Source organism: Halomonas qinghailakensis (genome assembly GCF_025820815.1).
In the GTDB taxonomy this organism is placed as follows: Bacteria; Pseudomonadota; Gammaproteobacteria; order Pseudomonadales; family Halomonadaceae; genus Vreelandella; species Vreelandella qaidamensis.
This window is the reverse complement of the sequence record NZ_CP096973.1, coordinates 3,107,101-3,164,771: the sequence shown is the minus strand read 5'-3', so window position 1 is coordinate 3,164,771 and position 57,671 is coordinate 3,107,101. Positions and strand designations below refer to the sequence as shown.

The 57,671-nt window shown below is 51.6% G+C and carries 52 protein-coding genes (2 of these 52 only partly in view); 20 read left to right on the top strand and 32 right to left on the bottom strand.

What is annotated here, in order from left to right; genetic code table 11:
- From parC to pgi, 4 genes are all read right to left on the bottom strand, one after another.
- Positions 1 to 791, bottom strand: partial view of a DNA topoisomerase IV subunit A gene (gene parC, locus M0220_RS14370; protein ID WP_264018055.1) — the start only. 1,465 nt of this gene lie to the left of the window's left edge; 791 of the gene's 2,256 nt are visible here — the first part of the coding sequence; the start codon lies at positions 789 to 791; its stop codon lies beyond the left edge, outside the window.
- A gap of 74 nt (positions 792 to 865) precedes the next feature.
- Positions 866 to 2,833 carry a methyl-accepting chemotaxis protein gene (locus M0220_RS14365; RefSeq protein ID WP_264018054.1) on the bottom strand — a complete coding sequence of 656 codons (1,968 nt, stop codon included), beginning with the start codon at positions 2,831 to 2,833 and terminating at the stop codon, positions 866 to 868.
- Positions 2,834 to 3,008: 175 nt separating this feature from the next.
- The gene (gene parE, locus M0220_RS14360) at positions 3,009 to 4,904 is read right to left on the bottom strand and encodes a DNA topoisomerase IV subunit B (RefSeq protein WP_030072143.1); all 1,896 of its coding nucleotides are present in this window, start codon (positions 4,902 to 4,904) and stop codon (positions 3,009 to 3,011) included.
- A gap of 154 nt (positions 4,905 to 5,058) precedes the next feature.
- A complete protein-coding gene (gene pgi / locus M0220_RS14355) occupies positions 5,059 to 6,753 on the bottom strand; it encodes a glucose-6-phosphate isomerase (RefSeq protein ID WP_264018053.1) in 1,695 nt (564 codons plus the stop codon).
- Between the two features lie 114 nt (positions 6,754 to 6,867).
- On the opposite strand from pgi, the gene cmoA reads away from it, so the two are divergent.
- The gene (gene cmoA / locus M0220_RS14350; protein WP_264018052.1) at positions 6,868 to 7,611 is read left to right on the top strand and encodes a carboxy-S-adenosyl-L-methionine synthase CmoA; all 744 of its coding nucleotides are present in this window, start codon (positions 6,868 to 6,870) and stop codon (positions 7,609 to 7,611) included.
- A 1-nt stretch (position 7,612) separates the two neighbouring features.
- A complete protein-coding gene (gene cmoB, locus M0220_RS14345) occupies positions 7,613 to 8,644 on the top strand; it encodes a tRNA 5-methoxyuridine(34)/uridine 5-oxyacetic acid(34) synthase CmoB (protein WP_264018051.1) in 1,032 nt (343 codons plus the stop codon).
- 28 nt (positions 8,645 to 8,672) lie between these two features.
- Here cmoB and M0220_RS14340 read toward each other — a convergent pair whose 3' ends face one another.
- The 3 genes from M0220_RS14340 to M0220_RS14330 all read right to left on the bottom strand — a co-directional run bounded on the left by M0220_RS14340 (position 8,673) and on the right by M0220_RS14330 (position 11,128).
- Positions 8,673 to 9,347, bottom strand: a complete 675-nt coding sequence (locus M0220_RS14340) for a zinc metallopeptidase (RefSeq protein WP_264018050.1) — start codon at positions 9,345 to 9,347, stop codon at positions 8,673 to 8,675.
- 99 nt (positions 9,348 to 9,446) lie between these two features.
- Positions 9,447 to 10,565 carry an App1 family protein gene (locus tag M0220_RS14335; RefSeq protein ID WP_264018049.1) on the bottom strand — a complete coding sequence of 373 codons (1,119 nt, stop codon included), beginning with the start codon at positions 10,563 to 10,565 and terminating at the stop codon, positions 9,447 to 9,449.
- Complete coding sequence (locus M0220_RS14330) at positions 10,565 to 11,128, bottom strand: type 1 glutamine amidotransferase domain-containing protein (protein WP_030072131.1); 564 nt, start codon at positions 11,126 to 11,128, stop codon at positions 10,565 to 10,567. Before M0220_RS14330 ends, M0220_RS14335 begins: the two co-directional genes overlap by 1 nt.
- Positions 11,129 to 11,528: 400 nt before the next feature.
- Between M0220_RS14330 and M0220_RS14325 the strand changes: the two genes are divergently transcribed.
- From M0220_RS14325 to M0220_RS14315, 3 genes are read left to right on the top strand one after another with little or no spacing between them, the layout of a single operon-like run.
- Positions 11,529 to 12,233: an ABC transporter permease gene (locus M0220_RS14325; protein ID WP_264018048.1), complete on the top strand. Its 705-nt coding sequence runs from the start codon at positions 11,529 to 11,531 to the stop codon at positions 12,231 to 12,233.
- Positions 12,230 to 12,961, top strand: a complete 732-nt coding sequence (locus tag M0220_RS14320) for an ATP-binding cassette domain-containing protein (RefSeq protein ID WP_264018047.1) — start codon at positions 12,230 to 12,232, stop codon at positions 12,959 to 12,961. Before M0220_RS14325 ends, M0220_RS14320 begins: the two co-directional genes overlap by 4 nt.
- A gap of 16 nt (positions 12,962 to 12,977) precedes the next feature.
- A complete protein-coding gene (locus M0220_RS14315) occupies positions 12,978 to 13,820 on the top strand; it encodes a substrate-binding domain-containing protein (RefSeq protein WP_264018046.1) in 843 nt (280 codons plus the stop codon).
- 98 nt (positions 13,821 to 13,918) lie between these two features.
- Here the strand turns inward: M0220_RS14315 and cysN are convergent, their stop codons facing one another.
- The 6 genes from cysN to M0220_RS14285 all read right to left on the bottom strand — a co-directional run bounded on the left by cysN (position 13,919) and on the right by M0220_RS14285 (position 19,164).
- On the bottom strand, positions 13,919 to 15,358 hold the full coding sequence (cysN, locus tag M0220_RS14310) for a sulfate adenylyltransferase subunit CysN (RefSeq protein WP_264018045.1): 1,440 nt from the start codon (positions 15,356 to 15,358) through the stop codon (positions 13,919 to 13,921).
- A 12-nt stretch (positions 15,359 to 15,370) separates the two neighbouring features.
- Positions 15,371 to 16,330, bottom strand: coding sequence for a sulfate adenylyltransferase subunit CysD (gene cysD, locus M0220_RS14305; RefSeq protein ID WP_264018044.1), 960 nt, complete (start codon positions 16,328 to 16,330; stop codon positions 15,371 to 15,373).
- Positions 16,331 to 16,508: 178 nt separating this feature from the next.
- Positions 16,509 to 17,243 (bottom strand): phosphodiesterase, encoded by a 735-nt coding sequence (locus M0220_RS14300; protein WP_264018043.1) that lies wholly within the window; start codon positions 17,241 to 17,243, stop codon positions 16,509 to 16,511.
- A complete protein-coding gene (locus M0220_RS14295; RefSeq protein ID WP_030072115.1) occupies positions 17,243 to 17,689 on the bottom strand; it encodes a DUF1249 domain-containing protein in 447 nt (148 codons plus the stop codon). Before M0220_RS14295 ends, M0220_RS14300 begins: the two co-directional genes overlap by 1 nt.
- 41 nt (positions 17,690 to 17,730) lie before the next feature.
- Positions 17,731 to 18,414, bottom strand: coding sequence for an NUDIX domain-containing protein (locus M0220_RS14290; RefSeq protein ID WP_030072113.1), 684 nt, complete (start codon positions 18,412 to 18,414; stop codon positions 17,731 to 17,733).
- 105 nt (positions 18,415 to 18,519) lie between these two features.
- Positions 18,520 to 19,164: a TRAP transporter TatT component family protein gene (locus tag M0220_RS14285; RefSeq protein WP_030072111.1), complete on the bottom strand. Its 645-nt coding sequence runs from the start codon at positions 19,162 to 19,164 to the stop codon at positions 18,520 to 18,522.
- A 177-nt stretch (positions 19,165 to 19,341) separates the two neighbouring features.
- Here M0220_RS14285 and greB point away from each other — a divergent pair, with 177 nt between their 5' ends.
- The gene (gene greB / locus M0220_RS14280; protein WP_264018042.1) at positions 19,342 to 19,875 is read left to right on the top strand and encodes a transcription elongation factor GreB; all 534 of its coding nucleotides are present in this window, start codon (positions 19,342 to 19,344) and stop codon (positions 19,873 to 19,875) included.
- 26 nt (positions 19,876 to 19,901) lie between these two features.
- On the opposite strand, the gene M0220_RS14275 is transcribed toward greB, so the two are convergent.
- The 3 genes from M0220_RS14275 to M0220_RS14265 form a co-directional block, all read right to left on the bottom strand.
- A complete protein-coding gene (locus tag M0220_RS14275) occupies positions 19,902 to 20,630 on the bottom strand; it encodes an SIMPL domain-containing protein (protein ID WP_030072109.1) in 729 nt (242 codons plus the stop codon).
- Positions 20,631 to 20,711: 81 nt separating this feature from the next.
- On the bottom strand, positions 20,712 to 21,701 hold the full coding sequence (locus M0220_RS14270) for a methyltransferase (protein WP_264018041.1): 990 nt from the start codon (positions 21,699 to 21,701) through the stop codon (positions 20,712 to 20,714).
- A complete protein-coding gene (locus M0220_RS14265; RefSeq protein ID WP_264018039.1) occupies positions 21,698 to 22,531 on the bottom strand; it encodes a methyltransferase domain-containing protein in 834 nt (277 codons plus the stop codon). Before M0220_RS14265 ends, M0220_RS14270 begins: the two co-directional genes overlap by 4 nt.
- A 205-nt stretch (positions 22,532 to 22,736) precedes the next feature.
- Here M0220_RS14265 and M0220_RS14260 point away from each other — a divergent pair, with 205 nt between their 5' ends.
- Positions 22,737 to 23,756 carry a potassium channel family protein gene (locus M0220_RS14260; RefSeq protein WP_264018038.1) on the top strand — a complete coding sequence of 340 codons (1,020 nt, stop codon included), beginning with the start codon at positions 22,737 to 22,739 and terminating at the stop codon, positions 23,754 to 23,756.
- Here the strand turns inward: M0220_RS14260 and M0220_RS14255 are convergent.
- A complete protein-coding gene (locus M0220_RS14255) occupies positions 23,714 to 25,234 on the bottom strand; it encodes an amidase (protein ID WP_264018037.1) in 1,521 nt (506 codons plus the stop codon). The two genes, M0220_RS14260 and M0220_RS14255, sit on opposite strands and share 43 nt — an antisense overlap.
- Before the next feature lie 126 nt (positions 25,235 to 25,360).
- Between M0220_RS14255 and M0220_RS14250 the strand changes: the two genes are divergently transcribed.
- The 5 genes from M0220_RS14250 (at position 25,361) to M0220_RS14230 (ending at position 30,419) form a co-directional block, all read left to right on the top strand.
- Entirely contained in the window at positions 25,361 to 26,272 is a 912-nt protein-coding gene (locus M0220_RS14250; RefSeq protein ID WP_264018036.1) for a BKACE family enzyme, read from the top strand.
- Positions 26,269 to 27,225: an L-carnitine dehydrogenase gene (locus tag M0220_RS14245; RefSeq protein ID WP_264018035.1), complete on the top strand. Its 957-nt coding sequence runs from the start codon at positions 26,269 to 26,271 to the stop codon at positions 27,223 to 27,225. Before M0220_RS14250 ends, M0220_RS14245 begins: the two co-directional genes overlap by 4 nt.
- Complete coding sequence (locus M0220_RS14240) at positions 27,225 to 27,680, top strand: thioesterase family protein (RefSeq protein ID WP_030072095.1); 456 nt, start codon at positions 27,225 to 27,227, stop codon at positions 27,678 to 27,680. Before M0220_RS14245 ends, M0220_RS14240 begins: the two co-directional genes overlap by 1 nt.
- 169 nt (positions 27,681 to 27,849) lie before the next feature.
- Positions 27,850 to 29,451: a BCCT family transporter gene (locus tag M0220_RS14235; protein ID WP_264018034.1), complete on the top strand. Its 1,602-nt coding sequence runs from the start codon at positions 27,850 to 27,852 to the stop codon at positions 29,449 to 29,451.
- A gap of 104 nt (positions 29,452 to 29,555) precedes the next feature.
- The gene (locus M0220_RS14230; RefSeq protein WP_264018033.1) at positions 29,556 to 30,419 is read left to right on the top strand and encodes an alpha/beta hydrolase; all 864 of its coding nucleotides are present in this window, start codon (positions 29,556 to 29,558) and stop codon (positions 30,417 to 30,419) included.
- Here M0220_RS14230 and M0220_RS14225 read toward each other — a convergent pair.
- From M0220_RS14225 to alr, 3 genes are all read right to left on the bottom strand, one after another.
- The gene (locus M0220_RS14225) at positions 30,410 to 31,357 is read right to left on the bottom strand and encodes an ABC transporter substrate-binding protein (protein ID WP_264018032.1); all 948 of its coding nucleotides are present in this window, start codon (positions 31,355 to 31,357) and stop codon (positions 30,410 to 30,412) included. The genes M0220_RS14230 and M0220_RS14225 overlap by 10 nt on opposite strands.
- Before the next feature lie 113 nt (positions 31,358 to 31,470).
- Positions 31,471 to 32,442, bottom strand: coding sequence for a GlxA family transcriptional regulator (locus tag M0220_RS14220; RefSeq protein ID WP_264018031.1), 972 nt, complete (start codon positions 32,440 to 32,442; stop codon positions 31,471 to 31,473).
- Between the two features lie 254 nt (positions 32,443 to 32,696).
- Positions 32,697 to 33,932, bottom strand: coding sequence for an alanine racemase (gene alr / locus M0220_RS14215; protein ID WP_264018030.1), 1,236 nt, complete (start codon positions 33,930 to 33,932; stop codon positions 32,697 to 32,699).
- Between the two features lie 419 nt (positions 33,933 to 34,351).
- On the opposite strand from alr, the gene M0220_RS14210 reads away from it, so the two are divergent.
- Positions 34,352 to 34,840 carry a pyridoxamine 5'-phosphate oxidase family protein gene (locus tag M0220_RS14210; protein WP_030072083.1) on the top strand — a complete coding sequence of 163 codons (489 nt, stop codon included), beginning with the start codon at positions 34,352 to 34,354 and terminating at the stop codon, positions 34,838 to 34,840.
- A gap of 43 nt (positions 34,841 to 34,883) precedes the next feature.
- On the top strand, positions 34,884 to 35,387 hold the full coding sequence (locus tag M0220_RS14205; RefSeq protein ID WP_232222365.1) for a CAP domain-containing protein: 504 nt from the start codon (positions 34,884 to 34,886) through the stop codon (positions 35,385 to 35,387).
- A gap of 6 nt (positions 35,388 to 35,393) precedes the next feature.
- Here M0220_RS14205 and M0220_RS14200 read toward each other — a convergent pair whose 3' ends face one another.
- A complete protein-coding gene (locus M0220_RS14200) occupies positions 35,394 to 35,867 on the bottom strand; it encodes a CreA family protein (RefSeq protein WP_264018029.1) in 474 nt (157 codons plus the stop codon).
- A 176-nt stretch (positions 35,868 to 36,043) separates the two neighbouring features.
- Here M0220_RS14200 and M0220_RS14195 point away from each other — a divergent pair, with 176 nt between their 5' ends.
- Positions 36,044 to 37,144: an ADP-ribosylglycohydrolase family protein gene (locus M0220_RS14195; RefSeq protein WP_264018028.1), complete on the top strand. Its 1,101-nt coding sequence runs from the start codon at positions 36,044 to 36,046 to the stop codon at positions 37,142 to 37,144.
- 14 nt (positions 37,145 to 37,158) lie between these two features.
- On the opposite strand, the gene ovoA is transcribed toward M0220_RS14195, so the two are convergent.
- Entirely contained in the window at positions 37,159 to 39,306 is a 2,148-nt protein-coding gene (ovoA, locus tag M0220_RS14190) for a 5-histidylcysteine sulfoxide synthase (RefSeq protein WP_264018027.1), read from the bottom strand.
- 674 nt (positions 39,307 to 39,980) lie between these two features.
- On the opposite strand from ovoA, the gene M0220_RS14185 reads away from it, so the two are divergent.
- Positions 39,981 to 41,510, top strand: coding sequence for a sensor domain-containing diguanylate cyclase (locus M0220_RS14185; RefSeq protein WP_264018026.1), 1,530 nt, complete (start codon positions 39,981 to 39,983; stop codon positions 41,508 to 41,510).
- Between the two features lie 94 nt (positions 41,511 to 41,604).
- On the opposite strand, the gene M0220_RS14180 is transcribed toward M0220_RS14185, so the two are convergent.
- Positions 41,605 to 42,378: an HNH endonuclease gene (locus M0220_RS14180; protein WP_264018025.1), complete on the bottom strand. Its 774-nt coding sequence runs from the start codon at positions 42,376 to 42,378 to the stop codon at positions 41,605 to 41,607.
- A gap of 930 nt (positions 42,379 to 43,308) precedes the next feature.
- Between M0220_RS14180 and M0220_RS14175 the strand changes: the two genes are divergently transcribed.
- Complete coding sequence (locus M0220_RS14175; RefSeq protein ID WP_264018024.1) at positions 43,309 to 44,286, top strand: TAXI family TRAP transporter solute-binding subunit; 978 nt, start codon at positions 43,309 to 43,311, stop codon at positions 44,284 to 44,286.
- 62 nt (positions 44,287 to 44,348) lie between these two features.
- A complete protein-coding gene (locus M0220_RS14170; RefSeq protein ID WP_264018023.1) occupies positions 44,349 to 46,118 on the top strand; it encodes a TRAP transporter permease in 1,770 nt (589 codons plus the stop codon).
- A 24-nt stretch (positions 46,119 to 46,142) separates the two neighbouring features.
- On the opposite strand, the gene M0220_RS14165 is transcribed toward M0220_RS14170, so the two are convergent.
- Positions 46,143 to 46,685, bottom strand: a complete 543-nt coding sequence (locus M0220_RS14165; protein ID WP_264018022.1) for a type 2 periplasmic-binding domain-containing protein — start codon at positions 46,683 to 46,685, stop codon at positions 46,143 to 46,145.
- A gap of 436 nt (positions 46,686 to 47,121) precedes the next feature.
- Between M0220_RS14165 and M0220_RS14160 the strand changes: the two genes are divergently transcribed.
- Positions 47,122 to 48,888, top strand: a complete 1,767-nt coding sequence (locus M0220_RS14160; RefSeq protein ID WP_264018021.1) for a sensor domain-containing protein — start codon at positions 47,122 to 47,124, stop codon at positions 48,886 to 48,888.
- A 107-nt stretch (positions 48,889 to 48,995) separates the two neighbouring features.
- On the opposite strand, the gene M0220_RS14155 is transcribed toward M0220_RS14160, so the two are convergent.
- The 6 genes from M0220_RS14155 to M0220_RS14130 form a co-directional block, all read right to left on the bottom strand.
- The gene (locus M0220_RS14155) at positions 48,996 to 49,307 is read right to left on the bottom strand and encodes a zinc ribbon domain-containing protein (protein WP_198023717.1); all 312 of its coding nucleotides are present in this window, start codon (positions 49,305 to 49,307) and stop codon (positions 48,996 to 48,998) included.
- Positions 49,308 to 49,508: 201 nt separating this feature from the next.
- On the bottom strand, positions 49,509 to 50,036 hold the full coding sequence (locus M0220_RS14150; protein ID WP_030072055.1) for a hypothetical protein: 528 nt from the start codon (positions 50,034 to 50,036) through the stop codon (positions 49,509 to 49,511).
- Between the two features lie 24 nt (positions 50,037 to 50,060).
- Positions 50,061 to 50,900, bottom strand: coding sequence for a hypothetical protein (locus tag M0220_RS14145; RefSeq protein WP_030072054.1), 840 nt, complete (start codon positions 50,898 to 50,900; stop codon positions 50,061 to 50,063).
- Positions 50,901 to 51,833 carry a hypothetical protein gene (locus M0220_RS14140; protein ID WP_030072052.1) on the bottom strand — a complete coding sequence of 311 codons (933 nt, stop codon included), beginning with the start codon at positions 51,831 to 51,833 and terminating at the stop codon, positions 50,901 to 50,903.
- On the bottom strand, positions 51,830 to 54,688 hold the full coding sequence (locus M0220_RS14135) for a hypothetical protein (protein WP_264018020.1): 2,859 nt from the start codon (positions 54,686 to 54,688) through the stop codon (positions 51,830 to 51,832). Before M0220_RS14135 ends, M0220_RS14140 begins: the two co-directional genes overlap by 4 nt.
- A complete protein-coding gene (locus M0220_RS14130; RefSeq protein ID WP_264018019.1) occupies positions 54,688 to 55,107 on the bottom strand; it encodes a hypothetical protein in 420 nt (139 codons plus the stop codon). Before M0220_RS14130 ends, M0220_RS14135 begins: the two co-directional genes overlap by 1 nt.
- Positions 55,108 to 55,682: 575 nt before the next feature.
- Between M0220_RS14130 and M0220_RS14125 the strand changes: the two genes are divergently transcribed.
- A complete protein-coding gene (locus tag M0220_RS14125) occupies positions 55,683 to 56,048 on the top strand; it encodes a GFA family protein (protein WP_198023716.1) in 366 nt (121 codons plus the stop codon).
- Positions 56,049 to 56,120: 72 nt separating this feature from the next.
- Here M0220_RS14125 and M0220_RS14120 read toward each other — a convergent pair whose 3' ends face one another.
- Together M0220_RS14120 and M0220_RS14115 are read right to left on the bottom strand one after the other, a co-directional pair.
- Positions 56,121 to 57,245: a GGDEF domain-containing protein gene (locus M0220_RS14120; RefSeq protein ID WP_264018018.1), complete on the bottom strand. Its 1,125-nt coding sequence runs from the start codon at positions 57,243 to 57,245 to the stop codon at positions 56,121 to 56,123.
- Positions 57,242 to 57,671, bottom strand: the 3' portion of a protein-coding gene (locus tag M0220_RS14115; protein WP_030072044.1) for a molybdopterin-dependent oxidoreductase. It continues 107 nt past the right edge of the window; only the last 430 of its 537 coding nucleotides appear in the window; its start codon lies off the right edge, out of view; the stop codon is at positions 57,242 to 57,244. Before M0220_RS14115 ends, M0220_RS14120 begins: the two co-directional genes overlap by 4 nt.

The window sequence follows — 57,671 nt, the reverse complement described above, 5'->3', positions numbered from 1 at the left end:
GCGGTAATCACGATATTGGCGTCTTCACGTACATAGCGGGCGCGTAGTTTGACCGAGCCACGTCCAGACTCATAAAGCTTACGCAGGTCTGCTTTGGGCGTGATGATTTCCGCATCGGTGGGGAAGTCTGGCGCGGGTACGAACTCCATCAGGTCGACGGTAGTCGCTTCGGGGTTGCGCAGCAGATGGCAGGTGGCTTCGACCACCTCCGTCACGTTGTGCGGCGGAATATCGGTTGCCATGCCGACCGCAATGCCAGTGCCGCCGTTGAGCAGCACGTGAGGCAGACGCGCAGGCAGCACCACTGGCTCTTGCATTGTGCCGTCGAAGTTCGGCGTCCAATCCACGTTGCCCTGGCCCAGCTCGCTAAGCAGCACTTCCGCAAACTTAGAAAGCTTGGCCTCGGTGTAGCGCATGGCAGCAAAGGATTTGGGGTCATCAGGGCTACCCCAGTTACCTTGCCCGTCTACTAGTGGATAGCGATAGCTAAACGACTGGGCCATGAGCACCATCGCTTCATAGCAAGCACCATCGCCATGGGGGTGAAACTTACCCAGCACATCACCCACGGTACGCGCTGATTTTTTATACTTAGCATTGGCGTGCAGCGCCAATTCACGCATAGCATAAATAATCCGCCGCTGCACAGGTTTCATGCCATCGCCAATATTGGGCAAAGCGCGGTCTAAAATGACGTACATCGAGTAGTCGAGGTACGCTTTTTCGGTGTAATCGCGCAGGGACAGCCGTTCGACGTCACCCTCTGCTACCTGAATATCCATGTCGATCATATCCTACCTTAACAACAAAACCGCCCCAGTCGGGGCGGCTGATAAGCGGACACACGGCCACTTAGCATGGCACGCTATGTTAATTGATACCTTTCATGCGACGCATCCGACAGTGCAGGAGCCTGCGATACCGCCTGCGCACCGCCGTGAAACTCATCTAGCAAGCCTTTTAAACGCTGGGCCTGTAACGACAGTTCATTAGCAGCCCCTGCGGCCTGGCTGACTAAGCCTGCATTCTGCTGGGTCACCGTATCCATCTGCGTTACCGCTCGGTTAATCTCGTCAATGCCGTTGGTTTGTTCGCTGGAAGCTTGGCTGATCTCGCTAATGCGTGCTGTTACTTCCTCAATGGCGACGACAATCTCTTTCATAGCGGATTCAGCCTCTTGAGCATAACCGCTGCCCGTCGCGATCTGCTCAGACGTGGTTTTGATCAGCCCATTAATATTCCTGGCCGATGCAGCACTGCGCGAGGCAAGCTCACGTACTTCACTGGCAACAACCGCAAAGCCTCTCCCGTGCTCACCCGCACGCGCTGCTTCTACCGAGGCATTCAGCGCTAATATGTTGGTTTGAAAAGCAATATTTTCGATTACTTGAACAATTGAAGCGACTTCAACCGAGCTTTCGTTGATTGCTTCCATAGATTGCGCCAGCCTCGATACCTGCTGGCCGCCGCGTTTTACTTTATCCGCTGATTCTTTTGCCCGCAGGTCGGCCTCTTGAGCATTGTCAGCGTTACGCTTCACCGTAGCCGCCATCTCTTCCATCGTTGATGACGTTTCCTGAAGAGAAGCCGCCTGTTGTTCTGTTCGGCTAGAAAGCTCCGTATTGCCTGCCGCTATTTCAGTGGATTCGCTGGCAATGGCATCGGCCACACTCCGCACGTCACCAAATAGCCGCTGTAGCTTCTCCGAGTATCGATTAACAGCACGGCGCAGTTCACCAATCTCATCCTCACGATAGATCGTTAGCTCTCGACTCGAGTTATCCTGACCCAGCTGATCGATTTGACGCGTGGTACTGCGTATTTGCGCTAGCAAAATACGACCACCCCACCAGCCAAGCCCCAGCAACAGAGCCAGCAAAGGGACGATAAATAGCAGCAGGTCACGTGTTAACGTGCGCGCCAAAGCCGTGACTTGCTCGCTAGGCGTTACTAACCCAAGCGTCCACCCTGTACGTGGCATGTCAAACAAGCGCACTTCAGCAGGCTCTGCTAACACGCCTGCGCTTTCGATACTTGCTTGTTCCCGGCCAGCAGTTATCGCCGTAACAACAGGCTGAAGCCAGGGCATATCACGGACAACGTCAGCTAAACCTTTCATTTCATCAGAGGCTTGCTCTACTCCAGGTAGGTCAATGACATTGCGCTCATTATCCAACACAAAGGCGTAACCGCCTGTACCACCACCATTTTCCGCAAGAAACTCGGCCACGCCGCCTAGCTGCATATCAATGGTGGCTACACCTGAAAAAGCGCCATCGATATAATACGGAACACTACAGGTCACCATGGCGACCCCTGTCGCTGGGTCGCGGTACGCGGCAGACCAAACGCACTGTCCTGGCGTCGCATCGCGAGCACTGCTATACCATGCTTCGTCGTGGTATGGAGCAATAGTGCTTGCGTTGTAATCATCCAGAAACTCCAACGCTCCCTGAGCATTACGTGCCCAGAAAAAGCTGAAGCGCTCGACACCCGGCGAAAATGCGCCTGGCTCAGGCCAAATACCGCCTCCGGCAATTGTCATATTGCCATTATCATCAACCACATTGGGCAGTGCTTGCTGGTAAATCGCTTCATCTTGAGGAAGCGACTCGGCCAACGCCGCTAAGCTCGAGGTATTCCCCTCGACACGAGCCAACTGGCCATTCAGCGCATTCACGATAGAGCCGCCCGTACGCTCAATCAGTGACTGACTTGCATCGATCACTAACGGCTGGCCACGCCATGCCATCACGCCGTAAATACTGACAGCCATTAGTAGTGTTAACACCACTGCAGACAACGTTAACTGCCGAGAGATTGTGTTGAACAAAGCTATTCCCCTGTCTATGAGCGTTTTTTACGCGTCTTAGTATGTAATAAGCTATCTAATTCAACTATCGGCCAAATAGCATGGCACTGTAATAATGCCTGTTAACGTCTGCCTGACAAGTTGGCTTCACGCCTCTGGTCGTTACAATGAGGCTGATGACCTCTCTATGGGGTAACTACACGTCTACATCAGCAAGATTGCCGTAATCTTCCAGCCACTTTTTGCGGTCACCGGCGCGTTTTTTGGCTAGCAGCATATCCATCATTTCCATGGTGCCGTCGCCCTCTTCCAGGGTTAGCTGAACCAAGCGGCGGGTTTCCACAGCCATGGTAGTTTCACGCAGCTGTAGCGGGCTCATTTCGCCCAGACCCTTAAAGCGCTGAACGTTAGGTGTGCCGCGCTTTTTCGCCAGCTGTTTGAGAATCGCAGCTTTTTCGCTCTCATCCAGGGCGTAGTGCACTTCTTTACCTAAATCGATTCGGTAAAGCGGCGGCATGGCTACGAACACGTGCCCAGCATCCACCAAGCTGGGGAAATGCCTGACAAACAAGGCACACAGCAGCGTCGCAATATGCAAACCGTCAGAGTCTGCATCCGCTAGAATGCAGACTTTGTGGTAACGCAGCTTTTCAAGGTCTGCACTGCCAGGGTCCGCGCCAATCGCCACGGCGATATCATGCACTTCCTGAGAGCCGTAAATATCGTGGGTCTCGACTTCCCAAGTGTTGAGGATCTTTCCACGCAGCGGAAGAATGGCCTGGGTTTCACGATTACGCGCCTGCTTAGCACTGCCGCCTGCCGAATCGCCTTCCACTAAAAACAGCTCGCTTAGCGCAGGGTCTTGGCCGGAGCAATCCGCTAATTTACCAGGCAGCGCGGGGCCGGAAGTGACCTTTTTACGGGCAACTTTTTTAGACTTTTTTTGACGCTGCTGGGCAGCGCTGATCACCAGTTCCGCCAGCCGTTCAGCCTGTTCGATGTGATGGTTCAGCCACAGCGAAAAGGCGTCTTTCAACACGCCTGAGACAAAGCCCGCAATGGTGCGCGACGACAAACGCTCTTTGGTCTGCCCGGCAAACTGGGGGTCAAGCATCTTAACCGAGAGCACAAAAGAGGCTCGCTCCCATAAATCATCGGCAGTTAATTTAACGCCACGGGGCAGCAAACTGCGGTATTCACAGAACTCCCGCAATGCGTCTAACAGCCCTGAACGAAAGCCGTTTACATGGGTGCCACCCTGGGGCGTGGGAATCAGGTTTACGTAGCTTTCCAACAGCGTTTCGCCACCTTCAGGTAACCACTGGATCGCCCAGTCAACGCCATGTTCGTCATCGCTAAAATGGCCCACAAAGGGCTCATTGGGTACCACCTCATAGCCATCGGTGGCTTCAGCCAGGTAGTCCCGCAGGCCGTCGGCATAGGCCCATTCGGTTTTTGTGCCGTCGGGTTCTACCAGGGTCACCTTTAACCCAGGGCACAGTACCGCTTTGGCGCGTAGCAAATGTTTTAACTTAGAGAGCGCCAGCTTCGGGCTGTCGAAATAGCTTTCATCTGGCCAGAAGCGCACCAACGTGCCGGTTGCTTTCTTGGCCGCTTTGCCAATTTCATGCAGCTCTTCAACTTTTTCACCAAACTCGAACGCCATCGCGTGGCGCGCACCATTGCGGGTAACTTCAACGTCTAGGCGACGTGATAAAGCGTTCACCACCGACACGCCAACCCCGTGCAGACCGCCTGAGAAACGGTAACTAGAGGAAGAAAACTTCCCCCCTGAGTGCAGTTTGGTAAAAATCAATTCGACACCCGACACCCCGTACTCAGGGTGCAGGTCGATAGGCATGCCGCGGCCATTGTCCTGAACTTCAATGGCCCCGTCGTTGTGCAACACCACGCTAATCGCCGTGGCGTGCCCCGCAAGGGCCTCATCAACACTGTTGTCAATGACCTCTTGAGCGAGGTGATTAGGCCGCGAAGTATCGGTGTACATACCGGGACGCTTACGCACCGGCTCGAGCCCTGACAGGACTTCGATGGAACTCGCGCCGTACTGGGAGGCATCAAACTGGGTCATGTAACGTCGGTCCCTGAAAAATAGCGCTAACAGCCGCGCAGAATATTGAACCGAGCCATCGCATTGCAACGGCCCGTGGGCGGCTTACAAAAGAACACAGGATAGCGGAAAAGCAAAAAGCTGTATATCCAGCCATGACAATCAGAATAAGGCGTTACTCCTGTTCTGATGCCCAAAACGCGCCAATCAAGCCACGGCTGGAGGCATCCATGCGCGAAATATCGCCTTCACCATCGATAATCGCCTGGGTATCGGTGGCAATTTTCTTACCCAGCTCTACCCCCCATTGATCAAACGGGTTGATATCCCAAATGACCGCCTGAACAAATACTTTGTGCTCATATAGAGCAATCAGCGCACCCAAGGTGAAGGGCGTTAACTTATCCAGCAGCACCGTCGTAGAAGGTTGGTTGCCACGATAACGTTTGTGCTCAGGGCGAGGGCCTTCATCGTCGAGGGCGTCATCCCCCAGCATCAACACCCGCGATTGGGCAAAACAGTTAGCCAGCGCTAGCCGGTGCTGGACTTTAAGATGACGGCGGGTATCAGGATCTTCGACTTCATCATAGCGCTTCAGCGGCGCAATAAAATCGCAAACCACCGGCTGGGTGCCCTGGTGAAGCAGCTGATAAAAGGCATGCTGCGCATTAGGGCCTAGCTGCCCCCACAGCACCGGGCAGGTCGAGTAGTTCACCGCCTGACCTTGGCGGGTCACCGACTTGCCGTTGGACTCCATCTCTAGCTGTTCAAGATAAGCAGCAAAGTATTCTAAACGTCCGTCGTAAGGCAGTATCGAATGGGCGCGGATATCCAGAAAATTAACGTTCCAGATACCGGCGAGTCCCAGCAACACGGGCAGATTATCTTCCATCGGCGCATCGCGGAAGTGGCAGTCCATGGCATGAGCGCCTGCCAGCAGTTCACGAAAGTTATCCATCCCCACCACAAGCGCAATCGGGAGGCCAATAGTGCCCCATAAGGAGTAGCGTCCGCCGACCCAGTCCCAAAACATCAGCTGATGATCCGAGGTAATACCCCATTCGCTCATTTTCTCGGGACTCGCCGACACACCAATAAAGTGCTGACGAACAATTAGTTCAGCACTTAATGGCGCAGCGGTCGGTAGATCACCGTGAGCTGATAGCTTTCCTAATAGCCAGTCTTTAGCCGTATTAGCATTGGAAAGCGTGTCGATGGTGGTAAACGACTTTGACGATAAAACGAACAGCGTGGTTTCTGGATTAAAACGGCTTAAATAATCTGCCAGCTGAGAGCCATCCATGGTGGACGCAAAGTGTACCTCCAACGGATGCCTCCCTTTGGGGCGGTAGTCCGCTAATGCGTGGGTGACCATGAGTGGGCCTAAATCTGATCCCCCCACCCCCAGGTTCACCACATGGCGGATCGGCTTACCGGTTGCACCGCGCCACTGGCCCGCCTGCAGCCGCTGCACCAAGCACTCCATCTGGGCAAGGCTGTCATGAACCGACGCCACCACATCTTCGCCTTCTACTTCAAGGGAGGCATCTGCGGGTAAGCGCAAAGCCGTATGTAACGCTGGTCGATTTTCGCTGACGTTGACCCGTTTCCCACTTAGCAGCGCGTCAATTGCTGCTGGCATACCCGCCTCATGCGCTAGTGCGAGTAAATGTTCAAGCGTATCGTCGTCCCAGCGCTGCTTGGATAGGTCTAAGGTCAGGCCTGCTACCTGACGCGTAAAATTCACCCAGCGACTGTCGTCATCACCAAATAAGTTCTTTAAGTGGACGTGCCGCAGCGCTTCAGCATGATGCTTCAACGTCTGCCATGCAGGTAGCGTATCGGGAGTCGTGCGTGTTGCTGAAGCCATATGCCCTCTCCTGTGGCGTCATTCCGTGCAGCAGTAATCTGTTATAAACAGGTCTGTTCTGGTCTTACAAGGGCGCGTAAACTACGCAGCCTCATTAATAATCCTGGCTTGCCCATGAGTGATGCATCTTACCGCGACGCTATCTTTTCAACACCCCTAGATAAGGTGGCAAGGTTCTCCTTCGACGAGCAGGTTGTTGCCTGCTTCCCTGATATGATCCGCCGTTCAGTGCCTGGTTATGGGCAAATTCTCGGCATGTTGAGCTTAATTGCCCAGCGCCACCTACGTCATGGTGCGCATGTTTACGATTTGGGTTGCTCGCTAGGCGCATCAGGCTTAGCGCTGGCTGGGGCACTTCCCGCCGATGCCTTTCGCTATACCGGGGTAGACCTTTCACCCGCCATGGCGGCCAGGGCCAAGCAAACGTTTTTAGAAGAGTGCCCTGACCATGCCATGCAGGTTGAAGAAGCTGACATACGCACCCTTGAGTATGTGCCTTCTGGCATGATTATTCTCAATTTTACCCTGCAGTTTTTGCCACCTGCTGACCGCGATGCGCTGTTGAAGCGGCTTTTTGATGCCCTTGAGCCCGGCGGCGTACTGATTTTGTCGGAAAAAACCATTGATGCCGATGAGCGAGACAACGCTTGGCGTGTTGAGCGCTACCATGACTTCAAGCGCGCCAACGGTTACAGCGATATGGAAATCAGCCAAAAACGTACAGCGCTTGAAAACGTGCTGATTCCCGATACGCTCGACGCCCTACATGGCCGTTTAGCCCAAGCAGGCTTTCCCCGTTCGATGACGTGGTTTCAGTACTTGAACTTTACCTCGCTAATTGCCTTTAAGGAGGGTTAAGGTGGCGCTGTTACCCGATGACCATCGCGTGCTTTACCAAGCTTTTCTAGACCAAGCCAGCCAGGACGCCACACTGACGCCGTGGCTTGCCAAACTGCCAGAACAGCTGGCAAACGGGCTAGACCGCCAGCGCCACGGCGACCTCTCTGCTTGGGAGAAAGCCGTTGCCAAACTGCCTGCACTGCCAGAGGAACGCCATGTCGACCTCACCAGCGATACAGTCAGCATTGATGTTGCATTGAGCGATAGCCAGAAGCGCCAATGCTTTAACCTTTTGCGTAAGCTTTCGCCCTGGCGCAAAGGGCCCTTTCGATTAGGCGGCATTGAGATTGATACCGAATGGCGTTCCGACTGGAAGTGGCAACGAGTTGCTCCACATCTTGCGCCGCTTAAATACCGTAAGGTATTGGATGTTGGTGGTGGCAGCGGCTACCACGCCTGGCGTATGGCTGGTGAAGGGGCGTCCTTTGTGTTGGTGATAGACCCGTCACCACGTTTTTATTGGCAGTTTCAAGCAGTGCGCCACTTTGTTGGTGAAGCCGACGGCGGACGCACCCAGTTTCTGCCAGTCGGCATTGAGGATGTACCGGAAAAGCTAGCCTTTTTCGATACGGTATTTTCCATGGGCGTGCTCTACCATCGCCCTTCACCTCTTGAGCACTTACAGCAGTTAAAAGAGGCGCTCGCGCCCGGTGGCGAACTCGTGCTGGAAACACTGGTGGTAGAAGGCGATGAGCAAACCGTGTTTGTGCCCGGCGAACGCTACGCAGCAATGCCTAATGTCTACTTCCTGCCCTCTTCAAAAGCACTCTGCCACTGGCTTACACGGTGTGGCTTTACCAATGTGCGCGTGGTCGACGAAGCAGTAACCACACTGGAAGAGCAACGCTCAACCGAGTGGATGACTTATCAGTCGCTTGCGGATTTTCTCGACCCCAACGATCCAACCCGCACCATTGAAGGCTACCCTGCTCCGCGCAGAGCAGTCATTATTGCCAATAAGCCCGCCTCCGTTATTAGTTCGCCAACCTAGTGCTGACGGTTGTTGAGCCAATAGACCTTCATCTTCTTAAGATCACCAGCCAGCGGCCAAGATTCATCACGCTGGCCAATGAGGCAGCCACGTAGGTAAATGCACAGGCGGTGAGCACATGGCGGGCACCGGGTATGTCATAGGGAGGCACGTACTCTTTCAGCAGCGGCAGCGCGCGGTTAAAGCTGGCATCGAACTCGACGGGTAGCGTCACTAGATGGACCAGTGCGGCGGTGCCAAAGCTGATCACCGCCATCGCAATGACCACTGCCAGCCCACCAGGCAGCCTGGTAAGCACAAACAGAAAGGGCGCGGCCATCATTAAAATAGCACCCAACTTTTCTGCCTTTTGCGCTACTTGAACCAAGCGGCTTCTGGCTAGCAGGGGAGCGTAGCCTTCATGGTGTTGAATAGCGTGCCCAACCTCGTGGGCAGCGACGGTCACCGCTGTGAGCGAACGGCCATCATAATGGTCGGGGGTTAAGCGCACACAGCGCGATTCAGGATCATAATGATCGCCAAATTCGGTACGCTCAACGCTCACGCCTTCAACACCTAAACGACGCAAAAGATGCTCGGCAAGTTCCGCGCCAGTGCCAGGGTAATCATCCCGCCCACGGGTATGGCGTTTTAATACCCACTTTGCCCATAAATTGGGCAAAATAAAAATCGCCAACGCCAACACGATTAACACAATGAACATGGTCACACTCACCACTGATGAAGAACCTAATCTAACGACCCATTAACAAGTGTTTAGTTTTACCATGGCCACAAAACAGTCGCACTCACATTGAGCTAACTACTCGGGTTCATTGTGATGCGCTTCTACATCCCGCTGCACGGCCTGCAACCCTCTGGCAGAAATGTCACCTTTAGCGTGGGCATGTTCAGCAATCAAAATGCTGTCAGCGGCAAGCACTAGTTCGCAATCGGTATGGGCAAGTTCAGCGCGTAAGCGCTGAATTGCCTGCTCCCGTTTAGGATCTTTATCAACTCGGCGAATATAGATAGCTTTGATTCGCGTGGGATAGGCTTTTACCACCTCGGTATAAACCTCTGGGTCGTGCTGGCCGCTGTCGCCAATCAAAATACACGGCATATCGTGATAGAGCGCTAACATGCGGTCGATCAAATCACGCTTATGCGCTTCAGCCCGCCGTGGCCAGGGGCGGCGCAGAGAAATCCCCCACTCGCGTAGGAATAGAATAGGCCCCACAGGAATACGGTTAAGCTGAAAGAAGGTTTCCAGCATCTCATAGATGGCCCAGGGTCCTCGGGAAACATACAAAATAGGGCGTTCAGCTTTCTCTGTTTGCCCTCGATACAGCGCCTGATAAAGCGATGCCACCCCGGGAAAAGCCGTGCGACGATGAGGTTTACGGACAAACAAGCGGTACAGCATTTTGAGTTTTTCAGCAACACCGGTAAACATGACGGTATCATCAATATCACTGATAACCAGCAGATCTGCTTCGGGAGGCGGGACGTAAACTTCAACACTAGTTCGGATGGGTAAATGGCCGTCTGCATGAACCATGATATCGGCGCGATGCCAGGAAATATCAACCGGCAAGGCGGTGCTAATCGGTAAGTGGGCATCAAAATAGCCATCGCGGTCCGTGGTTAAACACAGCTGATTTTCACCAATGCGTATGTCTACTTTGGCATTGGCAAGGCCGCGTCGAAAGATACGCCGAGCAACATCGGCGGTGTCTCGCAACATACCTCGACGTGGTATCGCACGGCCTAGCGCGGCCTGGCGAAACACACGCCCCATCACAAACACTTCTTGCTGGGAGCCGTAGCCACGGTAAGGATGCACCATCATCCCCCCATGCCCACTGTCCCGCTTCATCGGTTTTGCAATAACGTGGGCAAGCCTTTTGGCAAAGCTTGCCCACTGGTGATACCACGCCATTAAGCGTGCTGACCTGAATGACGACCTTCCTGCAGCTCTTCCAGCAGTTTAGCGTTGAACGCATCTAGATCTTTTGGTGTCCGGCTAGTGACTAACCCGCTATCCACAACGACAGATTCGTCAACCCAATTAGCACCAGCATTGCGCAAATCTTGGGCTACGCTAGGTACAGAGGTCATTTTGCGACCTTTTACTAACTCTGCGTTAATTAATATCCAGGGGGCGTGACAAATTGCAGCCACTGGTTTGCCCGCTTGAAAGAAAGCTTTAACAAAGGCAAGCGCATCTTCATTAAGCCTAAGCTCATCAGGATTAAATAAACCGCCGGGAAGTACCAACGCATGGTAGTTAGATTCGTTGGCGTCAGCTAATGATGTGTCAGCTTCATACGTATCGCCCCAGTCTGTTTCTGCCCAAGCCCGAATAGCTTTACCGTCAACAGAAACAACATGTACCTCAACACCCTCTTTTTGTAAGGCAGCGCGAGGCACACTTAACTCAGACTCCTCAAACCCATTAGTAGCCAAAATAGCCACTCGTTTGCCATTTAGTGCTTGTTTCATCATGCTCTCCTTTTCGTGATGATCGAGACATCTACAACACCTACCCAGTGTGGCGCATCTTGTACTATCGTCAAGCAAAGATGTCCAAAAAAGCAAGTAACCGTGCGCTTAGACGTTATACAATACTGCTCCTATGCTGCTCACAATATAGCCTTGAAACCCTCCCACCTGTTGAGCAAAGCGCTCCTCGTGGGTAAGCACAAGGACCCCTTAAACCGCTGGCCTAACACAACCACGCTGGCCCAATTTGCCGCCTATAGCTACCTACGTTTCACCCTAAGGTGCATTACGTCAATTTTGCGTACACTATGCTAGCTAATGCACGTTAAGGTGAATAAATACACATGATGTCGGTTGTTAAAAACGATGCTGAATAACAAGAACGTTGGTGCAAGACATTATGTCTGCAAGTGATAACCCTTTTTCTACAGCGTTTGCGCTGATTCTAGGAATGGATCAGAGCCTCATCACTATTGTGATACTGTCGCTGCAGGTATCACTGATCGCGGTGTTAATCGCCAGCCTACTGGCGCTTCCATTTGGCGCCGCGCTCGCCCTGTGGCGCTTCCCAGGTCGTAACCTTTTGATTGTGATTCTTAATGCACTAATGGGCCTGCCCCCAGTAGTTGCTGGCCTATGTGTTTATCTGCTGCTTTCCCGCGCGGGGCCACTAGGTCAGTTTGGGCTGCTGTTTACGCCAACGGCCATGGTCATTGCGCAAGTCATTTTGGTATTCCCGATTATTGCTGCCCTTACTCGCCAACAGGTAGAGACACTTCACAACGAGTACGCCGAACAGCTGCGCTCCCTTGGCCTGAATCAGCTACGGATGATGCCCACGCTGCTGTGGGACGCGCGCTTCGGACTATTAACCGTGATACTCGCAGGCTTTGGCCGCGCCAGCGCGGAAGTCGGTGCGGTGATGATTGTCGGTGGCAATATCGATGGCGTCACCCGCGTCATGACCACCAGCATTGTGTTGGAAACCAGTAAGGGCAACCTGCCCCTCGCGCTGGGATTAGGCATAGTACTGCTTAGCCTTGTCACGCTCATTAATGGATTAGCTCACACGGTCAGTGAAACGGCTAAGAGGCGGCTAGGATGAACGCGTCGGTTTTTCCACCGTCCCTTATGACGACCGTACCCACGCTGCATTTTGAACAGGTCAGCTTTGCGCACCGTGGCAACCGTTTGCTCGCCCCCACCACACTGTCACTCTCAGGCTGCCAGCGCACAATCATTATGGGCCCCAATGGCGCAGGGAAGAGCTTGTTAATGCGTTTGGCCCACGGCTTGCTAAGCCCGAGCAATGGCCGCGTTACTTGGCAAGGAGAGCCGCCCGCCCAGGCCATGGTGTTTCAGCAACCGGTGCTACTACGCCGTTCGGCAATTGATAACTTAACCTATGCCCTGTCGGTCAGTGGGGTACCCCGCCGGCAACGCAAACCTTTGGCCAAGCAGGCACTTGATAAATTTGGTTTAGCCGCGCTTGCCAAGCGCCCTGCCCGGGTGCTTTCCGGTGGCGAACAGCAGCGCCTTGCGCTTGCTCGTGCTTGGTTACTTAACCCTGCCGTATTATTTCTAGATGAGCCTACCGCTGCCTTAGATCCCGCCGCTATCAAAGCAGTTGAAGATGCGGTCAATGAGTTTCATCAGAACGGCACACGCATCATTATGACCACCCACGATCTGCATCAAGCCCGCCGCTTAGCCGATGAGGTGGTGTTTATGTATAGCGGCCAAGTGCTAGAACACACGCCCGCTTACCGCTTTTTTAACACACCTGCGTCCACACAAGCGGAAGCCTTTCTGCGCGGCGAACTTGTTTGGTAACCCCTGGAGCTACCCGATGAACAAAACCACCACGTTGGTCACCGCTCGCTGTTTAGCCTCAAGTGTACTGGGCCTATCGTGGAGCGCCTCGCTGCTCGCTAACGAGGAATTCATTGTCCTTGCATCAACGACGTCGACCGAAAACTCAGGTCTATTTGAGGCAATTATTCCCACCTTCACCAACGCCACGGGCATTGATGTACGTGTCATCGCCGTTGGCACAGGACAAGCATTTGAAATTGCGCGCCGTGGAGATGCTGACAGCTTGCTAGTACATGACACGGCAAGTGAAGAACAGTTTGTTGCCGATGGTTACGCCAGCGAGCGCCTGGACGTCATGTATAACGACTTTGTAATAGTCGGACCCAGCGATGACCCCGCAAACATTAGCAGTAGTGCCAACGTCGCCGAGGCGTTTGCACACATTGCGCAAAGTGGATCACCCTTTGCATCCCGAGGAGATGATAGTGGCACCCACCGTGCCGAACTGCGTTTATGGAAAGATGCAGAGGTGACTCCCCAAGGGGCATGGTATAGGGAGTTAGGCAGCGGTATGGGACCAACCCTAAACACCGCCGCAGGCATGAATGCCTATACGTTCACTGACCGTGCAACCTGGGTGGCGTTTAAAAACCCGCAAGACTTAACGCTTTTATTTGAAGGCGACAATGCGCTATTTAATCAGTACGGCAGCCTGCTACTTTCTGAACAGCAATACCCGCACTTGAAGCACGATTTAGCGGCTCAGTGGCACCAGTGGCTAGTGTCTGAAGAAGGCCAGCAAGCGATTGCCGATTTTACTGTCAACGGCCAACCGCTCTTCTTCCCTAATGCGCAGTCGTCTTCTAACCCACCATAGCGCTGTTTATAAGTAAAAGCGGCCTGAGTCACAAGGACCCAGGCCGCTTTTTAACTTCAGATAACGTGCCTGCTAACCGTATTTGCTAACACTCCCTGCTAGCGCAGCAAGTCGCGCACATCCTTCGCTTCCCAATGCGGAAAATGCTTGCGCACTAGCGCGTTCAAATCACGCTCAAAGGCAGCCCAATCGGTAGCGCCACTCACCTGCTCGCGGGCATCGGCAGTGCCACGAATCATGCCAGCGCCAACCGTTACGTTGGTCAGCCTGTCGATGATGATAAAGCTGCCGGTACCAGGGCTTGTGCGATAGTCATCCACGGGAATTGCCGCCGTTAACTCTACCTCACAGCGCGCAATCGCATTTAAGCCCAGTGAATCCGTGGCATGTCTTTCGAGCGTATTGACGTCAATTTGGTATTCAATACCACTTACCTGCCCCGATAGATCGCGGGTGGCGAGCTTAAAGTCATAAAGCTTACCCGGTGTTAGAGCATCTTCATGCATCCATACGATATCCGCCATAAATGCATTAGAAAGTGGTAAGTCAGCGTCTGCACTAACAATCCAATCACCGCGGGAAATATCAATCTCATCTTCCAGGGTAACGGTAATTGCCTGACCTGGGTAAGCAGCGCTTAAGTCGCCATCAAACGTCACCACTCGGGCAACCCGTGACGTTTTACCCGATGGTAGCACTTTCACTTCCTGGCCTGGGTGCAAAACGCCTGCCGCCAAGGTGCCGCAATAACCACGAAAATCCAGATTCGGACGATTAACGTACTGAACCGGCAAACGTAAATCAGTGAGGTTTTGGTCACGACTGATTTCGACACTTTCCAACAGCTCAATCAGCGTTTTGCCCTCGTAACCCGCACCGAAATACCATGGTGACTGCTCACTTGGGTTAACCACGTTGTCGCCGTTTAGTGCTGACATTGGTACAAAGCGAATATCCGGCGCACTTAGGTTGGTGGCAAAGGCGCGGTATTCATCCACAATCTCATTGAAGCGCTGCTCGGAGAAGTCCACCAAGTCCATCTTGTTAACCGCAATCACCAAGTGCTGAATGCCTAGCAAATCGGCGATAAAGCTATGGCGACGGGTTTGAGTCTGCACCCCATAACGGGCATCGATCAAAATAATCGCCAAGCTGGCCGTTGAAGCGCCTGTGGCCATATTGCGGGTGTACTGCTCGTGCCCAGGGGTATCCGCAATGATGAATTTACGCTTTTCCGTAGAGAAGAAACGGTAAGCAACATCAATAGTAATGCCCTGCTCTCGCTCTGACTGCAAGCCATCCACCAACAGCGCCAAATCAACCGTATCACCGGTAGTACCACTGGTTTTAGACGCTTGGGTAATTGCCGCCAGCTGATCTTCAAAGATCATTTTAGAGTCGTGCAGCAGGCGTCCGATCAGCGTGGACTTTCCGTCGTCAACACTGCCACAAGTGATAAAACGCAGCAGGTCTTTGTTTTCGTGCTCGTGAAGGTACTGCTCGATATTGTCAGCAATTAAATTAGATTGATGAGCCATTAGACCTACTCCTTAAAAATAGCCTTCGCGCTTTTTCTTCTCCATTGAACCGACCTGGTCGCGATCGATCGCACGGCCGCTACGTTCGCTGGTTTTGGTCAACAGCATCTCTTGAATAATCTCGGGTAGCGTGGCCGCCGTTGATTCCACCGCACCGGTCAGTGGGTAACAGCCCAGCGTTCTGAAGCGCACAAACTTCTCTTCAGGCACTTCACCTGGCGCCAAGGGCAAGCGGTCATCGTCAACCATAACCTGCATGCCATCACGCTCAACCACAGGACGCTTGGCGGCGTAGTAAAGCGGCACAATCGGAATCGACTCAAGATAGATGTACTGCCAGATATCCAGCTCTGTCCAATTCGACAGCGGGAAAACGCGAATTGACTCGCCCTTATTAACGTTGGCGTTATACACATTCCAAAGCTCAGGACGCTGGCTCTTCGGGTCCCAGCGATGGTATTTATCTCGGAAAGAGTAGACACGTTCTTTAGCCCGTGAGGCTTCCTCATCACGCCGCGCGCCACCAAAGGCAGCATCGAAGCCATGCTTATCTAACGCTTGCTTCAGCGCCTGGGTTTTCATGATATCGGTATATTTGGCACTACCGTGGTCGAAGGGGTTGATATTGGCAGCCCGCCCCTCTTCATTGGTATGCACAATCAGCTCCATCCCCGCTTCTTCTGCCATGCGGTTACGGAACGCGATCATTTCACGAAACTTCCAGGTGGTGTCCACATGCATCAATGGGAATGGCGGTGTACCTGGATAGAAAGCCTTACGCGCCAGATGTAGCATCACCGAAGAGTCTTTACCGATGGAGTACATCATTACCGGGTTACTAAACTCAGCGGCCACTTCCCGGATGATATGGATGGATTCAGCTTCTAGCTGCTTCAGGTGGGTCAAACGTGCCGCATCAGGTGCAATAGGCACCTCATGCTGGGACGCCGACGGCGCAGAAAACTGGTTCATTACCTACTCCCTCACAAAACGGTGCTTGCACGTGCAAACGCTATTTACCGCCTAGCGGCAGCGTTGCCAAAGGCGGTTATTTGAGAGTAGGGTAACGCCGAGCTGATAATAACCCAAAAGAATTAATAACTATCTTTTTATATCTTTATTGCCTAAAAGGATCGTGACCTACGTGTCATTAGATAACAACGCGTTCCACCCAGGACTGCCAATCACTGCCATTTAGGTCAATAACTCGATAGCCAGGCCGCGACGCTTCGTCAATTGCAAACTGCTCAGCACCGGGCAAGAACTGGTCAGCAATAGCAGGACAGCCGTAAACACTAATTTTGGTATCCGCAAGCTTATGCTGCTGGGCATAGGCTTGGTGGGTATGACCAAACAAAATAATCTTAACCTGAGGGTAATGGCTTAACAGCTGCCAAAATGCATCGCGGTCCTGAAGACCAATCGCATCCATCCATACAGCGCCCACATCCACAGGCGGATGATGCATCACAATCAAAGTCGGGCGATCATCCTCTTCCAGACGCTGCGCCAGTGCGGCTAAGCGCTCGGCACCTAGCTCGCCATACGGCTGGCCTGCTACCTGCGTATCAAGAAGCAGTAAACGCCACTGGGTTAGATCAACCTCGTCCACCAGCGGATGCTCTGCTTGCATCAATGCTAGCTGATCATGATTACCAGGAATCCACACCCATGGACATGGCAACGAGTTCATCGCCTGACGTGCCAATGCATAAGAGGCAGCCGTTTCGTCTTGGCTCACATCACCGCTAAACACGACCATATCCGGCCGCTCAGCGACGACCGCGTCCAGGACACATTCAAACTGCCGCCAAGGAATGCCCGCTCGTGAACGAGCTGTTTTATCGGCATGCAGGTGTGCATCGGTAATTTGAACCAACCGCATCAGGGTAGCTCCGGCATATCATAGGCATGGCCATGAGCTAAGCCATGGGCCAACCACTCACCCAGAAAGCGATTAAGCTGCAGTTTCTCGTCTGGCTGGTGCATTCTGGCATTCGGATAGCGGTAGCGACCGCTAAAGTGGCGCTCACGCTGAAAATCAGTCACTTCTGCCATGCGCACATCATGGTAAAGGTGCACACGCATCCTGGGGCCTTCAATAACCACATCCAGCGGCCCGCTCTGAGTTACTTCCACCATGGTAGTGTAAGGCGCTTGCTCTAAAATTTTCAGATGTAAATCGCCGAAATGCTGGTCGTCGCCATGCAGCGCGATATCGCGCTGCTGGCCGCTTTCCATATCGCCTACCAAGCGAATCATGCGCATATAGTTGGCGCTACATTCGCCCTGCAGGGATTTTAAATCGGTGACATAGGCGGTTCTGGCCATGTTCACTCCTTTTCAGATTCGCTTGGCTTCAGTGTTTAGTTTCACGGTTGGCTGTCCGCATTTGCAGTCACTGCACGGTGAGAGGCAGCACGCAGCGAAGCTCGCTGGCTTGCCAGCCAATGCAGCCCAATCAAACACATGGCGTTGTCGAGTCTTCCCTTCTCTAGGAGTTCCCATGCCGTCGGGAAAGTTACCACATGAACACGAATATCTTCGTGCTCATCATCCAGCCCATGAATTCCCCCCATACCTTGGGTATCGACTAAACCACAAAAGAGGGTCACCCGTTCGTTACAGGCGCCGGGGCTTGGGTAATAGGTATGCAATTTAGTCAATGCGCCTACCTGGCAGCCTGACTCTTCCAACGCTTCACGGCGGGCAACGTCTTCAAGGGATTCGTCTTTATCTGCCAGTCCCGCCACCAGCTCTAACTTCCAAGGAGAAAGTGGGTCGTCAATCGCACCCGCACGAAACTGTTCAACAAGTACTAACGCATCGCGAGCAGGGTCGTAAAGCAGCACGCCAACAGCGTCAAAGCGGTTATGTACCTCGCGACGCATCGTGTCGCTCCAGCCACCTTCGAAGAGACGATGCCGCAGCTCTAAGGCTTCCAAGCGGAAAAAACCCTGATAAAGGGTATCACGTTGGATTAGTTCGACATCATCTCGGCCCAGCTGAGGCGGCGCTGACGCGTCGGGCGCTAATACGTTAGGGCTAGCGACCATGAAGCACTCCCAGTGTTAACAATCGTTCTATTATCAATGCTTACCACTGGGAATGCCAACGCGCTTATCAACCCTTAAGGGAGGAAGGCTTAGAGGAGGGAAGGACTACAGCTCACTCAAAAGTTTCTCAGCATCTCGGCGCAGTGCTTCGTCAGAGGCTTGACGGCTTTCACGTGCCGTTCCTTCTACTGCGCGCTGAGCGTGCTCTCGCGCCGCCTGGGTATTGCCCTCTTCTTGCAAAAACGCTGCGTAGTAATAGTTCACATCAATACCGTCTGGGCGGATCTCTAGCGCACGTTGAAACATACGCTCAGCGGTATCGCTATTGCCAAAGCCTAACGGCCTACCTGGCGCACGATCATAAAGCGCACCAAGTGTGACATACGCCGACCCATTGCCACCCTGTGGGTCAAGCTCAATCGCCCGCTCCAACACATCGCGGGCATCGCCTGCAGTGCCTAATGCACCAAGCCCGCCACGTTCACGGGCATAAGACGCCAATATAATGCCTTGCCAAATCAGCACGTCCGCTTGATCAGAATGTTGGCTAGCAAGTTGCTCAGCCTCACTAGCAAGCGCTTTCAACGTACTCTCGCGCTCGTTAGCAGGCATTTCAGTGACGGTGTGTTCCCAGCGGTTTTTTAATGAAAATACCTCGCCTTCATAAGCCGACACGCTTAATGGGGCTAGCGCCAGCGCGCTGCCTAACGCCGCAGCAATGAGTAAGCGAGAAAAAGGCGTTGTATGCATAATGAGCTCCTGATTTATTTTTATGCTTTTCTAGCAAGTAATACGGTTAGTTTTGGGATTTAAAGCCCTCACCACACAATGTAACGAACGTTTGAATGAATCGCCAATAAATATGAGCTTTGTGAACAACACTCTCATTAGCGTAAGCTGGTACTCTTTATGGAGGTGGAAACCGCAATGAAAGGCCGCAACATGACGCGCTGGCGCGATCCAGCAAAAGACCCGCGCCAAGAACCTAAGAGCAACCTGATCACCGCAGAGGGCGCAGCTCGCTTGCGCGCTATTCTGGATCACCTATCACGGGTTAAACGTCCTGCTATTTCGGCCAAAGTCGGTGAAGCCGCCGCCCAGGGCGACCGCAGTGAAAATGCCGATTACACTTATAATAAAAAAGAGTTAAACCGCGTTATTGCGCGCATTGGTTACCTAACCAAGCGGTTGGACGAACTGCAAATTGTTGATCGCCTGCCCGCTGATACCAGCAAGGTTTTTTTCGGCGCGTACGTAAGTTTGGAAGATCAAAAGGGGGAGCACGTTCATCTTAGAATTGTTGGCCACGACGAAATCGACACTAAAAAACGCTGGATCAGTATCGATGCCCCCATGGCCAAAGCGCTACTGGGGAAAGAAGTAGACGACGATATTACCGTGCTCACACCCAATGGCGAGACGTTCTACACTATCACGGAGATTCGCTATCAGGGCATGTAACCACCGTCTACGTTAATGCGTTTGGGCTACCCTTCTAACGCGTAATCTACCGTGGTGACAACTCTGATTCGTTTGATATGGGGGGTATAGCTATCTAGATCCTCAATAGAAAAGTAGCCCTGGGTCGCTTGGCGTATTCCCCCTACCCCACTGCCAGAATCTTCTGCAAACTGCTGAGCCGCGTTGCGCGCATCTGCCGTCGCTTCAGCAATCATGTCAGGCTTAATGGCGTCTAGTCCGGTAAACAAAAACTCGGTGCGGTATTCATAGCTAGGCGATAACAGCACACCTTGCCGTACCAACGCTGTGGCCTGGGGCACCGCCTCTATCACACCACTAACATTATCAGTACGTAGCAGCAATGTGGCCTCAGCGCGATAGCGCTCATCTGGGCGCTCGCCACCATACATATTGCTAAATTGATCAGTAATACGCGGTGGCGTGACGCTGACGTTGCCCATATCAAAACCACGGGACTCCAGAAACTGGCGAACTAACTGCTCGTTGCTGGAAAGCTGCTGCTCCAAGTCAGAAAGCGAATTAGCATTGACGGTATAGTTCAGCGGCCATAACACCATATCCGCCGCTACTTCGCGCTCGGCCAAACCACGTACAGTGACGCTGCGTGAGGCTTGCTGCCAAACTTCAGCTGCGCCTTTAAAGTAACTGCCGCCCCATACCAGTCCCAACGCTAACAAACCGCCTAATAGTAAGGCGCTACCAACAATGGCCGTCGTACGAACGTTTGCTGACATGTCACTCTCCTTCACACGTGAAGCCGAAACACGGCTAGCTACCTTGCATCATAGACGCAAACTAATAAGCGATTACACTCGTTATTTAGCAGCCCGATACACTTTAAAGCGCCGATTATCTGCCAGAACCTCAAAGTCTTGAAAGACCCGCTGCAGGTGATCGGGATAAGGCAAGAAGCCATTCGCGACAATCACCAAGCGCCCGCCCGCCCGCAGATGCGGGGGGGCTTCGCTGATCAAACGGTGACTTGGCCCATAGGTGATCTCTCGCTCCTGGTGAAACGGCGGATTACTGATGATCAGATCAAACTGCTCATTCTCAAGCGCTGAATAAACATCGCTCTCAAGTACCCGGCCGCTCAACTGGTTGGCTGCTAACGTTCGGCGGCACGCTTCTACTGCAAACGCGCTAACATCCACAGCGGTGACTTGGTGGCCTCGCTGAGCTAACCAAGCACTAATAATGCCGTCGCCGCAGCCCACATCCAGTACGTTGAGCGGCTTTTTGGACAAGCTAGCCTCGATGCTTTCGAGCATCAAACGCGTGCCCTCATCCACCTTGCCGTGACCAAAGACACCAGGATGGCTAACCAATTTTAAATCCAGCGCTTCAAAGGTTTGCCAAGCGTTAACCGGCGGCTCCATCGCTATCGTGCGAGTGGCAAACAGTGAGCAACGCCGCGCGTTATCGAGCTTATCGCAGCGCATGCCCAGCTCGCTCAGTATCTTTGGCACGCGCTTGATGCCGCCTTGGTGCTCACCCACCACATCAAGCGGAGTGTTTTCTGGCAATACATTGCACAACCATGTCAACCACCAAATTCCCAGCTGATGGGCTTTCGGCCAGAACAGCACTACCTGCCCAGCCTGCTCAACAAACGGAGCATCAAACGGGCTAGCGGCGGATTTACCACTGGATGCCCACTGCTCGCGCAGCGCTACATCCCCACTGATCATGGCTGTTGAATGAGCTTGCAGCCAACCATCAGCAGGCGGTGCAACGGGCCATAAATGAGCCGATTGACCATAGAAACGTTCAAGAAGTTGGCAAGCGGGCAGTTGAGCGCTCATACATCAGCCTCGGGTTTAGTGAAGGTATAAAGTAAATAGCGGCCTAGCCGCCAGTGAGGGTCTTGGCGACAATACTGCTTTTCAAGCGCCAGCAGCGTTGCCTGCTCGCTCCTTTCCGTGGAAGGATGGCGCAAATAATCTTGAAAAATTCGAATTCCGGCAACGCCTTCCATGACAAGGCCATTATTTACTACCCATTGGCACATTTCATCGTGGGTGACCGGGGAAATCGGCGTCAAGCGCTGGCGCTTACCCTTGCCTTCCAACTGATCGCTCAACGCTTTTTTTAAGTTGCCTTTAACGACATTAGAAAAACGTAAGGCATCTCGGTTAAACACCATCAAACTTAACTGCCCACCAGGGGCAAGCAGACTCGCTAGCGTTTGCACAGCCTGCTCAGGCTCCCCTAGCCACTCAAGCACAGCGTGACAGGTGATGAGCGGCCAAGGCCCAGGCGCTTGCTGCGGCAGCAACTGAAGCGGCGCGGCAAGATAGCGAAGCTTGTCTACCGGCCAAGCACCTTCAGCACTTCGCTCTGCATGCCACGCGCTGGCATGGGCCAGCATATCCTGAGAGGGTTCGGCCATGGTGACCGCGTGTCCACGCTGAGCAAACCACCCCGAGAGCTGTCCTAAACCACCACCCACATCAAGCACGGGCTGCTCGGTTAAATGCAGCATTTGCGGCAGCAAATAATCAAGCATTGCTAGGCGCAGCTCGCCACGGGGCGCTTGATAGAGCGAACGCGAGAACTTATCGACCAAACCGTCGAAATAGCGGTCACCCGCCTGGGTTAGCTCATAGCTTGTTGAGGTGGGGATTGAATGCATGTCCGCCCGCGCTTCAGATAAAGGGCGGCTAGTTTACCCTGTATATCGGCAGCGTTCTAACCAGTTTCATGCGATAAAAAAACCGTGGCCTCTCCACGTTTTTCAGCGCCTTATTGGCGTTATTGGCAAGGCGTTGTTACCTTTTAATTAGCCAGAGCATGTCGTTATCACGGAAGAGAGACACCATCACGGAAGAGAGGTTCTCATGATAGAAAACCTTACGACAGTAAATATAGTAATCGGGTTGTTAGGCATCAGCCTTATCATACTGGGTAATTACGATGCGATTAAAACAACGCTGTCGGCATCCCGTTCAGGCCCCTTTACTAATCGATTTATCAGTCAAATTTGGGCAGTGCTTCTTTACTTCCACCAACGTCGCTCAAATCACAAAATGCTGGCCTCAACGGGCCCATGGATGACCGTTGGCCTCATGGTCACTTGGCTAGTAGTTATTTTACTGGGCTGGTGGCTGTTATTTTCTGCCTCGCCACTAGCGGTCGTTAATGCAGAAACAAAACAACCAGCAGACGCTATCGAAAGGCTCTACTACGCTGGCTATACCATTACCACACTGGGCTATGGTGACTTCGTGCCTGGCACAAATAGCTGGCGTATTGCGCCAATAGCAGCAGCGGCCAATGGCTTTTTTCTATTCACACTGACCATCACTTATATGCTGAACATCGTGGCCAATGTAACCGAAAAACGGCAAATTGCGCTCACTATCAGTGCGCTAGGCGAAACACCCTGGCAAATTCTGGAAGCCACCCATGACAACGGCAACTTTCAAAGCCTCAGTCAACAGCTTCAATCGCTCCAAGCTTCTATCGGAAAGCTAGGCCAGCAACACCTCGCCTACCCTATTCTTCACTACTACCATGCCACAGAACGCAGTAAGTCACTCGCTTTAGCGCTAACACGCCTTTACCAAGCGCTAATCATCGCCAAGGTAAGCTGCCACGATATAGACAGCACCGCCCAGCAGCAGCTGACTACCAGCATAAAAATAATAGAGAGTTTTATAGCAACGCTAGACAGCGCGTTCATTACCGCCGTGAAGGAACTGCCAGAACTACCTAAGCTTGACACCTATCAGCAGTTGTCTGGTATTGCGGCCTCTCAAAGCACGTTACAAAAACATCTTTCCAGCGAAAACCAAAAAGTGTTGGCCGCTTACGTTCATAAAGATGGCTGGGCCTGGGAGGATGTTTGGCGCACCTGACACTGCCAGTCATCATGCTGTTCCATGGCAGCCGCCAGCTGTAGCAGCTGTTTGTCTTCACCAAGGCGCCCCACTACTTGCACACCAACCGGTAGACCATTTGCCGCCACATGAAAAGGCACTGACATAGCAGGCTGCCCGGTAAGGTTCGCTAGTTGGGTAAACGGCGTGCGGCTAAGCGCATCCACTGCTAAGCGCTTCAGCATGCCCGCTTTTAATGCCAGTGATGGCACACCTGGAACAGCCAACAACGACATTAGCCGCTCACGGGCGGCAGAAGGATAAAGCTCACCTATCGCAGGGGCAGTATCCGCCGCTACCGGCAATACCAACGCATCATAGCGCTGGTGAAACCGGCTCATCTGCTCGCTGGCCGTATGCCAATAGCGCTTAGCCAGCTCGTAATCACGCGCTGAAAGCTTAGCGCCCAGCCTACCAATAGCGCGGGTAGAAGGCTCAACCGCTAGCCGATGCACTGGCACGCCGGTTTGCTGGCTTACCCATTGAAGGTCAGCGGCTAAATGGCCTAGATACAGCGTCAGATAGCTGTCCGCCAACGCTTCGCCATCCACTGGTGGGTCACACCACTCCACCTCATGTCCCAACTCGGTCAGCGCCTTGGCGGATTTTTCAACGGCTATTTTTATATCTGCACTTATCTGGGTACCCAGGCCATGACTCAAAAAACCACCCATCGACACGGCGATACGCAGTGGCTTAGCAGAAGATGACAACGCCGCCACATATCCCGTTTCACGAGGTACTGGATAAGGGCCGGAAGGTGCCATGCCGTTGATCTGCTCTAACAGCGCCGCACTATCGCGCACACTTCGGGTGATAGCATGCTCTATCACCGCACCCTGCCATACTTCTCCGTGGGCAGGCGCTAACGGCACCCGCCCACGGGAAGGTTTAAAACCGAACAAACCACAATAACTGGCAGGAATGCGGATAGAACCACCGCCATCGCCTGCCAGTGCAATAGGCACCATCCCGCTGGCGACCGCCGCTGCGGCACCACCGCTTGAGCCGCCAGGAGAATAACCCTTACGACACGGGTTGTGCGGGTGGGGAAATGCCTTAGGTTCCGTAATCCCCATTAGCCCTAACTCCGGCGTTGCGGTTTGCCCCATCACCACTAACCCAGCCTCACGCACACGCCGAATAAGCAGTGAATCTTCTTTAGGGCACCACGCTGACAGCGAGGCGCTGCCAAACGCCAGCGGCTCACCGGATAGCGCCATTAATAAATCTTTACTTAACGTTGGAACTCCAGCAAACACCGCGCTTTCCAGCACTTGGTCACACTCGTGTTTAGCTTTGTCGAAGCGTGTTCTCACTACTGCATGCAGAGATGGATTAAGCGTTTCAATTGCCGCCACCGCTGCATCAAACACCTCTGACTGGCTTACCTCTCGACGGCGAATCAGCTCAGCAAGATCGGTGGCATCGTACTTCTGGTAGTCCTCAAGATGCATCGCATTAACTCCGTTTAATTAACAACGACGCTTTATGTGCATCTAGCGTCGCTTAATGACAATCGCTATCTCGCTATCTCTCCATACTTAAGTACGTTATTCATAGCTACTGTCAAGGAGCGGCCAATGAACCGCAACGTTATTTTAACCTGTGCTGTCACCGGCGCAGGCGATACCACTGGCAAAAATCCCCATGTGCCTATCACGCCCCAACAGATCGCGAACGACTGTATTACCGCCGCGAAAGCGGGTGCCAGCGTTGCGCATATTCATGTACGGGACCCTAACACCGGCGGTATCAGCCACTCTCTTGATCACTTTCGCGAAGTAATGGAACGCGTACGCGAAGCGAATGTGGATATCGTCATGAATATTACCGCTGGCGGTGGCGGTGATTGGATTCCCGACCTCCAAGATCCTACCCGCGGTGGCCCCGGCACAGATATCCAGACGCCTGCCCAACGCCATGAACCTGTAGGCGAACTATTGCCTGAACTCTGCACCCTAGACTGCGGTAGCCTCAACTTTGGCGATATGGTCTACGTTAATCCTGCCGACTGGCTACGCGAGCATGCTCGCTTGGTACAAGCTGCTGGCGTTAAACCAGAGCTAGAGTGTTTTGACTTAGGCCATGTCTGGTTCGCCAGGCAGTTACAACAAGAAGGCCTTATTGATGGTGACCCTCTTTATCAGCTTTGTTTAGGCATTCCCTGGGGCGCTGAAGCCGATACAGAAAGTATGCTGGCGATGCGCAACAAGCTCCCAGAAAACGCCCATTGGGCAGCCTTCGGCATCGGTCGCCATCAGATGCCTATGGCAGCTCAAGCGATACTACTAGGCGGCCATGCCCGCGTCGGCCTCGAAGACAACCTCTTTCTAAAAAAAGGTGTCCTGGCTACTAACGGACAACTGGTAGACCATGCCGCCACGCTGATTGAGAACCTTGGCGGCCGAATCATGACCCCCGCAGAGACACGTGCCCATTTGTCCCTACGCGATCCCAAAACCGGGACTGTCAGTGCGGGAGGTGGCGTATGAACCATCAACTTAGCGTGATAGGAACCGGCGTTATTGGCAACGGCTGGATTGCTCGCGCCTTGGCACAAGGTTGGGATGTCGTGGCCTTTGACCCAGACCCCAAGGCCCCAGCACGCACCCATGCCTTTATTGAAAATGCCTGGCCCTCTTTACAACGTCTTGGCTTAGCAGAAAGCGCCAGCCCAACACGCTTACGGTTCGTCGATAGCGTAGAGGAGGCGGTTATTGGTGCTGACTTAATTCAGGAAAACGTACCTGAGCGGCTTGAGCTTAAGCGCGAAATGCTTGCGGCGCTGGATGCGGCTGCGGAAAAGCACGTTATTATCGGTTCTTCCACATCCGGCTTTAAACCCAGCGACTTGCAGCAAGACTGCCATAACGCTCCTGGGCGAGTTATCGTGGCTCACCCCTTCAATCCCGTCTATCTATTGCCATTAGTGGAGCTTGTTGGCGGTGAAGCAACCGTGCCTGACCAACTAGCGCGTGCCCAGGCCCACTATCAAGCACTTGCCATGCGGCCACTGGTTGTGCGTCGGGAAATTGAGGGGCATATTGCTGACCGCCTGATGGAAGCGCTTTGGCGCGAAGCGCTGCACTTGGTTAACGACGGCGTTGCCACTACTGAGGAAATAGACGCCGCGGTGGTCTACGGCTGCGGCCTGCGCTGGTCGCTGATGGGAACATTTTTGACCTTCCATCTCGCGGGGGGAGAACAAGGTATGCGTCATATGTTGGAACAGTTTGGCCCAGCGCTGAAACTGCCCTGGACGAAGCTTGAAGCCCCCGAGCTTACCAACGACCTTATTGATCGTGTGGTAGATGGCTGCAACCACCAGGCCGCAGGTCGCTCAGTGGCCGAGCTTGACAGCCGCCGTGATGACTTCCTGGTGGAGCTACTCGGCCTGGTACAAAAATATTGGCCCGAAGCCGAAGGCTTGGAAGGACGTATCTGATGGTGATTTTAGAAAGCCGCGTCGCCTCAGCATGGGTCGATTACAACGGCCATATGAACGATGCTGAATACGCTCGGGTATTCTCGCTAGCGGTAGAGGCGCTGATGGAGCATATCGGCCTGGATACTCCAGGCCGCGCGCACTTCGGCTACACGATTTATACCCTTGAGACGCATCTTTGTTACCGTCGCGAGGCCCACGAGGGGCAGCCACTCAGCGTGGCGCTAACCCTGCTGGATCGCGACACCAAACGTCTACATGTCTTCTTCAAACTGCATGACGAAGCAGGCAACCTGCTGGCCACCAGCGAGCAGATGCTGATGGGCATTGATAGCAATACCGGGCGACCCGCTCCCTTCCCTGCCCCCATTGAAGACGCCATTGCGGCTCTACCTCAAGCTGAGCCTTCGGTCTGGCCGGAATTGGCTAACCGCACTATCGCTATACGTCGTTGAAGCTTCAGTGAAAAAAACATGAACCGCCCGCAACCCGGGCGGTTCACCGGGACCGCCGGCCCGACGTCCGGCCCATGAGGACAAGAATATCGCTACGCCAACTCCCCCCCATTGTCCCTCTCCGCCTTCACACAACAGTTCACCTAAGGTCGAGCTCAGCACTGACTACATGGTAACTGAGCTAGCACAAGGCGGTTTCTTCCAAGGCATGCACAAGGGAATGACGCTAACCGCTAGCGGCCTAGTGCTGCTCTTCGTGCTTTTCACAGGACTCGGTTCAGATACAGCGGGCAGCGTGTTTGGAGCAACACGTGCCTGGATTGAAAGCACTTTCAGCGGCTACTATCTAGTTACTGTCATGCTACTACTGGTGGTATGCGCTTTTATTGTTTTCAGTCGCTATGGCAGCATACGGCTTGGCCCTGATGACAGCCGCCCCGAGTTCAGCAACTTTGCGTGGTTTGCAATGCTGTTCTCTGCGGGGATTGGTATTGGTATCCTTTTTTTTGGCGTCGCTGAGCCAATCTTCTATCTTGACGATACCGGTGCGTTTGGCTACCCCAACAACCCCCATGCGGACATGGCGGGAGCCACCGCCATCGGCTATGAACGCGCTATTGATGCATTACGCGTTACCGTTTTTCACTGGGGTCTTCACGGCTGGGCCATCTATGTCATTGTCGGTATGTCACTGGCGTATTTCGCTTATCGTAAAGGGTTGCCTCTCGCACTGCGCTCGGCGCTTTACCCCTTTATAGGTGAACGCATCTTTGGCCCTATCGGCCACCTATTCGATATCCTTGGTGTGCTGGGCTGCGTCTTTGGCGTAGCTACGTCGCTGGGGCTTGGGGTTAGCCAGATGGCTGTCGGCTTAGAGCGACTTATGGGTATCGATCCTGGGTTAAATACTCAGCTGATGCTCATTACAGGCATTTCAATTATCTCAATACTTTCTGCAGTGACTGGTGTGCACGGCGGTATTCGACTTATTTCTGAAATGAATATTTGGGTATCGTTAGTCGTAGTGGGGGTTTTTCTCATTGGCGGGCCCACGCTGTGGCTAATCATGGCGTTTGGAGAGACCTTGCTAGACTACGCTATCAACGTCATTCCCATGGGACTTTGGTACGCAGATGAGGAAGGAGCAACCGCATGGCAACAGGGTTGGACAATCTTCTACTGGGGCTGGTGGCTAGCCTGGGCGCCCTTTGTCGGGCTGTTCATCGCCCGCATTTCCAAGGGCCGCACTTTGCGTGAGTTTGTATTGGGCGTTCTGTTAGTACCGACCCTGATCATTTTTGTTTGGCTGATCATCTTTGGCGGCAACGCCATGTATCAGGAGCTATATGCAACGAGCGGCCCTGGTAGCGCCGGTATTATCGAGCTGGTTAACGCTTGGAACCTGCCCTCAGCACTGTTTGCTACAGCCGATAACATTGTTGGCGGAGGCACCTTTGGATGGCTACTCTCCGCCATGATGGTCTTCCTGCTGATGAGTTGGTTTGTCACCTCTTCAGACTCCGGCACCTTGGTACTAACCACCATTTTGTCACTAGGCGACAGTGAGCCACCCAGGCGCTTCCGCGTTTTCTGGGGCGTGGTAATTGGCTTAGTGGCAGCAGTGTTGTTGGTTGCCGGTGGCCTGAACGCACTGCAAACGGCACTTATTGCTGCTGCCTTACCGCTAAGTGTTGTTGTGCTCGTGATGACCGCAGGTGTACTACTTTCGCTATTTCGCGAAACACTCGATGCACGACGCAAAAGACGCTGATCTAACAATCCCGATGACATCAGGCGTGCTTAACGGCAGCGCCTGATTGTCAGTGAGAGACAGCCTCAAACCAACGCACTAACGACTTACTGGTGGAGCTGCTAATGGACATAAACGCTTTTATCGCCCGCTTCGATGCGGGCTTAAAAGATATCGAAAATGGCTCTCCTGCAGTGGCACGCCAGCGTTACGATCATTTATGCCAAACGTTTGCGCCGCCTAATCCGTCAGGCATGACAATCACCGACAAAACCTGGAAAAGCCTAGCCCTCCGACACTTTATCCCTGCATCTGCTCAGTCTGGCCAAGTGCTATACATTCACGGGGGTGGATTTACCCTGGGGTCTATCGACAGCCATCATGGCGTTGCAGCAAGCCTTGCAGAGCAGCTAAAGCGCCACGTTATCAGTATCAGCTATTGCTTAGCGCCTGAAGCGAGCTACCACAACATGCTAGAAGAGTGCCTCAAAGTTGCTAAGGCTGCAAAGCCCATCGCAGTGGTAGGCGACAGTGCTGGCGGACGCATAGCTATAGATTTAGCGCCCTTACTGCATCGTTCTTTACTGCATCGTTCTTTATTGCATCGTTCTTTACTGGTGGGACTCATCTATCCGCCGGTCGGCAAATTAAATCAGCAAACACTGGGAGCCGATGCTCCGTTACTTAGCCGGCACGATGTTTTGTCACTCATCCCCTACTGCCCGTGGATTGACAACCACGTCGATACATTTCCACCGGAGATGCAGATTGAGGTTCTTTCAGTTGAGCACGACCCTTTAACCGCACCGCTTGAAAAAGCCATTGCCTCCTGGCGGAACAGCGGTATGCAGGTAGGCTATCGCTGTGCAAAAAACATGGTTCATGCGGCATTACATGCCCACGCTGACCTGCCTGAAATGCAAAGCGCTTGGCAAGATTTTTGCCAAGCGCTTAACAAACGGCTAACACAAAATAGTAGCTACTGGTAAGTCGAACGCACCGCCTGTATCGCGGGCTGCCCATCTCTAGCCATTACGCCATCCAGCCATGTCTCTACGGTGTCTAAATTAGCACTAATCCACTCAGAGGCTACCTCGTCAGCGGGAAGATCCTCATAGCTGTAGTGATGCACCCACGCGTTTTGATCCTCAATATCCACTACATATTGCGAAAGAAAACGGTGCAACTGGGGATCTTCCTCAGCCAAAATGGCCGGCACGATGGTCCAAACCGTGCTCTCAATTTGAGCGATGCCCGCCCCATCGGCATCATCCAGGTAAGCCATGTCGAAGCTGACGTTCATCCAGTGGGGCTCCCAACCAACAAACGTCACCCACTCTTCATTCGCCATCTTTTGCTCAGCCTGCGCCAACATAGCAGCAGTGGAGCTTTCACGCAGACGCCAATCTCCTAAGCCTACAATATCATTATCAATAGCCGCCAGAATGGCCGTGTTAATTCCGGTGCCCGCCTCGATGCCCTGAATTTCACCGTCAAAACGGTCACGGTAGGCATCCAGGTCGGCCACCGATGTCACGCCAGCATCATAAACATACTGAGGAACCACCAGACCTGAATTCGCCCCCTGGATATTGGAGACCAATTTTTCAATTTTATCGTCAGCAACCAGTGGCTCTACCATATCGGTTTGTACCGGATACCAGCCGCCCAAATAGACATCCACATCGTTGCGCGCTAGTCCCTCAAGAATCACGCTTACCGCCAAACCGCGCTGACTTGTTTGATAGCCCATCGCCTCCATCAACTGAGCTGCCACTTCGGATTTTACAGTGACACCTGGCCAGGGGGGGACGCCAAACCTTACTTCATCAAGGTCCGCTGCGGCTGGACCTGCCAACGCCAACACTGCCAATCCTGCGGTGCTAAGTGCCGACATGCCCTTCAAACCACCGAGTGCGTTCTTCATTATAGTGTCCTCTTTTGGCGATATACCTCACCAAGTTTGACTACTAGACAAGAATAGAAACGACACAAAGCGACATTACCTACGCACAAAACGACAACCATATCGTTCAACGCTCAGTTACCGGCCTGTTGGCGTGCTTCTATCGGTGAGCAGCCGAAGTGACCGCGGAACGCCCTGGCAAAGCTTGAACTAGAACTAAAACCGCAGGCTACCCCTATGGCAAGAACACTCATATCAGTTTCATTTAACAAGCGATGAGCACGATGAAGGCGAAGTTGCTGATACCACTGACGCGGCGACACGTTTAGGTACTGTTCAAAAAGTCGCTGCAATTGACGAGATGACACACCGCTTCGGTGGGCAATCTCGGCCATTGCAAGAGGCTCTTCTAAATGTCTCTCCATTAATGCAACGGCTTCCACTAAACGCCGGTTATGGGTACCTAACCGCTGCGCTAACGACATCCGCTGTTGGTCGCTGCGGCTGCGTAAACGCTCATGAATAAGTTGTTCAGAAACATCGACCGCCAGCTTGGAACCATGCCGTCTAGCGATTACTGCTAAGGCCATATCCATGGCGGCGGCACCGCCCGCACAGGAAAAACGCCGCTCCCCGATCTCAAATAATTCGTCGGACGTTTCAATCGTAGGAAAACGCTCACGGAAGACCGGCAAGCTCTCCCAGTGCAAGGTGATCCTCTCTCCCTTCAATAGTTGAGCAGCAGCTAAGATAAAGCCTCCGGTGTCCAACCCACCTAGGGCACAACCGGATTGATCAAGCCGGTGCAGCCATGAAATGAGCGCCCGGTCTAAATGGTCCTCAGGCTCAAAACCGCTACACACCGCCAACGAGGGCAAATCAAAACCACCCCCCATCGGCTGATCGGCTAATAGCGTCATGCCATTGCTTGCGGTAACAGGCTCACCATCACGGCTAAATAGCGTCCACTCAAACAAGGTTTGACCACTAATACGATTAGCAATTCGTAACGGTTCCACCGCAGAAAAAAACGCCATCATTGAAAAGCGCGGTAGCAATAAAAAACCGACGCGCTCAGGCAGTGGACCAGAATAGTGCAGGCGCAAAATAATTCCTCAATATCAGCGTTTGTTCTGCTATTGCTCACAGTTATCAGCGATTTAAATAAGCATGGTAACAACAATAAACAAGCGTTATCGGGGTATCACAATTATTGATAGCGCTGAGCGGCTTGGCTTAGTCAAACAGTGCCAAAAAGCCACCCCGCTCGAATAAGCGGGGTGGCTTGATAAACCATGCTAATTGGTCACAGTCTTTGCTAGAAAAATCACTCGCTATCGCTATTCATGTCACTTTCACTTTATTCGCTATCGCTTGGACGCAACACCTTCGGATTTGAGTTTCCCCACACCGTGTAAAGGTCGGCGAGTAACGCACTATTGAGGTCTTCAAGTTCACCAATGGTAATTCGCTCGTCACCCTGGAGTCCGTAAAGCACGACTTCATCACCCGGTGCCACTCCCTCCACATCCGTCACGTCTACCATGGTCGTGTTCATCGACACTCTTCCCATGACCGGCACTCGCTCACCGTTGACCAGTACAAATGCGGCGTCACTGAAAACACGCCGATAGCCGTCAGAATAACCGACGGGCAAATTCGCCAGTAGGCTATCGCGCTCCAACACCCTGACGTTATCGTAACCAACTCCGCTGCCTTGCGCGTAATCGTTGACCGACGCTACCCGCGTGCGAAACGACATCACCGGTTTAAACTGCTCATAATGAGGTAGATCGCCATACAGCAAGCCACCTGGGCGCACCATATCAAGGCGTGCTTCAGGCACTTCCATGGTGGCAAATGAATTGGCGGCATGCAGCGTTAGCGCATCTCGATCCAGGTTAGCCGTCTCGATTAACCAATCACTTTGCTCGTGAAACGCCTCTAGCCCTTGGCGAACAAAATCTTCATCTTCAAACGCGAAGTGGGTCATGATGCCCACCAGCTCCAACGATGCCAAGTCTTGAAGCTCTAACGCTTCCTGGCGTCCTGCTTCACTATCAAGCGCCATGCCGTTACGCCCCATACCGCCGGCATTCAGGCCCAAATGATAGCGCAGTGTTACCCCTGCCTCGGCTGCATCGCTGGATGCTTGCCGAGCGGCGGTTATATCCCCGAATAGCTCTTCCATACTGTAATCAAATGCACCGCGAACTTCTTCTGGTGTTGCACTGCGTACGCGCATTAAACGCCCATCGAAACCAGACGCCCGAACAACCCGCGCTTCTTCGTTACTCGCCACACCAATACAAGGAATACCTAACGCGATCACAGAAGGCATTAAATTCGCAATGCCATGACCATAAGCATCGGCCTTCATAATGGCGCAGAGATCCGCTTCTTCGCCAAGCAGTTCCTGAACACCACGAACGTTCCCTTCAAAAGCCGATTGCGAGATTTCCACCCAGGCATTGGCACTTAAGTGTTCTGGGCTATCAACTAGCAATGCTTGGTCACTGAGCAGCGGCGCCGCATAACTCGTACTGGTGATAGTGGCAGCAACGGCGGCAGCTAACAGGGTTAGTGGATATTTCATTATCAAATCCTTGATTAGTTTTCATTGTTAAGAACCCACTGCTCACACTAACCCGCCTTAATAATTCTTAACGATAGCGCGTGCCGCGTTTATTAAAAAAAGCAGTGCTAACACGCAATAAGGCTAGGCTTTCATCTGTTTGACACCCTCACCTCTCTCAGCTTGTGCTGCCGCTTTGCCACCCACTGATGGCGGTTGAAGTTTTTCTAAGTGACCATTTAAGCAGCGAAGAAACATCATGAGAAATTTGCTGACATCGACAATGGTGACTAGGCTGTTAGCAGGATTTGTACAAAAAGCTGCTTCACGTAAACAGCTTTCGTATAGATTCTTACCAACGATGATGAATCAGTATGTTGGTTGGCGATTATTAGCCTTCAACACGTAAATAGTCCTCAATACATAAGGAGTGTGACGCTATGTCCAGCCCGGAGCATAAGCAGAAAATCTGGAAGATGATTAAGGACATTAAGGTAGGTATGTTGGTAACGTTAGATAACGATGTACCACGAGCACGCCCCATGCATTTGGTTCAAGATGACTACGACGGAACGCTATGGTTTTTCACACGTCGTAGTGCCGAAAAGGTGTTTGAAACCGAAAGCGATCACGATGTATGCCTTAGCTTTTCCGATCAGGAAGATGGCGTTTATGTATCGCTTTCGGGTAAAGCTAACCTAATCGATAATCGCGAGCTGATTGAACGTTACTGGAACCCCTTTATTGCAGCGTGGTTCCCAGAGGGAAAAGATGACCCTGACGTAGCGCTACTAGAAGTTAACGTGCAGATGGGCGAGCACTGGAAGGCAAAAGAGAGCAAAGCCTTCCAGCTCTATGAAATAACCAAAGCCAATCTCAAAAAGGACGCTACCCCTAACCTGGGTGAAAATGAAAAATTCGGCGGCTAAAATAACCTCAAAGCGCCCAGCCTATTGGGCGCTTTCTAGTGCGATGACACTGATGCTAGTGGGCATCACCAGCGCATGGGCTGGTGATGGCCCTACCCCTAACGCACCCGATAAAGAGTGTGGACTTTCTACTCAGCAACAGGAAATGCTGGCGTTAGTTAACGAAGCACGCAGCCAAGCCCGACAGTGCGGCGATCAACAGTTTGCAGCAACAGAACCGCTGAGCTGGAACTGTAAGCTTGCAAGGGCTTCTCAACTACACGCCGAAGATATGGCAGAGAATGACTACGTTAGCCATACGTCTCCTGACGGTTCGGGTATAGAGCAGCGCATTAACAATCAGGGCTACCCATGGCAAGCGGTGGGTGAAAACATTGCAGCTGGTCAATTATCGGCTGCCGCCGTGGTAGAAGGCTGGCTAGAAAGCCCCGGCCATTGCAGCAACATTATGAACGCCACGTTCACAGAAATCGGCATGGCAAGTGCTCAGAATGCTGACTCACAGTTCACCACCTACTGGGCCCAGGCTTTAGGGAATGCCCGCTAGGGCTGCCTAAAACCCGCCATAGTGAACTGCTGAAATCGCATTCTTTGGCGATCCGTCAACAAGCTTGGTGCTGTAGGTCAAGTACACAAAGGTTTCAGTTTCAATATCGTGCATACGTACCACACGCATATTTTTGAAAAGAGCCGAGCGGCGCTGATTAAAGACCACTTCTTGCTCATCGACTTCGTTAGGGTCAAAAATCACCTCCCCCGTTTGCCGACAGGCAACACTCGCTTCACTGGCTTCTTCAGCCAAACCCACTGCGCCGGAAATCCCGCCTACCTGAGAGTAAGAGAGATAACAGGAAATACCTTGTACTTTCGGGTCATCGAAACGCTCTACTTCAATGGTACTGTTCGGGCCAATCAACCTGAACTCTGTTCGCACGCTGCCAATATGCGCATCCTGCGCCAATAGTGAAATGGGAATTGAAAACATCATAACCAGTGATGTAATGGCAACAGGTTTTAGAAAACGCATGAGGATGTCCTTAAAGGAATCAAAATAACAACAAGCCAAGAGCATACCTGATAACAACAACTTCAGTTCAGCCGTTAGACAGCCATGTCCATATACAGTCATCGAGGGTAGGAGCCGATATAGTAGGTTATCAGTGCAAAGACTTCCGCCAGTCCTCACCAACGTAAAGGCCCCTTATGACAAATGCCACGTTAATGACAAATACCGCGTTATCAAGAGCACGCGCTGCACTCAAGAACCTGTTTATTGGCGATGCATTAGCCATGCCCGTCCACTGGTTCTACAACGTTCACGATATTGACCGTGCCTTTCCAGACGGCATCACCACCTTTGAAGCGCCGCCTGAGTTTCACCCATCGTCGATCATGTCGATGCACTCCACCAGCAGCGGCGGCCGCAAGCGCTCCGGCAGCCCGCAGCCGGAGATCGTCGGCGACGTCATACTCAAGGGCAAACAAGGCTACTGGAATCGCCCGAATGTTCACTATCATCAGGGCATGCAACCCGGTGACAACACCCTGAATGCCCACTGTGCGTTAACCCTGATGCACAGCATGGCAGAAACTGATCAGCAGTATGACAGCGATACCTTTCTAAAGGCTTACATCCAGCTGATGACCGCCGAAACGCCCGCCCACCCGGATACCTACGCGGAATCCTACCATCGCGGTTTTTTTGCCAACCTGGAAAAAGGTTTGTCGCCCAAGCAATGTGGCGCCGTGACCCACGACACCCCGTCGATTGGCGGGCTGGTGACCATAGCGCCGCTGGTCATTGGTGAACGCTTGAAAGGCACCTCATTAGCGGATACCCGCAAACTTTGCCGTCAGCATCTCGCCCTGACCCACCCGGACACCTTCTTGGCGGACGTGTGTGATGCCTATGTGGCGCTGATCGATAACCTGCTGTTCAGAGATACGGACGACCACATAGAGGAAGCGCTGCTTAACGCCACCCGCAGCCTGGCAAAGCGTGAACTGACTACTCTGGTAAAAAGCCAGCATACCGAGCGAGAAGTGATTGGTGGGGTGCTATCAACGGCCTGCTATATCACCGATGCCTGGCCAGCCGTGCTCTATCTAGCGTGTAAACACCGCGATAACCCGATGAAAGCCTTGCAGATCAATGCTGAAGTGGGCGGTGACAACGTTCACAGAGGGGCCGTGCTGGGGGTCTTGCTGGGGTTGATCAACGCTGAGGCGGCTGATGAAGTTTTATATGCCCGATTAACCGAACAGGCGTCGATTAATCGGGCGATTGAATCCTTAGTAGGCTAAAGGCCTACAAAAGGCTAGGAGCGACGCTCCCAGAGGGTCACTTCCGAGAGACTATGCTGATATTTATGCATGGTCTCTCTGATCACAAAGGGCACCTTTTCAGGCTCGCTGATCATCCGGAAGTGAGGTTCGAGCAGTTCTTTCAGGCCTTCCAGGGTAGTGACATTTTCCCCGTCGCGCTTGAAGCCGCCAATCCACTCCTCCTTGGGCGTGTACTCTTCAAGCCAGGTATAGGGCGAGGCAATCATCAGAATGCCCCCGGCATTGATGCGCTCATGGATGCTCTGCAGAAACTGTGACGGCTTATACAAGCGATCGATCAGGTTGGCGGCCAGCACAAGGTCATAGCGGTTGAACTGCGGCTTGAGGTTACAGGCATCGCCCTGGTGGAAACTGACGCGCTCAGCTGAATCTTCCAGCCCCAGGCTTGCTAGGGTGCGCTCCTGATAGCTGACCAGCTCGCCTTCCTCTACGCGGGTATAGCGCAGCACTTTCTGCTCAGCCATTTCCACCCCTTGGCGGATAAAGTTAGCCGAGAAATCTACCCCATCCACGTGTTCAAACTCACGGGCCAACTCAAAGCTGGAACGCCCGCTGGCACAGCCCAGATCCAGGGCGCGAGCTTTCTGGCGACCAGCCATGCTGGCCAACGCCTTGTTGGCTAGCGCCTGTGGGAAGTTGGCAACCCCGAACCACTCATCGCCATAATGGAACTCAGCGTACTCGGCCATGCGGGCATCGCTTTCATAGTAGGCACTGGGCATCTTGACTTCGGCATCCGACACCACGTAACGGAAACCGGCGTGCTGGAAGAAATGGCGGCGGAACGCATAGCGGGCGCTGAGGCGCGTTTCGTTGCCACAGGAAATCCACGAACCACCCTTGATCAGGTTATGCTGGTTGTCAAAGGTCGGAGTAGTGAAATCATCGTACAGCGGATGAACATCAAAACCTGGGAATGGATAGGTCGGCGTCTCGATCCACTGCCAGACGTTGCCCACCACATCAAACCACTGGCCGTGCTGGAAGCGGGTCACCGGGCAGGAAGAAGCACCGTGATCCAGGTGCAGGTTGGCATTGGCAGGGGTATCGTTTTCCAGCTCGGAAACCCCGGCCTCCTCGGCCAGACGGTGCCACTCATCTTCGGTCGGCATGCGCACCGGCTGGCCGAGCTGTGCACTCTTCCAGTGACAGAACGCCTTGGCTTCGTGAAAGTTAACTTCTACCGGCCAATCCCAAGGCATTTCCACTTCTTCGGTCATCAGGCGCAGATGCCACTCGTTTTTCCACACCCAGAAGGTCGGGTGCGTTGCCTTGGCAAAGTTGCGCCAGCCCAGCCCCTCTTCTGACCAGAATTCATCGCTCAAATAGCCACCAGCCTCGACAAATTCGAGAAATTCACTGTTGCTGACCAGGAACTGGCTGGCCTTGAATTCGTCCACTTCAGCCTTGTGATGGCCGTACTCGTTATCCCAGCCGTAAAAGGCATCATCGAAATCCTTGCCCAGGGTGACTTCACCCCCCGGCACGGTAATCAGGCTGTTTTCCGGCGGCTCACCACTGATACGCACCGGCTCCCACTCTTTCTGATGGGTTACCAAATGGAGCAGCTGCTGGCGGATCAATACCGACGATGTTTCCAAGTGAATCCGCTCGTGCTCGATGCCCATTACAATCGGCCAGAAGGGGCTGTCCCAACCGATTGGAAGCGAAAGCGGCAACTCACGAATCAGCTGCAATACCGCAGCGCGCACCTTGCCACGATAGGCCATGACCTCATCCACCGACGGCCATTCGTAGTGATCCTCGTTGAGGTCATCCCAGCTCATTTCATCAACGCCCACAGCAAAAATAGACTCCATATTCGGGTCTATCCGCGTAGGCAGCAGTTTGGCTAGCACCAGCTTGTTGACGAAGAAGGTAGCGGTATGCCCGAGGTAAAAAATCAGTGGATGCCGTAAGGGGATTGACTTGCGAATATAGGATTCTTCGCTGACCAGAGTGGTAAACAGCGACTCGTAGCGGTCGAAGGTCGCGGTAAAGCAGGCCTCGATTTCTCTACGCGTTGCGTCAGGATCGCTACCTGCAAGCATCACGGTGCGTGGAAAAAGGTCAGGTAATGTCGATGCTGGTAATTCGGAGAGGGAGCTTGGGGAAGTCATAGTTAAGAATGCCTTTTATCTTTAAACGATGATGGTTTTTTATGACAGTTCTTTTACAGAAGCCCTGGCTCAGCATAAAACTTGGACGCTAGCAACTGGCGTTCTTACCACGCTCACCAATTTCACCAGCTACCGCACTTCATTAAACTCGTCGCATCTCCGTTGCAACCGCTGAACTTAGGGCTAATAAAATTCAATAGCCAAATCGTTAAAAACCAAAACTTAGACAAAAGCTACCACTAGTTGTACAAAAAAGCTCTAAAACCAGCAAATATTTTACGTTAGCGTTTGTAGGGGCTTGGTTAGGGTCAGGGTTTCGAAAGGTTGCATCATAGGCCCTGCCATGTCAGGAAGCTCGGGAGCGCTATCCTTACGGCAGGCAATACAGGTGGCATTGCCATCACTGATAGTGACCGATCTTATGCGGGATTCTATCCGGTTGTATCAGATAGGAACAAACACTGACCACGGGAGATACGGTTGCTCCCCCATGAATCGACGCGGCTATTCACGCCGCTACTAAATAATGCGTGCATCAAACTCAAAAACATCAAAAGAGTGCTGCCTCTGCCTACCCTCTTTTGCACTTATAGCCTATGCTGTAAAACAACTGTTTGATTATAAAAACTATAAAGTACTTACCTCACTAGCCGCACGACCAAAAGGGAGTTGCTATGCTGGCTATTCAACCAACCGACTACAGTGCTCAACTATCGCTTAGCTCTCCACTACCGGACTTTATCCGACAAAATCTCGAAGGCTGTGCATCACTGCCTACACTCCCTTCTGTCGCTATGAATGTTCTCGCCACTGCAAGATCTCCACATGCTAATGTCAAAGCCTACGCGGATGCTATTGAGAACGATCCGGTTCTCACTACACGCCTGTTGGCGTTAGCAAATAGTGCCTACTATGCACGCAGCGCTCCGCCCATCAGTAGCTGCCAAGAAGCGGTGGCTTGTATTGGGCTAGACACTACCTTAGCAGCCACCCTTAGCTTCAGCCTATTTCGTCAGAAAGGGGCAAATGCATATCTACAAAGAGTTTGGAGTCGCTCGCTCATTGCTGCCATCGCCTCACGTTATCTTGCGGATCGCTTGTGCCGATCAAAAAAAGGGTTCGTTTTCACAGCTGCCCTTTTGCAAGATATTGGGGTGTTAGCCCTAGAGTCTCTTTATCCAGATGAAATGGAGAGTGTCTATGAAACGCCGATGGTCTTTCATCCTGAGCTGAGTCATAACGAGCAAGTGCTATTCGGTTGTGATCATGCCGTTGTGGGTGCTTGGCTTGCGGCCAAATGGGGAGTTCCCACTACCATTGCAGAAGCTATTCAGACAAGTCACCTAGACTTCTCCGCGACATCAGCGGAGCAATTATGCATCCGGCTATCTGGGCATATTGCTGATGCTTGGCTCTCACCAGCGCCAGCACAAGCGCTGGTAACCCTGATGAGAAAATTGGAAGGCCACCAGTTAGTAGAGCATATAGAACTGGGAGAGCTTCTGAACAATATTGAGACACAGCTTCCCAGCCTAGCCAATATTCTCGATATTACAGCCCCTACCCAGCGCGATAATGAAGCGCTACTGGCAGAGGCTCAGCAACTTTTGTTTGAGCAAACCCTAGATTTGAGAGCACGCTTAGATCAACAGCAAAAAGAACTGGCCCAACTCCTTGAGCGACAAAACGATCTAGAGTCACGGAGCCGCACCGACTCACTTACAGGAATCGTCAATCGGGGATGGTTAGAGGAGCAGTTAGATAAGCGGTTTCAGAAATGCCGGGAAGATGATGGTGCGCTTTCAATCATATTTATAGATATTGATCACTTTAAAACCATCAATGATCAGTTTGGTCACGCTGCCGGAGATAGGGTGCTGGTGAGTTTTGCTAAGCTTCTCAATGCAAGTGTTCGCGATGGCGACCTTGCAGGCCGTTACGGCGGTGAAGAGTTTATGGCTATATTACCTGGAGAAAACGCAAACGGAGCCAGAAAATTTGCCCAACGTGTTGCCTATCGGCTTCAAAAACAACCAATGGCATCGTGTGAAGACCGTCCAATTTATGTGACTGTCTCTATCGGTATTGCCTGTCTAGAAGATGGAGGGTTTGCCAGTGCGTCTGAGCTCGTTAATGCCGCTGACCAAAGCATGTACTTTATTAAACATAATGGTCGTAGTGGTATTGCCGTATACGGACGTTAAATCTAAAACATCGACATTGACCAAGTAGTACCATACTGGCTGTTACTTCCACCACTTTTGCTGCTGTATGTTGGTTTTTACCAAATATCCGTTTTTATCCGAAATGTTGTTTGCGATGGCAGTTGGGACAAAGTGCTATTGCATTTTCAACCGTGTCGTCGCCATTATCCGCTAGGCGTACTATGTGATGAACTTCCAGGTAGGGTGTATTATCTTTTCGCTTTTTAAAAGGGGCATCATTGCCACAGGCTTCACATTTACCCCCTGCTCGTAGCAATACAGTTGCCACTACGTCCGGATTGCGTTTAAACGTAGTGATTGCTACAACACATTTCTCAGGCTTTTTATTAGCTTTTTTAAGCCTGAATGCTCTAGCTTTTTCAGATGAATTCAAAGATCTTTCCACTTCAAGATTAAATTTTTCTTCATTATCTTCAATAGTAGATGACCGAGGCAAAACAAGAGTATTCAGCAAATCTACTACAGCCTTATTTAGACTGCTTTGAAATGAAACGCCTTGTCTACAAAAATGTCTTTTAAAATTAGACCACCGCTTATCGCCTTTAATCTGAGGCAGCTGCCTACTTATTTTATCTTCATCAAGATCAATATACGTTGTTAGTTTTGAAACGTCTTCCAACTTCATTCTATATGGTCGAGCACTTTCTTCATCATAATAGTGACTCACTATCTTAAAAACACCACATAATTGGAAGCAATCTACGCTGGGTCTTTTTTGGATTATAAAAACAAAATCACCACGCCTTGTTTGGCTCTGCTTGCTCTCTTTTGATACACCATAACCAGTGTGGTAGCAAAATTCACTGCCATTTTTAGGACCATGGTATGCATAAAAATAGTTTGGCATTTAATTCTCTACCTATTTTATAGTGGCGTATTTTTCGAGGGTTTAACGTATGATGATCGAATGCAAATATCATAGAAACGTAGCTATTTTTTATTGGAAGTATAAATAAAAGCTGTCGAACACTACTAGTGCTAAAACTCCCCATCCAGATTAAAAAAGCAGAAATGAGGAGCTTTGATTACCTCAACTTGTTGACTGCTTTTTTGCTGACCGAAATCAATAAGGCCTACATAAAAATGTGTAAGCACCTATGGTTAATGCATTTTTAGTTACACTTTTTATTGTTCAGAAGATGCTTATAGTACCTAATTCTGTTTAAGAGTAAATGTAGAAAGACATCTTTTTTAAGAAATATCTTCACAGAAATCCGCGCAAGACGCCTGGCAATGTGCTTCCGTAAGGCTTCAACAGAGCTATTGGCAGCGCCGCTGATGCCTTCAAAGCAGCCGTGTGATGGGCATGGCGAAAATTAGGCTAACTTGCTGTCTAGCGGTTGAGTTTCAGGATCCAGCCGAAGGTTCTTAGCTCTCAACCACTAAAATAGAGCTGATTGTGGCGCACTCTTTAGCAGCGCCTTGCAGGCTGCTACTTCACTGCCCGGCGACTCAATACCTGGGCATTGTCAGCCTTATACAAACTAAACATGCGTATGTTTCGAGCACGCTTTAGTAGTGCCCCAACTCTTGGCACTGCTAATAGCGCATTACCTGCTTGCGAGATAATGCAGCAGCATTAAGGTCTCAATAATCATCTATGTAATACACGCATGAGACGTTCCTTAGCACTGGCACCACCCGTCAAAACTTGCACTGGCTTTTCAGATGTCAGATATTGAGATTGGGCTTAGCCAAAAACACCATTGTTCGAAATTTTTTCCTCACTTGAATTCCTATAATAAACGCAACACTGGATACACTCTAAGGAGAGACCATGCTCCCTCGCCAGTCTGGACTGACTCGTCGCCTACTTTTTTCTGCCGTTGCTACCTTCATGGGAGCGGCGTCACTTTCGGCCCACGCGGAGACGCGTGTGACCTATAAATCCGCTTCGGCGGGAACCGCTTATCATCAGATGGGTGTTGAGCTTTCTGAGGCCATTAAAGCGGGCACCGATGGCAATATCGTTATCACTCTGGAAGAGAGCCAAGGCTCAGTGCAGAACGTGATGGAGGTGATGGCACGCCATGGTAACTATGTGTTTACCACGCCGCCGGCACTAGTGACCCAGGCGGCCGCTAGCGAAGGCCCCTTTGCTGAACGGCCTAACCCTCGTTTTGAGGAGATTCGTGGTCTATTCCCAATCCCTGCCATTACCATGCATTTTGTGGTGAATAGCGATGAGGGCGTGGTGGGACTAGACGCATTAGAAGATAAGCATGTGTTAATTGGCCGTGGCACCTTTGGCGCTCGTGAGGCGGAACGCTATCTGGAGCTGTTTGGTTTAATGGATAGCTTGCGCATTGCCAATGCTGAGATTGGTAGCGGCCCCGATGCGCTGAAAAACGGCCAAATTGATGCGTTTGTCACGGCAAGCTCTTTCCCAACACCTAACGTTATCGAAACGGCCGCAAGCATGCCCATTAGCTTGGTGAGTTTGACTGACGAGCAGATTGAGCAGACAGGCTCCGCTCGCCAGACTATTCCTGCAGGAAGCTACCCGAGTATTGATGAGGATGTGCAAACGACGTCTTTACCCGTTATTGCTTACACCACCACCGATATGGATGAAGAAACCGCCTATACGCTAACGCGTACGTTTTGGGAGCGCCGTGAGACGATGGCCGAAGAAACAGCGTGGTGGGGAGGGATTTCTCACGAGATGATCGCGAATATGGCGGGTTCCCTACACCCTGGCGCCATTCGTTACTACGATGAGGCTGGCATCGAGTTTCCTGACCGCCTCCGCTGAAGGTTTTCCTTCCTTACTTCTGGCCGGCCTTAAGGGCCGGCCGTGTCATTAAGGCACTGGTTATGCTGACGACTAACTCTCCGCTTCATCCTGCGTGGGTGGCGCTGGGTGCTATGACGGTTATTTTTCATATCGGTTTGATTTTTTATGGCCTCACACCGGCATTGGTGAGCCGCCCTATTCATATGGCGCTCATTCTGCCGTGGATCCTTATCTTCGCAGCAAGTACGCCTCTGCAGCGCATTAGCGGCTGGGTACTGACTCTCCTAGGCGTGGCTGCGTGTGGGTATATCGCGTTCAATAGCACATCGCTAGCGAACCAGTATGGCTTCATCTATGGCGACACCCAGATGATCATTGGCGTTTTCTTGATCTTTCTGGCGCTGGAAATGGCGCGTCGGGCGATTGGCTGGCCGCTTCCCTGCGTGGCGCTGCTCGCCTTGGCTTATGCAGTGTTTGGTGACCATATGCCTGGGCAGTTCGGCCACCCTGGCCTTCCAATGCAGAGCTTTGTGGGGACGCTTACCATCGCCGAAGGCGGATTGTGGGGCAAGCTGACCGGGGTTAGCGTTGGCGTGGTGGCGGTCTTTGTTATTTTCGGCGCGGTACTTAATGCGGGTGAGGCTGGGCGCGGCTTTATGAATATGGCCAGCGCATTTGCGGGCAGGCTTACCGGGGGTGCCGCGAAGGTGTCGGTGATCTCTTCGGCACTGATGGGGTCTATTTCTGGGTCTGCATCGGCGAATGTGGCCTCTACAGGGGCGATTACCATTCCTACTATGCGTCGACTGGGGTATCCCAAATCGTTGGCTGGGGCAGTAGAAGCAGTGGCTTCGTCGGGCGGGCAAATTATGCCGCCGCTGATGGGGGCGGGTGCTTTTGTAATGGTGGAGCTGACGGGCACACCTTATACGCAGATTATGGCGGCGGCGACACTACCTGCCTTGCTGTACTTTTTTACCGTATGGATGGGCATTAACGCCTATGCCACACGTCACGATCTTCGCCCTATCGCGGCAAGTGAACAGCCCACTAGAAAAGAAGTGGTCGTCACTTCGCTTTTCTTTGCGGTGCCTTTCGCTATTTTGCTTGAGCGCATTTTCGTGGGCGGATATACCCCGCAATATGCAGCAAGCATTGCGGTACTGGCAGGCGTGTTACTGCTGTTATTTGATGTGACTCTAACGTTCTCATTTCGCCAGTTTTGGGGTCGTTTAGGCGAGGCCGTGGTTACCGCTGGCAAGCAAATAGCCATGATTGGGGCCATTATTATTTGTGCTTCATTGGTGATTGGCGTGCTTTCGCTCACAGGGCTTGGCGTTAAAATCACATCGGGGATTCTTTCATTATCAGGCGAGATGTTATGGCCAGCTTTGCTCTTAACAGCACTGGCTTGCCTTGTGTTGGGTATGGAAGTACCTACTACCGCTGCTTACGTGATTTGTGTTTCTGTGGCGGGGCCTGCGCTAATCGCCTTGGGTCTGGAGCCTTTGCTGGCACATCTGTTTGTTTTTTGGTTTGCGCTGCTTTCCACCATCACACCACCGGTATGTGGCGGTGTATTTATTGCCGCAGGCATGGTGGAAGAAAATTGGCTAAAAGTCGCACTGAAGGCTATGGCGCTGGGTATTGGGCTTTATGTCATACCGCTGGCTATGGTGGCTAACCCTGACATTATTGGGCTAGCTACCGCGCCGCTCAGTGCTGGTCTTTATACGTTGAAAGTAGCGGTTGGGCTGTCGGCCATATCGTATGGCGTGATTGCCCGGCGAGCCTTTTGGCTGCGTACTTTGCTGGTGATAGCGGGTTTACTGGTCATCTTTTGGGTGTAGCACTAGTTGCCCATTGCGCCTAACTTAATAGACCCTGCTATTGGTGTTCGACAGCGGAGTTCGACCAAACATCACCCAGGTATCCAATGCAGATCCTAGCTCTTTAACGGTACGCAACTGTTGGGGGTGTTGGGCCTGCACCTCTTGGGCGCATATCCCCGCGTCATACTCACCGTTCAATAGCCCCTCCGACACGTTTACAATCGACGGCTCTTCGATAATTTCTGAATAACCCGAAAGATCTGTGTAAAAGCGCGTAGCAGGCTGTAGCGCTAACGTTTTGGGAGTTTTCACATCGACCCGTGCAAGGATAGCCAATGGCTTGCTGCCTGCAATGAACGCATCCACAGGAAATACACGATGCATATAGCGACCCACATAGTGTCCGTGCTCAGGGTGAGCAGTACACTGTAAAACGCGATCTACTTTGTGTTCGAGCAGTGCCTTAAAGGCGTCTTCAAACGCGGTATAAAGCAATATGTTGCCTTGCGGTGCATGCCTGTTGAGATAGCGATTTGCGACCAGCTCATGATTGCTGCCTGCAGGGCCTAGCGTTGCTATAAGCACATTATCTTCCTTATTGGTTAACGCTTAATCACACGGGTGACTCGCTTTCCTGCTCCGCCCTCCCCTCCGTCCGTCGCCTCACCTATGGCGACGGTACCAACCACCGAGGGCGCGCCTGTCATAATAAGATTACCTAGTTTCTGACACCCGTCACTAGAAGTGACTCCTGCCGTTCATTGAGGAGCAGCCACACAATGTTCGCCACCGCACAGACGATAAGGAATTAGGCGTCTAGCCTGGATTTTGTGGCTTTTCACCCGCAGGCAAGCTGCCATCGGTTTTATTTAAAGTAACCCAAAGTGTCCGCAGCAACCTAAAGCCTAAACACTATTACACCTTGCGAAATCATCAACGGAAGGGCTTAGGTAGCGAACTAGGTATTTCCAGGCTCGATAGTATGGCTTATCGAATACTGATTGTTTACAGGGAGTATGACATGACGTTAAAAAAGCCACAGGATAACTCAATGGTCGTTGAACGACTCAACTGGCAGGTAAAAAATAACTTATTAAAAAGCAGCGTTTCACGGGCCGAGTTAACACTCAACTCAATCAGTGATGCGATCATCTGCTCAGACCTGCAGGGTAATGTCGACTACATGAACCTCGCTGCAGAACAAATGACAGGGTGGAAACTGGAGCAGGCCCAGGGAAGGTCTATAGATCAGATCATGCCGTTGATACATGACAACAGCTCTGCTGCTTGTCAGAATCCGGTCAGTCTAGTTCTGAAACACAGCGTACCGGTCAGCATGGTACCTGGCACTATGCTAGTACGTCGTAACGGTAGTACGGTAGCAATTGAAGATTCCGCTGCACCTATTAGAGAACCCAACGGCAAGATCAGCGGCGCGGTCATCGTTTTTCATGATGTCACTGCAGCCCTTTCCCTAGCCATTAATATGTCCTATCTCGCTCATCATGACGCGCTTACCCAACTTCCTAACCGTGTACTGCTAAATGATCGTATAGAACATGCTATTAGCCTGGCTGAGCGGCGAGGTAGTTCACTAGCAGTACTGTTCCTTGATTTGGACAAATTCAAAAATATCAACGACTCGCTTGGGCATACTGTTGGCGACAGCCTTCTGCAATCAGTGGCGCAACGGCTATCTGCATGTGTCAGGCACTCAGACACCGTCAGTCGTAGTGGTGGAGATGAATTTGTCCTGCTATTGACTGAATGCCGCAGTACGCAAGATGCCGCCTTAACGGCACATAAACTGCTCGTATCAGTGGCTGACTCATACCAAATTGGCCAACACAATCTGCAGATAACGAGCAGTATTGGCATTAGCGTTTATCCCGACGACGCCCTCACTGCACAAGCGCTGATTAAGAACGCGGACACCGCGATGTACCGTGCCAAACACGCCGGACGGAATAACTTCCAGTTTTTTAGGCAAGATATGAACATCTGGGCACTTGAACGGGAATCCATAGAAAACAGCCTGAAACAGGCATTGGAACGACAAGAGTTTGAAGTATATTACCAGCCCCTCATCAACCTTCAGACCGGAACAATCACTGGGGCTGAGGCCTTACTACGTTGGCAGCACCCAGAATGGGGGTTAACACTACCTGAGCGTTTCATCACGGTCGCTGAAGAGAGCAACCTGATACTGCCCATTGGTCGCTGGATATTACGGGAAGCTTGCTTGCAAGCACGCAACTGGCAGGATGAAGGGCTAGCCATGAGTTCGATGGCAGTCAATATCTCAGCTCGCGAGTTTTACCATGCTGACTTCGTAAGCGGAGTTCGCACCATTCTCTATGAAACTAATCTCGCACCTGGCTGGCTGCAGCTAGATATCACCGAGCGAGTATTGATTCAAGATACCACTACCAGCACTGACATTCTAAACCAACTCAAAGTACTGGGAGTACAACTGGCCGTAGATAACTTTGGCACGGGCTCATCCAGCCTAAGTGAGCTTTTGATGTACCCTATTGACGTGCTCAAAATTGATGGCTCCTTCGTCCACACCATTAGGGAGCGTAATGGCAACAGCAAGGTTGCCAGCGCCGTCATCGCTATGGCTGAAAGCTTCGGCTATAAAGTGATTGCAGAAGGCGTAGAAACACCCGCTCAGCTTGAGTTTCTACGCCATCAACATTGTAATGAAGGGCAAGGGTATTTGTTCAGTGGCAGTGTAGCGGGTGCAGAATTTACGAAGTTAATGCGCACGGGGCTAGCCACTTAAATGGCCTGGCAGGAGTTCTGCTCAAGATCATCCTTCAGATTCCACTTGCGGTGGACACCCTTGCCGTGTTGGCTAACAGCTACTCCCAACATCACTGCTCGGGACTTTCACCCTATAGATGTGCGCCATGCCCTTAACAAATTGATGGCCGCGACCTGATCGGCATTAGCTTCGAAGCCGCACTCGGGGCAAGTGCGGCTGGTGTTGAGCGGTGGAACAACGACCAGATGCGTCCCGCGCCAAGCCAGCTTGTAGTCGAGCTGGCGACGGAACTCGTGCCAGCCTTGGTCGAGGATGGCTCGGTAGAGGCCGGATTTGGCGCGGACGTTGCGTCGGACGTTGGCGATGCGTGCCTGAACCTTCTGAACGCGAGCCTTGGCCTTCTTCCAATTGTTGCTGAACGTGGTCTTGCGGCTCATGGCCTGCTGCGCCTTACGCACCTGCTCCCCGTTGGGCATCAGTTCTTATTTGAAGGCTTGAAGGCGTTTCACAAAGCACCTCTGGCTGTCTATATATCCAGGATTATAGGGCGTCTGCGCTATCCTACCCCCGCACTAAAAGTACGGGGCATGTCTCGCTTTTGGTCAGTTCAGTGTCGTTGTAACTGCCCCTTCGCGAGTTCAAACGCTTAAATCGCACATCAGCATGGCTTTATCCGCTTCTTCGTCAGTCATCAACTGCGCCTGATAGGAACCACTGTCATGACTCACCAAGGTATACTCAATGTTTGAAAGCCTTTCCTGAACGTCAGCAATGGGCGCTGAAAACTCAATCAAAAGCACACTAATGCCATTTGAGTTACCAAGATAAAAAACAAAGCTTTCAACTGGCAGACCGTAGTACTCACCGTTTTTGGCTGCTAAACGGTAGCCGCTATAATCTGAATTTCGCTCGAAGAGCTCTATTTCCCCAAGACTCTCTTTATAAGCATCCGGCAAGACGATTTCGTTAACCTCCGGGTAGAGCGAACCCTCTGGGTAAGTCACCAAATTTCGGCGTAGTTGGCCCCACTCTTCAGACTGTGCGCAGCCGTCTTCCCACGACTCAAGCAGAGGTGTCCAATCAACTGTTGAGCCTGCCGCAGTGCCGCCGTAAAAAAGCGCGCACCCTAGGACTGTTACAAGCAGTGGCTTATAGGTACGTTTCATTCGGTTCCCTTTTTTAAGTTATAGTTAATCAAATAGGCTGGCAGGCACTGCGTCGGGTGCGCCTTGCTCAAGCCACTTTTGATAAGGCTCTGTATAAGCACTACTTTTATACTGCCAGTGATCCGTAATACTATTGCCTATATTAAATGTAATAGCTCCTGCTGCCTCTGCAGTGGATAGCACGGTGTTTTTTGATACACGACAGTTGCGTCCCGTTAGGCTAGAAAAGCGTTGTGTAAAGTTATCGCCAACAGATGTAACTTCAGGCTGCTTTCCTGAAACAAACCAGGCTTTGCCATGCTCGCCGTAAACGTTTCCACCAAAGCGCACATACAGATCGGCAAAGTGCAGGTATTTAGTTTCATCGTTACAAGAAGCCGTATGTATATTAATGCCTGCGCTTCTTGCTAAGCGCTCCATTAGCTCTTCGTTGCCGCTATCAATCACCGTAAAGTAGCTAATGAACTCCATAGGATCGACAGGCTCAGCACGAAAGCTATTGAGCAGGATTTGCTGTGTTCTTTCATCCCCTCTTAACACAGCATCGTAAAAGCCCATATACAGCGTCGAGAAAGGCATTTCGATGCGAAATGGCGGCTCACCTTGGCTGACTTGCATGGGGCGACACTCACTATCGAGTAAGCGTAGATTGTCACCAATGACTTCCCTCGCCCTGGGCGTCAGGTTTAAAAACGTTGCTACTGTTAACTGCAAAGGCTCAGACGTGCCTGCCTGCCGCTCTTCGATATAGTCAGCAAACGAATAGAGCCGCTCATCGTCTTGGCAGGCAGCCTGGGCGAATGCACTGGTAGGCAGTGAAAACAGCGATATTGCCCCGGCGGCAAATAGGGTCTTAAGATACATTTACTGGCACTCCTGTGGCCGGATAGTGACGCGGCGCGTTACATTAAAGTAGGGATTAATGGGATCTTCGATGGCGGTTGATTCAGCCAATTGGTAGCCATCGCCCTCTTGCTGAACGACTGGCTGCCAACTGCCCCGGCTTGAAATACCTTCTTCTCTGTAAAAGGCTTCCACCATTTCCCAAGCAATGTTTTTATCAACCACAACGCTGGCATTAGGCTCAGCCTGTTCGCCTTGGCAGGCGTTGGTATTTTCAACGTAGATACCTTGGCTAAACACGTTGTCGTATATCTGCCAAAACGCGTTTTCATCCATCACGTTGCCTAAACTGCCGACAAACAGGCGTGCAACTTGTCGAATAGTGTCAACGTTCTGGCCTAATAACCGATAGTGGTCGCCATCCAATAGATAAAATGCCCAGAACCAACGCGCATCAATCGCTGCCGCTTTGGTACCCCGCAAAAATTCCATATGCGCGCCTAGCTCGGGTGTTTGCCTTAACTTAGAAAGCAAAATATCGAGATACTCTTCAAACGGCAGTACCGGATGGCCAATTAGCTCCCCATCAAAGTAATAGACAGGGTTACACTCCATGCTCGCAATCACCATATTGCGTGCTAACAGCGTTTGAACGTTCTCCCCAGCAGACAAGAATGTGCGTAAGGTCACCTGGAGCGGAGCCATATCATCGCCATTGGCTAATGCCTGTAAAGTTCCCCGAGGATCTTCCTGTAAGCGGCTATCATCGCCATATTGGCAGCCATACTGAGCACTTTCCTGGGCAATGTAATAGTGCCAGGCTTGCTTTTGCTCTTCTGTTAATGCTGATTGTGCGAAGGGCTCGACCACCAAGTCGTTAGCCTGCGCAGCAGAAAGTGTTGTTACCCCTACTGCGACGACTCCCGCCCATGTCAGCGCTTTTTTTATGCTCATTCGTGGTTCCTTGTCACTATCACATCTAGCGTTTGGCCTGCCGAGTTGGCTGGCAGTTGCCTCGCCCCAAAAACGCCATAGCGTAAATCGTGCGTTTGTGAAAAGGTGGATACGTCGGTATTGGTGTGGCTGTGATGAACCACAAGCCAGTCACCGTTCGCAAGCACCCCTTGAATGCCTTCCAACGCTGCACCCGAAAGGCTTAATGCTTGAGGACGATAGCCGACTCCCCTGGCCCGCTCACGCAGGCGCTGAACCTCTGCCAGGTTCATACGACGAAGCTGGCTATCCCCTTCTGCTTGAGGTTCACCGTGCTCAGGCCCGAAATAAGCAAGGCCGTACTGACGCTCATGCCGCGCAAAACAGCTAAGCACCTGTGGTGTACTGGCAGCCGCGGTAAAACGGCTAGCCCCTAACACATCGGCAATGTGGTCGGCTTCACGACGCACGGCATGACAATTAACTTCACCCAACAGTGTGGGTTGAAAATGTACCCATAATGCGAGGCCATCTTCATTTCGCTGGATAACACGAGCGAAGTCGGCCGCAAGAGGAATACTAACGGGGCGTTTGGCAATCGCATCGCTACCACAGTCGCCATGACGGGCTGCGCGCCACTGCAGGCTATTTACTCGGCTAATATCCATTGCTCTTGAGAAGTTAGTGAGGCAAGTACCTTCGCCAGTGATCACCGGAGAGCGATGGATCGCCCAGTTACCGTCACTCAACTGCTGTACATCAATCAGTACCGCGTGGTGGGGCGTGTTGTTGAGTAACGTAGTCAGCTGGTTTTCTAGCGGCGTAGAAACATCTAAATGCACCACGCTTAACGGCCTATCCTCATCTGGCAAAGCCCCTTGATTGACGTTTTCTTGAATCTCTAGAGGAGAAGGAGGTGAATCGGCTGGCTCAGCCAGTGTTTCTCCCGAGGCTTGCTCAGCAACACCAAGCGTCTCCTGGTCAACACCCCTAGGACGCTCTATGGCATTAGAATCTCCACTGACCAGCGGGGGGGCAATGTAGGTAGCGAAGCGCCCTATTGAATAGATCACCGGCTGAGTGTGAATCACCCACGTGGCAAATAGCGCGCCCCCTGTGGTCATTGAGCGCTGAAATTCTTCATTAAAGTAACGATACGTGGGGGTTTGCGTCACCGCCGCACTACTCAGCATGGGCACAGTGATCACCACCGCCAGCCCACCAACTTTAATAGCATGAGGTAACCAGCGACGCTTGGAACCCATCAGCACAGGAACGCTTGCAGCTAAGCCAATCGCATTCACCAACGCAAAAAACAGTGAAAAACCCATGGCAATGGGGGGCACAATAAGCGCACGAACGTATTGCTTACCCTCTTCCTCGCGAGGCTGGCCATTGGCGAGCAGTTGGGCGTCATCATATAACCGCTGACGCTCCGCTTCGGCATACGCTAAATAATGCGGTAATAGCAGTTGGTCTCTGAACTGCTCTGGCGTCAGGTCTAATGTGATGATCATCTGCTCATCGCGCGGCTGTAACGCCTCGTGCAGTTGATCCTGAATTGGCTGAGAGGCAATAAAGGCATCGGCAGTCAGATCAAGCGGCAACGATGCACCTAAATGTTTCTGCATCGCCTGAGCTGCCTGCTCTCCTGCCTCGTGAGACTGCTTTGCAATGACCGCCTCAAAAAATCCCTCACGGTCATTGGCACGCCACGCACTAGGTAGCTCAACATTCTGCGCTAGCATTGCCTGCCTTACCTGGGCAGCAGCGGTGTCACTCGCCACAAAATGTTCATAAGAAGCAGGCACGCCTAACACGGTGGCTAGTTTTTCATTCAAATGGTCGTAAGCAAGGTTTTCACAGCGCTGAACGGTTCGCTGCTCAGTAACAAAGCGATTGCCACGACGTACATTCTGGGTCACGACTTCCGGCGCATAACACCAGTCGGTGGGAGCAACATAGTGCCCTAAGTTATCGACCACTTCTTCACGGTAGATCTCTTCAACTCGGACAATACACTCATTTCTAAAACGGCCATCTTCACAGCGTTGCCGAGCGTTAAAGTAAGTTGTCAAACTGCGCTGCAAGGTCAGCACCTGCCGCGTAAAGGCCTCTTCACTCCCTTCTACTTGATTATCTTGCCATTGGCTTAACAGGTCTTCTTGCATGTCTAGCCAAGCTTGCTCTGCATAAGTAGAGATCTCTTGCTGAGCTAACCAATAATTATCTGAAATCGTTTTATACCCGTCCCAGGCATTACCAATAGACGCCTGTAACGTTTCATAGGCTTGGTAGCTTTCTGGTAGCTCTTTACTCGCTTCATTCGTCGCGACTTGATGAATAATGCGCTCTGCCTCCGCCTTGAGATCATCAACAAAGGCGGGCGAGACAAACGTCATAAGTCCTAATACAGAAAGAAAACTGCGCGTATGCGGTGAATCAAGGTCTTCTTCATCGAACGCAATGCCTTCCAACTGCAGCGAGTTAGTAGCAAGCCCCCGTTTCATCAGAAGAAGATGCTGAGCATCCATGCGTTGCTCGGCAGAAGTGCGATCAATTAATACATCTACTAAGATGCGCTGACCAAAAAACATGACAGGGAAGCCAATAGCAATCGCCAACGCTACCTGTTTGATAAATACACTGGTTTGCTTATTTTTTAAAGTAATCAGACGTAGTAGTAACAAACTAAGCCCGATACCCGACAGTATCCGCCCTTCTAGCTCTAGCGCACGAACATCACCGCTCGTTAAGCGAGCCACCGATGCATCTACCAAACGGCTGTTAAACGCTAATTCATAAATTAAATAGGCAATATTGAGCGCGAAGAGCAGCCAAAGCCAAGCCCTCCCGTTTTTTAAGTAATGACGCATTATTCTCTTTTTTCGCTTGGGACAGTGATAATAACGGGGGCCGTTCGAGGTGCGGTCAGTACCGCCGTACCGCTTGCCGTTTTTAATTGGCCGCGTTCTGGCAAAGTCACAACCACGGCGCTGTCTTCAAGCGATATCAGCGTACCCGCTTGATTCAAATAAGCGCCTTGTTGAATAAAAAAGGCCTGCTCTTCATCAACACCGCGAGCAGCATCGTCAGGCAGAACGGTGCCTTCAATAATGAGAGGATTGCTAGAGGCTATGTTTTGCGAGGAGGAGCAGTTTTCTCCATCACCGCATAACAGCTGTGCAGCGAAATCATCCCAGCTATCAGCATAAACAGGTTGGTTATAGCTCTGAAAGCAGGAAAAGCTGGCTAGTAGGCCGAAAATGACGGCTGTATTTCGGCATGCAGACACACCTACTCCCATAATCGAATTTTTATTGGAATATTAATTATTTTTTATAATTACAGACCCAGCCTGCATAAGTCAACGCTAATCCTCAAGTAAATTAGCCTTATAGGCCGCTATTTTAAGAGCTGAGTGAAAGCCGACGTACTGGCAAAAGCTTATGCAAGCCATCAACCTAAAGCTGCTTGTGGCGTCAACGCCACTCACTTTCAACTTTCAGCATTACGCCAGGATGGCAAGCAGTAGATGGCACGCGCACCGATAATGCAGGCAAAGCAACTACCGCTGTGCTGAGTCTCCCGGCAGCCAATGCGCTAAAGCTATTGACTCTGTCTGGCTGCCGTCGCAGTGAAGTGGCGTTTATTTCATGATGTGAATTTCAGTAAGAAGATAAAAAAGCAGGGAATAAGGCAGGGTGATGGCTCTTGGCTTATTACTGTTGATAATCTACTTGAAAATGCTATTTTGTAAGAGGAATAATTTTTTAAGTGTATAGTATCGATCTATACCTGATCCATACCTATAGGCCGATACTTAAGGCTAATAATGTATGTTAATACTATTTATTTTTAGGGGGCATTTTGGATAAAGTAACTGGGTCTTGCCTATGTGGACGCGTTGTTTATGAAGTTGAAGGGGAATACGATTCGTTTGTTCTCTGTAACTGCAAGCGTTGCCAGAAAGGTACAGGATCATCACGTGCAGCAAATATTTTCTTTAAAGAAGAGAAGATAAAATGGGTCAGCGGATTTGATAAAATAAATACTTATCATCATCCCAATAGTTTGCATAGAAAAACTTTCTGTAGTGTTTGTGGATCTGGCTTGCCGACTAGTTTAGAAGATTTTGGATTAGTGTTTATACCTGCTGGAAGCATAGATAGCCCAATAAATCATTCTCCCTCTAAAGAGCTGTTTGCCGATCAACGGCCCGAGTGGGTGAGCTAAATTTTGAGGCCCTGGACGAAAAATCTGAGTGCAACTCCTTTGACGCCCTCCCCTCCATCTCTACACATTTCCCTAACCGAATTCTATCCGGTTGCGACCATGCATTTTCGCTTGATATAAGGCTTTGTCTGCACGTGCATAAAGATACTTAAAAGTAGCTTCGTTTTTGCATGCTATCGCTACTCCTAGACTTATTGTAACTGAGGTGTCAACGCCCAATTGTTTTTGTGTTAGATTGCTCGTCTTTTTGCGCAGTCGTTCTGCTAGCTGCATGGCGCCATCAATATCTGTATCTGGTATTAATATACAGAACTCTTCACCTCCAATTCGAGCTAACACATCTATTTTGCGAGCTTCATCTTTTAGCACTCCCGCAAGAACCTGAAGTATTTGATCACCGGCAGGATGGCCAAATGTATCATTGACATATTTGAAATGGTCAATATCTATAAGAATTAAACCCAGAGGACTACCAGAGCGCTGGCTATGTTTACAAAAACGTTCTGCAAAGCTCAGCAAGTAGCGACGATTGCCTAATTTTGTGAGTTCATCAAACTGACTGAGACGCTTAACTTTTTGGTGTTCGCGTTTAAGTCTAATTAATGAAATTAGAAGTCCTACTATCAGTATCAAGGTCATGAAAGCCAGCACCGATATGGTGCGCCCCAGTCGTTTCATGACAATGCGCTGCTTAGCTGCTTCTGAATGCACCATTCCTTCAAAGGCGCTGTAAATCTGAGCCAAGTCGTTTTCGATCACTTGGCCATCACGGAGAAACTTTTCGGTTGAATCGCCTAAGATAATTCCATCGAGCTGCTGGCGCATCTCATACAGACGCTCCCTAATATCCTGTAACCTAGCCAAAGAGGCATGATAATCTGATTCTGAAAGCTGATTTGTCTGTAGGCTAAAACTGATTCCATCAATATGTTGTGGTATTCGCCATAAAAGATTCTCCAGTCGACTAAATACGTCAGGATTTCTAGGACTATCGCGTAAATCCTCCAAAGCGTTTCGAAACATAACGGCATGCGTCTGCGAGCGTACAATTACTGCTACCAGCGAGGTATAATTAGAACCCATTTGCTGACGAACATGTAAACCATATAACGACATTGCAATAGCAAAAGTACCCGTTACCAGAATGAAAGCTAATCCCACCTTCCAGCCTATTGACTTGACAATCCCCAAGTTCATTGGACGATGATATCTCGAATTGACCAGATCCAATGGGTCATGTCGGCTGTTCCAGCTTGAACAGATTCTGCCTCAGCCGGGACAATTAGCAACATGGGACCAAAGTCAGTCAGCGTTAGAGGCGCTCCGTCGAGGCGGGTAACGAGAAGATAATCTCGCTTGAGACGATCTTCTAAATTTATAAAAACGCTGTAATCGTCATGAGCGATGAAACGAAGCGTTGCCGTTTCATCAATATTTTGAGCAGAGAGCAAATCATTCAGCCATACGCCTGCAAAATTCCCATGCAACCCTTTGAAATGCTGAAAACTTGTAGCATAAAGGGGCAAGGATTCGATGTCGTCACGGCTAATAAAACGGCGTCCTTCCTGAGTATCCATCATCAATATGGGAGCCTCATCTTGTGAAGGAGCAAAAGTGCCAGGA

Excerpts from the sequence above, each read along its gene's own strand:
- M0220_RS14320 (WP_264018047.1), top strand. The coding sequence starts at position 12,230 with ATGAACGCGTCGGTTTTTCCACCGTCCCTTATGACGACCGTACCCACG.
- M0220_RS14275 (WP_030072109.1), bottom strand. The coding sequence starts at position 20,630 with ATGTCAGCAAACGTTCGTACGACGGCCATTGTTGGTAGCGCCTTACTA.
- alr (WP_264018030.1), bottom strand. The coding sequence starts at position 33,932 with ATGAAATATCCACTAACCCTGTTAGCTGCCGCCGTTGCTGCCACTATC.
- M0220_RS14145 (WP_030072054.1), bottom strand. The coding sequence starts at position 50,900 with ATGTATCTTAAGACCCTATTTGCCGCCGGGGCAATATCGCTGTTTTCA.
- M0220_RS14295 (WP_030072115.1), bottom strand. The coding sequence starts at position 17,689 with ATGGCCAGAACCGCCTATGTCACCGATTTAAAATCCCTGCAGGGCGAA.
- M0220_RS14285 (WP_030072111.1), bottom strand. The coding sequence starts at position 19,164 with ATGCATACAACGCCTTTTTCTCGCTTACTCATTGCTGCGGCGTTAGGC.
- M0220_RS14195 (WP_264018028.1), top strand. The coding sequence starts at position 36,044 with ATGACAAATGCCACGTTAATGACAAATACCGCGTTATCAAGAGCACGC.
- cmoA (WP_264018052.1), top strand. The coding sequence starts at position 6,868 with ATGAGTGATGCATCTTACCGCGACGCTATCTTTTCAACACCCCTAGAT.
- M0220_RS14180 (WP_264018025.1), bottom strand. The coding sequence starts at position 42,378 with ATGCCAAACTATTTTTATGCATACCATGGTCCTAAAAATGGCAGTGAA.
- M0220_RS14235 (WP_264018034.1), top strand. The coding sequence starts at position 27,850 with ATGGTAACTGAGCTAGCACAAGGCGGTTTCTTCCAAGGCATGCACAAG.
- M0220_RS14210 (WP_030072083.1), top strand. The coding sequence starts at position 34,352 with ATGTCCAGCCCGGAGCATAAGCAGAAAATCTGGAAGATGATTAAGGAC.
- M0220_RS14290 (WP_030072113.1), bottom strand. The coding sequence starts at position 18,414 with ATGGTCGCTAGCCCTAACGTATTAGCGCCCGACGCGTCAGCGCCGCCT.
- ovoA (WP_264018027.1), bottom strand. The coding sequence starts at position 39,306 with ATGACTTCCCCAAGCTCCCTCTCCGAATTACCAGCATCGACATTACCT.
- cysD (WP_264018044.1), bottom strand. The coding sequence starts at position 16,330 with ATGAACCAGTTTTCTGCGCCGTCGGCGTCCCAGCATGAGGTGCCTATT.
- M0220_RS14150 (WP_030072055.1), bottom strand. The coding sequence starts at position 50,036 with ATGAAACGTACCTATAAGCCACTGCTTGTAACAGTCCTAGGGTGCGCG.
- M0220_RS14270 (WP_264018041.1), bottom strand. The coding sequence starts at position 21,701 with ATGAGCGCTCAACTGCCCGCTTGCCAACTTCTTGAACGTTTCTATGGT.
- M0220_RS14260 (WP_264018038.1), top strand. The coding sequence starts at position 22,737 with ATGATAGAAAACCTTACGACAGTAAATATAGTAATCGGGTTGTTAGGC.
- M0220_RS14155 (WP_198023717.1), bottom strand. The coding sequence starts at position 49,307 with ATGAGCCGCAAGACCACGTTCAGCAACAATTGGAAGAAGGCCAAGGCT.
- M0220_RS14240 (WP_030072095.1), top strand. The coding sequence starts at position 27,225 with ATGGTGATTTTAGAAAGCCGCGTCGCCTCAGCATGGGTCGATTACAAC.
- M0220_RS14265 (WP_264018039.1), bottom strand. The coding sequence starts at position 22,531 with ATGCATTCAATCCCCACCTCAACAAGCTATGAGCTAACCCAGGCGGGT.
- M0220_RS14325 (WP_264018048.1), top strand. The coding sequence starts at position 11,529 with ATGTCTGCAAGTGATAACCCTTTTTCTACAGCGTTTGCGCTGATTCTA.
- M0220_RS14185 (WP_264018026.1), top strand. The coding sequence starts at position 39,981 with ATGCTGGCTATTCAACCAACCGACTACAGTGCTCAACTATCGCTTAGC.
- M0220_RS14200 (WP_264018029.1), bottom strand. The coding sequence starts at position 35,867 with ATGCGTTTTCTAAAACCTGTTGCCATTACATCACTGGTTATGATGTTT.
- M0220_RS14140 (WP_030072052.1), bottom strand. The coding sequence starts at position 51,833 with ATGAGCATAAAAAAAGCGCTGACATGGGCGGGAGTCGTCGCAGTAGGG.
- M0220_RS14175 (WP_264018024.1), top strand. The coding sequence starts at position 43,309 with ATGCTCCCTCGCCAGTCTGGACTGACTCGTCGCCTACTTTTTTCTGCC.
- M0220_RS14255 (WP_264018037.1), bottom strand. The coding sequence starts at position 25,234 with ATGCATCTTGAGGACTACCAGAAGTACGATGCCACCGATCTTGCTGAG.
- M0220_RS14205 (WP_232222365.1), top strand. The coding sequence starts at position 34,884 with ATGACACTGATGCTAGTGGGCATCACCAGCGCATGGGCTGGTGATGGC.
- pgi (WP_264018053.1), bottom strand. The coding sequence starts at position 6,753 with ATGGCTTCAGCAACACGCACGACTCCCGATACGCTACCTGCATGGCAG.
- greB (WP_264018042.1), top strand. The coding sequence starts at position 19,342 with ATGAAAGGCCGCAACATGACGCGCTGGCGCGATCCAGCAAAAGACCCG.
- M0220_RS14230 (WP_264018033.1), top strand. The coding sequence starts at position 29,556 with ATGGACATAAACGCTTTTATCGCCCGCTTCGATGCGGGCTTAAAAGAT.
- M0220_RS14330 (WP_030072131.1), bottom strand. The coding sequence starts at position 11,128 with ATGAAACAAGCACTAAATGGCAAACGAGTGGCTATTTTGGCTACTAAT.
- M0220_RS14160 (WP_264018021.1), top strand. The coding sequence starts at position 47,122 with ATGACGTTAAAAAAGCCACAGGATAACTCAATGGTCGTTGAACGACTC.
- M0220_RS14250 (WP_264018036.1), top strand. The coding sequence starts at position 25,361 with ATGAACCGCAACGTTATTTTAACCTGTGCTGTCACCGGCGCAGGCGAT.
- M0220_RS14340 (WP_264018050.1), bottom strand. The coding sequence starts at position 9,347 with ATGTTCATTGTGTTAATCGTGTTGGCGTTGGCGATTTTTATTTTGCCC.
- M0220_RS14120 (WP_264018018.1), bottom strand. The coding sequence starts at position 57,245 with ATGAACTTGGGGATTGTCAAGTCAATAGGCTGGAAGGTGGGATTAGCT.
- M0220_RS14245 (WP_264018035.1), top strand. The coding sequence starts at position 26,269 with ATGAACCATCAACTTAGCGTGATAGGAACCGGCGTTATTGGCAACGGC.
- M0220_RS14335 (WP_264018049.1), bottom strand. The coding sequence starts at position 10,565 with ATGGCGTGGTATCACCAGTGGGCAAGCTTTGCCAAAAGGCTTGCCCAC.
- M0220_RS14135 (WP_264018020.1), bottom strand. The coding sequence starts at position 54,688 with ATGCGTCATTACTTAAAAAACGGGAGGGCTTGGCTTTGGCTGCTCTTC.
- M0220_RS14225 (WP_264018032.1), bottom strand. The coding sequence starts at position 31,357 with ATGAAGAACGCACTCGGTGGTTTGAAGGGCATGTCGGCACTTAGCACC.
- cysN (WP_264018045.1), bottom strand. The coding sequence starts at position 15,358 with ATGGCTCATCAATCTAATTTAATTGCTGACAATATCGAGCAGTACCTT.
- M0220_RS14170 (WP_264018023.1), top strand. The coding sequence starts at position 44,349 with ATGCTGACGACTAACTCTCCGCTTCATCCTGCGTGGGTGGCGCTGGGT.
- M0220_RS14315 (WP_264018046.1), top strand. The coding sequence starts at position 12,978 with ATGAACAAAACCACCACGTTGGTCACCGCTCGCTGTTTAGCCTCAAGT.
- parE (WP_030072143.1), bottom strand. The coding sequence starts at position 4,904 with ATGACCCAGTTTGATGCCTCCCAGTACGGCGCGAGTTCCATCGAAGTC.
- M0220_RS14300 (WP_264018043.1), bottom strand. The coding sequence starts at position 17,243 with ATGCGGTTGGTTCAAATTACCGATGCACACCTGCATGCCGATAAAACA.